Here is a 42052-nt window from a genome sequence, read left to right as displayed (position 1 = left end):
TACTATATTCATTGCTTGCTTATCGAAATTATCTTGTATAAATATGGGTCAAGTTAAGCCGGTAGTAGGGGTGGCATAGCTCCATTTAGTGCAGTTGGCATCCATGTAGCTGATCTCTGCCGGTATTTTGGCAAAGACCCCCTCCGCAGTGATACCGATTACCTTCCGTACCCCCGCAGCCTTCACCTTTGGGTGGGCAGCGATGCGTTCCGCCTGCTCGGGGGAAACATCCTTAAAGGTGCCATGCGCATAGCCGCCTACCTGCCGAAACTGGTAGGTTTCATAGCTGGCGTTCAACGACAAGGCAATGGTGAACATGGACGTAAATAGCAGCGTTGTCAGCGCAATGGCAAAAATAGCGATCAGATTGCGGCGACGGTTCGCATAAAGAGATTTTAAGCTGAGCTTTCGAATACATTTTCTGTTTTTGACATTCATCGTAGCCACCTCCCGTTAGTTCTGGGAGACGATCCGACCATCTTCGATACGGATAATGCGGTCTGCCATCTGCGCAATTTCTTCGTTGTGAGTGATCATTACGATTGTCTGGGCGAACTTTTGACTGGTGACTTTCAAAAGGCTCAATACATCCTGGCTGGTTTTGGAATCCAGATTGCCGGTCGGTACTGCTTTGTTAGTACAATCAATATATCGTGGTTATCCACACAGTTATCCTCTATATGTGGACAAAATAAAAGCAAGGCGGCGCATTGTCCGTCTTGCTTCTCTTTTACTCCAAAATTATCGACATTATTCTTCGATATATTCAACCAGCTTCGGATCGCCGCTGATGAAATATCCGTCAAGTGTCTTGTACATCGGCTGTCCGTCAACTTCCATCACATGTGTGACTTCCTTTTCTGTAAATGCTGCTGCACCTCTGATCGCTTCATTGTCCCATGAAGGCGCATTCCTGATTCTGATGCTACCATTGAACACCCTTCTGATCTTTCCTTTGATTCTTACCGCTGGCACGCCGTCAATGTTTTCTGTGACAGCTTCTTCAGCCGCCTTGATTTCTTCAGGCGTTGCAGTTCCGACCTGATTTCCGTCTTCATCGAATGTCGGCACGTTTCCATCTGCGTCAGTGTCCAGCGCGCCTTCAGGGACTTTGTCTGTCATTGTCGCCTGCTGCTCCTGTCCTTCCTGATCGGTGTTGTCTGCTGGCTGCTGCTCCTGACTGCCGTCTGTGGCTGTCTGTGGCGGCTCTGCTGGCGTTTCAACCTTTTCCCTGAAGTCTTTTACTGCTTCGCCATTTTCATCAAATACAGCGGCTTTCACTTTCTCTGCTGCCTTCTCTGCTGCATCCAGTTTCTTGTATGGCTTGTTTTTTTCTTTGTTGAATGTTTTGCCCATGAAGTATTCCATCGCGCTTCCTCCTTCTTATTTCGCTGTGATGTATCTTGCGTTTACATATCCATACTTCTTGCCCTTTGCTCCGTTAATGTAAATATAATACCACAGTGCGCCGTTCGGTGCTTTTGCACTTCCGCACACTCCGACTTCTGTGTTCTGCTTAATGCAAGGATATGACACAAGTTTGTCTGCATCTGGATCGGGCTGCTTTCTTACGTTCAATGCGCCTGTGTTCACATATCCAGTGAATGTCGCTGTCTTTGCTGTTCCGTATGGTACAGCTGGATTATTGCCTGATCCGTTTCCTGATCCGTTGCCGCCTGACACGTTGCATCCGTTTTCCAGTGCCATGATTGTGTGCTTGCCTGCTGCCACTGAAATATCGCCAGTCATAAGATTGTCGCCTGTTCCTGTGTACTTGCTTCCTGTGAGTTTTTCAAACTCTCCTGTCGCCATAATAGCATCGACCATGTTGCCTGTATAAATATCCTTTGACACGCTGATTCCTGCGCATTTAAGCACTGGCGACATCATCGCACTGCAATCAGTTTCGCAAGGTGTTTTCAATGCTGTCGGATTCCAGCCGACCTTTTCAAGTTCTGTGTACAGTGAAGTTCTGTGTCCCTGACAATATCCGACTGAATCGTTGCCGCACAGCTGCTTCATCGCTGTCGCCGCCTTCGCTGCCTTGTTTCTGTCCTTGAAACGAAGCACGACTGTCTGACCGAAGTCATACCAGTTTCCAGTCTTTACTTCACGACCTGTCTGATCGCCCTTCTGTCCTCCTGTTGCTTTTCCTCTTTCGTCAATACTAGCCCATCCGCATAATGTTCCCATGTTCTTTTCCTCCTGTTTTAATAATGATCATCTGTAAGTGCTGAAAGTACGATGCAGCCGAATACGAAGATATAAAATACCAACACAATCGGGGCTGCAAACGATACCACGAAGGCGATCAGGAATGCTTTGCATATATACCCGATCCAGTCCTTCGCTGTTGGCGGCGGTTCGACCTCCGCGCCGTAGTGTCTTGCTTCTTCAATGTCAATCTTTGTTCCGACAAGCAAAAGCAGAATGATGATGACCACTGTTGCCATGAAGCAGATTCCGTATAGTGTTATATAAGCATGTAGCATCCTTTCGCCCTCCTGTTCGTTTATTCTTTCTGTACCTTCTGCGCCTGAATTGCAGCCGCGACCGCCGCTGCTTCCCTTTCTTCAGGCGGCTTGACTGCTTCAGCAGCCTTCTGATTCTTTTTCAAAATAGCGTTCAGTTCTTCAACTGCCGCTTCAATCAGATCATCGACCATGTCTTTGTCGATCAGTCCTTCTGATATGTATTCCGTCAACTTCTGCTGTTGTGCCTGAAGTTGTTCCCATACCCATGACTTCTTGATTGTTCCTGTGCCGCTTCCCCATTCCTTTTCTGCCTTTGATACGATAGACAGAAGGCTTTCTTTTACCAGTTCCACGACTTTGTCTGCCTGTTCCTGAAGCTGCTTCTTTTGGTCTTCCTTTGACTGCTTCAGGAAGTTTCTGACCTTGATTCCGATGCCTGCCACAATCGCAATGATTGTCAGGATCATCGGCAAATTATCATAAATTGTTTTTAATATTAAAGCTGCATTTTTCATCCGTTCGCACCGCCTTCCTCGTTTTCACTTTCCTGCTTTCCTTTTTTGATTTTCTGCCAGTTCTCAATTCCTGCCTTTATCATGTACCCGAACACACCCATGCGAAGCACTTCAGATGTTTCGCTGATCAGTGTGGTCAGCACCGATGTGTCTGCGAAGTGCCAGATCGCTATTACTGAAAACAGTTCAATGATGATGTAAAGCAGCACGCAGACAACCACAACTTTTTTTGAAAACTCCATGATCCAGCTTGTCAGTGACTTCTTGCGTCTTTTCTTCCTTCTTGCTGGTATTGTATAGCTGTACTTCTCCACGCGCTTTCCTCCTGTTACTCTTCGATGTACTGATGTGGATGTGATTCATCAATGATCTTGTCAATTCTATCCACACGCTTGTGAAGCTGCTTCAGGCTTTCTGATGCCCTGATGTAATACTCCCTGATCTCCTTCATTTCGTTTCTGTATGATCCCATTTCAGACTTCACTTCAATCATAGTATTCTGAATGTTTTCCAGTTTGGTCAGGATCGTTGCATCCTCTCTGGCTTCGTCCTGTGTGTCCTTCTTCACATTTCTGTTGCGTGTGCTGATTCCGAAGAAGATTGCAAACGCAATCGACACGCCTGAAAGTAACAATGATACTTCAATAGTCATTTTCTTTTCCTCCGTCAAATATATTTGCGAAGTGCTGCTTCGATTGCATCGTTTTCGTCTTCTGCCCTTTTACGCTTCCCGAATAGATCGTCAAGCCTGTCTGTGGCTTCGTCTTGCGTCTGTATCGCTTCGATTCCATGTTGCGCCATTATTTCTGCCTGTTCCCTGACAATGTCTGTCAGAAGCGTATTCACGGCGCACAGCCTGTCGATCAATTCAATCTGCGTCATTATTCTTCACTGGCTTCATACTCTTCGCCAGTAATTTCCTTGTATTCCTCTGCTGTGATGCCCTTTCCTGCTCTCTTCTCATTCAGCGCAACCCAGCCTTTCAGTGTGTCTTTTGTGATATAGTCCATTTCCCACTTTTTCTTCAGTGAATCGAACTTTTTACTGTGTACCTTTTCGGTTGTTTCTGTGTTTGTTCCTGTGCTTGTTTCTGCCATGCTTATACCTCCATCATTTCTTGCATCATTGCCACGTTCATTTCAATTGATGACATTGACTGCATAATCATCTTTGTCGCTGGACTTTCAAGCTCTGCCTGAAGTCTTGCATATTCTTCCTGTGTCATAGTCCTTTCGCTGTACACATAGACAGTGCGGTCTTTTTCTCCGTCAATGTCCTTCCTGATCTGTTCTGCGATGCTCTTTCGCTGATAGACCACTGTCGGGCTTGATGTCGTGTCCCACTCTGTCGGCTTGTCCATACTTTCTGACTGATACCATTCTGACATCATTGTTCTTCACTCCTTTCTTTGAATGCTTGCTGACTTTCTTTTTCAGTTGCTTTATATTGACATATGGCTTGATATGATCTTCATGAAAGCCATAAGTGTCCGTATGTGTAAACCAGCCCATTGATGCCAGCATTGCTGAAGCATCATACCAGTTGACTTTCTCTTTCTTTGCGATTCTGTGCGCCTTCTTTGTCGCACGCTTCAGGATTGATTTGCGAAGCGTTGTGCGGTTGTAATGAAATACAAATCCCATGAAGTCAAGTGCGCGTCCTCTGGTCTTCGGTTTCTCTTTTCCTGTCCTTTTGTCAATGACTGGCGGTGCTTTCCTGTCGGGATATTCAAAACGGAACACTTGCCAGTTGTATTTGATTTTCTGATGCATTTCATTTTTCATATATTCCGACATAATATCTTTCAGTCTGTGAAGTTTCTTTTTGTTTCTTCCGAACGCGACAATGTCGTCCGCGTATCGAATTGAATGGTCAACGCCGCCCAGTTCCTTCCACTCTTCAACAATCTTGTGATCGAGTTCTTTATAATTCAGCTGCGTGAACCATTGTGAAGTCACGAACCCAAGCGGAAGCCCTGACAAAAATTCAGTATCTTTCCATTGTTCATCCTCGATCCATTCCCGATCAAATTCAGGTGGCTTCATTGTCGCTTCATGCTCCATGACTGTGCTGCACAATCTGACAAATCTTTCGTCTTTGATCACGCGTTTCAGCTTTGTTTCAATTACGCGAATGTCTTCTGTATCGAAGCAGTGTCGGACATCTGCCTTCAGGATATAGAACTTCTTTCCCTTATAGCCTTTTATCCACTTTTCGACTTGCTTCTTTCCGCTGTGACAACCTCTGTTCGGTATGCTTCCCAGCGCGTGTTCATATAGTCCATGAAGTACGATCGGTTGAAGCTGTTTTATGATGCAATGATGCACGACCTGTTCATATTGAAATTCAGGTTTTATGATTTCCCTGACCTTTCCGCAGCTATATTCGTTTATCAGCATCTTTTTATGCTCTGGCGGTTGATATGTTTCTTCTTCCAACATTTTTTGAAGTGCTTTCACATGTTCCTGAAGACATTGCGGTTCAGGTCTGTCGTTTCCGACTTCTCTTTCTTCCTTCAGCACTCTGGCGACTTCGGGACGTGTCGTCTTGCGCTTTGCTGCATCGTGAAAACATTGTGTGATGTTTTCTTCTTTCAGCAATTCTTCAAATATATGTTTATATGTCTTCATTCAAAAGGTTTCCTTCTTAACACCTGTTGCACGTTCACGGCTTTCGCCCTACTAGCACAACCCTTTCTTCGGTTTAACTTTCGCCAAGTGGCGCGGAATATCGTGTGCATTAGGTTATTGTCCCATGATTGTTAAGAGTGAGAGCCGCCGATGTTCCAATTCGCATTCGAAGCAGTGTTGTTCAAGTTGACGTAAGCACCGCAGTTCGCGCCGTTGTTGGTGTTACCGCCGACAAGCGCGACCGCAACGCAGAAGCATCGGAAGGCGCACACAATATCCCTATTATTTAATTTTTCTTTTTACTTACACTTCAAGGGGGATTGCTCCCCCTGTCCCCCTGTGCGGCTATGCCGCCAAAGGTTCTTCACAAGAAGGAGAGCCGCCGACGTTCCAACCCGCACTCGAAGCAGCGACGCCCAAGTTGACGAAAGCACCGCAGTAAGCGCCGTGGTTGGCGTTACCGCCGACAAGCGCGACCGCAACGATCGTCACGTTGATCCAGTAATAGCAACAACGATATGTCGAAGCACTGCCGCCGACAGTTTTGACAAATCGCCCATAGCGCGTCATCAATGTGTCTTTCTGCCATCCTTCTGTCTTACACGCTGTTCCAACTTTTATGTAGTCCTTCCCTGTCAGGTTATAAGGCGGCGACATCTTCACTTTTATTGTTCCGTTGTCGCACAAATAGCCCACAAGTCTGTCCCAGCGGTTTCCCCATTGCTTTTCGCAATAGAACACCTTCACTTCGTGCGTTCCGTCATTGTAGCCGAAGAACTGTCCTTTTGCGTCCAGTGTTCCTGTCGTAACTTTTCCGTAGTCTTTTGTTGAATCGTTGACATATGTGTTGCATACGCCCTGACCGAACTTCGCCTGAAAGTTTTCAGATTTGCTGATCAATGTCAGAAGACTTTCGATCAGGTTTCTTCTGCTCCATGAAATGATTGTCCAGCCTGTTCCGTTCGCTGCTGCCCTGTTGATCTCTGTCTGTGCGTTCGTGTTGCAGTCCAGCTTCTTTCCTGACAAGCTGCGAAGTTTCGCGCCGTCATAGCTGCCGCCGTACATAGGCATATACATATGATCTGCGATTGTTCCATCTTCACGCATGAATGCGTCTGCGTTGTAGTTGCTGTCAACTCTTGTGTCAGATACAATGATATACTCATAGTTTCCGACTTCGTACTGGCACAGCCACATCAACGGAAATTCAGACATTGCATTCATTGTTGTTGATGCATCCCCGACATCGGATGCAGTGCCGTCCAGCTTCTTTGAATGGTCTGTGTGGTTTAACTCATACGCAACTGTTCTGTCTGCCTTCAGCATAACTGGTCTGTTCTGCTTAACGAAGAACACTTCGCCCCATGAACCGAAGTCGAATGATCCGTCTGTGAAGTTCATCTTTGCTGGTGTGAAGCCTGCTGCATCATACAGATATGTGATGCGTGTGTTAGGATTGCTGTCTGCTTTGTTGATCTTGATTCCATAACGCTTGATATTGCTGAATTTTCCATCTGCGTCCTGAAGCTGTTTCAAGATGCCAGTCGTGTCAGCCTTTACCGCGTCAAGCGTTTCTTTGTCTGCTACATAGAGCCTTGCCATTTTCTTTTCCTCCTGTTATGTTGTTTCTTCTAAGAACACAAGCCCAGCTTCAACGCCGATCGTGTACTTCTTGCCTGTTGCTTTGTCCGACATTGAATTGATTCCCTTTTCAATGTCCTGACAAGCTGCTGCGGCTGCTTTCGCGGCTGCTGCCTGCTGCTGTGCCGACTGTGCTGCTGCGTTCGCGGCTGATGTCGCCTGCTGCATGTTGTTGTTGAAGTTTTGAATCGTGTTGTACATCTTTTCAAGTGTCGGCGTATCAACAACCGCTGGAAGATCAAGAAACTTGTCTTTTCCGTTTCCTATCCTCAATATGTACTTGCCTGATGTGGTTTCTTCAACGCCCCATTCGTTCACTTCAAGGATGCGTCCTGAAGCCTTCCAGTTCGCTGTCGTGTCCTTTTTCGGTCTGACTGTCCATGTTGCCATCGTGTTTCCTCCTTCCTACACTGTGCCTGCATCCGCTTCGCATTCTTCTGTTGTGAACGCTGTGCCGCCGTCACAGGTCATCGGATCAATGCTGAACGCTGTGCCGCCGTCGATCGTGCTTCCGACTGCCCCCTTGATGTCCAGCATCTTTTCATACATCTTCTGCAATTCTTCCTGTGACTTGTATGTTGCTTCAGCGCGTGCCGCCGCTGTATTCGCTGCGCCTGCTGCCGTATTTGCTGAAGAAGCTGCATTGTTTGCTGCTCCTGTCGCTTCCTGCATGATCTGAAGCTGCTGTTGCCTTGCTGTTTCAGCAATTTCCCTGTCCTGTTCGCTTTTCTTCCTTCGTGCTTCAGCGTTGATCCTGTCAACCTCTGCCGATGCTCTGGCAGCTTCAGCAACCTTCATCGCTGCTTCAACTGACAAGATGTCATTCTTTGTTGAAACGATGTTGTCGATGTACTGCTGCACTTTCTTTTCCAGTGCTGTGATCTCATTGCAGCTTTCAATCGCAGCGTCATTCCTGTTCGTTTCTTCAATCTCAATCGTGAACGCCTGTGAAGATAACACATACACGTTTTGTGCGTCCCTGATCTCAATGTCGCAGTGTGCTGTTCCTGCTGCCGCAAGTGCCTGATTTGTCAGTTCGACCATGACTTTGTTGTCGGTCACTGTGCATTCGTTATAACAAAAGTGTTTGTCTGGCTTTTTGATGTTCGCAATTACGATGTACCCTGTCGGGATCGTGAATACCTTGCCATTATTTGTTAGCGCGATTCTGATGAATCGTGTGCGCTTGTCGCCCTGCTTTGCTGATGCCATATACAAGCGTTCATCGCCTGTCAGTTCCAGTGTTATGTCAGTTATTAGCTGCATCGCCATTGTCGTCCCCTCCTTCCTGATCAGTGTCAGGTTCGGTCTTCAATGTCTTCTTTGCTGCTGCCTTCGCTTTTTCAAGTTCTTCCTTCAGCTGCTTGATTTCCTGTTGTGCATCGTTCACTTCTTTGTTGTATGCGTTCAGCAGTTCCATCTTTGATTGTGACTTCACTTCAGACAGTATGTCAGCCAGCACGCCTTCCATGACTGTCGCTGACAGATCGTGTTCTGTGCTGATTGTTGCCATTGCGTTCAGGATTTCTCCTTTCGCGCAAGCAATTCTTTGTTCGATTGGTTTCATGTGCCATCCTCCTGTTATTCCAGCGCAGCTTCCTGATATGCAAGTATCAAGTCCAGCTTTGAATCCATCTGCGCAAGCATCGTGTTTTTGATCTGCTGTTCCTTTGTTTCTGTTTCTTCTTCTGTGATCCCTCTTTCGCCTTCAGGCAGATCAAGGGTCATTTCTTTTGTTTCCGTCTTTGTATCTTCTTCAATTATGATTTCTTTGCTCATTATATATTCGCGCTCCCTTGTGGTACTGCTGTAATCATTCCACCTCTGACACTGATTGATGATGTCGTCCAGCCGACTGTTCCGTTTCCGTTGTCGTGAATTTCTGTCACTATCGGTATGCTTTTACCATCTGCCACGCCGTATCCGTTTATATTGACATCGTGAAGATCGACATTGTACATGTCGAACCAATGACCGTAGAAGTCGCATCCCAAGTGTATGCCATACTGATCGTATATGCTTCCTGCGCGGCTGAAGCACAGCATCGTTGTATATGATCCTGCGCCTTGTGACTTCATCTGCGCAAATGCCATGTATTTTCCCTGATAGTCCAGATCGAACACAAGCCCTTTGTGTGCGTTGTTCCCCGACCACTGGTTTGTTCCAATCTTTCCGACATAATATCCGTCACGATAGAAATGATTTCCTCGTTCGTCAAATACTGCTCTTTTTTCTGCTGCCGTCACATCGCCGTTGTAGATTGCAAGCTGACCATATTCCAGCTGTATATATTTGCTGTTGCCGTTCCAAGCGACACGCACGTTGTAGGCGTTCTGTGTGATCTTTGTTCCGAACTCCGAATTGTTGACCTTCTTGTTGACTTCAGTTGTGATGCTGTCAGCTTTTAATTTGATAGCCGCGTTCATTTCCTTTGTCGTTGAATACTCTTTCAGCTTTTTATCGGTTTCATCGTTCGCATTTTCTTCAGCCGTGTCCGCTGCTGACTGTGCCAGTTCGTTTGCACTCTTAATCTTCTCTGTGACTGTCGTCTTCGTTTCATAGGTCTTTGACACTGAAAGATCAATCGCTTCAGCCTGCACCTTGATAGCCGCGTTCATTTCCTCTGTTGTTGAATACAATGTCAGTTTTTCGTCCGTCAGGTCATTCACGCTTTTAATTTTTTCAGTGACGCTGGTCTTTGTTTCATACACCTTCGACACTTCCAGATCAATTTCTTCTGCCTTCAGGTTGATTGCAGCCTGCATCTGTTCTGTCGTGCTGTATTCCGTCAGTTTTTCATCGGTCAGATCGTTCACACTCTTGATCTTCTGGTCAACAATGGTCTTCGTTTCATAGGTCTTTGACACGCCCAGTTCGATTTCTTCCTTCGATGCTGTTATGTGTGTTTCGACTTCTGTTTTCGTGTAATATCCATCTTCAAGAACTTTCTTCGCGCTGCTGTTGGCGATCTTGATTGCTTCTGACTTCGCCTGATCCGTTGCTTCCTGCTGTACTTCAGCAAAAGTCTTCGTTGCATTTGAAAGTTCGACAGTGTTGCTTTGTGGGCTTTCTGGATATTCCGTCAGCTTCACAATTCGCTGCTTCTCTTTTGTCTTCGTTGACTTGCTGATCATCCAGACAGTGTCGCCGATGTCAAAATCAAATACGCTGCTGTATTTCTTTGATTGCCTTGCAAGGTCAATCACATCTGCTTTGTATGCGACATAAGGCTTCGACATTTCTTCCAGCTTTGCGATTCCATCTTCGATCAGGCTTGTTGTGTTTGTGTATCTTTCATCGCTCCACACATATGTCTTGATCTTGCTGCTGTATTGATAATTTTCAAGATACGGCTTGCCAAGCCATTCGATTCCGATTCCATCTTTACCAAGTGGGATCAGCCGTGTATAAAAATCATATGTGTCTGAAGTCACTGTCAGCTTCTTCAGGTTCAGTCCTTCGATGAAATATCGTCCGCGGTCTGCTCCGATCTGTTCGTATATATCAATCGTCTTTTCAAGGCTTCTGATCTTGCATTCAACGCGGTATGTTGACAAGCAGTCTTGAAGGACGTCCCATGCGTTTGTTTCTTCATCCTTGTTGATCGTCCTTTTCTTCGTGATCTGGCACACGCCAACCTTCCAGCCTGTTCCTTCAAAGGCAAATTCAAGACACGCCCTGATCGTCTGTTCCTTGCTTTCAAACCCATAAGGGAACACCGCCCCTTCAAGTTCTTCGACATTCAGCTGCGCTGTGTACTCATTAAACTGCACACCTGTCTTCTTTTTCCTGATTACATATTCATCATCTTTTGTCCTGATGTAATATTCTTCTTTCAGTTGGTCAACCTTTTCGCCATCTGAAGGATATTTGAAAGACAGTTCCCTGTCGCCAGAATTAAGCGTCTTCACGATCTTGCGATCTTTGAAACCCTTCAGGATTCCGACACGCTGCTTTTTGTCATTAAAAATCTGCATCTGTCTTCCTCCTTATATCCACATAGGCTTGTACCTGATCCGAACGACTGCATCTGCGTTTGAAAACTTCAGGGCTGTTTGCTGCCGCGCGATTGCTGGGAACTTCCACAAGTCAACACTTCCGAATGCGTCCGCGCCATTGTTCGTGATGCGTCCTTCTTCTCCGTCAATGATGATCGTCTGCCCTGCTGCCAGCTGTTCCACGATGATGTCGTCTTCAAATCCGCTGATTTTATAATTCTTCAACGCCTTCTTCGCATAGACTTCAATGATCGCTGGTGCTTTTCGTGTCCCTTGTCGATCAATCGTTGTCTGTGTGATTCCGTCATATTCCAGATTTAATTCATCATCAAAAAAATAGCCTTCAAGAACGATGTTCAGCTTGTATCTGGTTTTCACTTTCATTTTTGAATAGTCGCTGCTTGCTGTGTATGCCTTGAACTTTCCTTTGTAGCCATCCACTTCCAGCACGCTTGACTTTGTGAAGTTTTCCAGAAATGCTGACATCTTCCTGATCAGGCTGTTTCTATCCTTGCCCCTGAAGTACATGCACAGCTTCAGTTTTCCCAGTTCCATGTCTGTTTCAAATTCTGTCGGAAGGATCGCGCCTGTCACGATCTCATAATCGACAGCAAGCGAAGGTGGCAGCACTTCGGCTGTCAGCTGCTTCGCGTTGTATTTTCTTGCGTCAATGCCATTCACTTTCATGCTGCCTTACCTTCCTTTCCTTTTGTCTTCCACAAGCTGTTCATCCACTTTCGTGTATGTCTTGCTTGCCACTTCTTCGCCGTCAATGTATGTGTGATTTTCAACCTTCACATTCGTTCCTGACTCTATATTCTTCAGCTTTTCATCAAGCATTGTGTTCAATTCCTGATAGAATGGTTTCAGCGGAAGAATAGCTTCGCCGCCTGTTTCTGGTTCGCCACCAGCAAGCAGCTTGTTTCCGTTCATTCCGAATATCATTGAATCATTCATGATCGCACCATTTTTGTACCAATCTATTGAAAAATGTGGCACTGAAGGTGGATTCAGACTGAAGCTGCCTGTGATCCTCGGATGTGGTAATTTTAGTCTAGGTAGCGACCATGTGAAGTGGAATTTCGACTTGATCGCTTCAATCGCATTGTGTACAGCGTTTTTCGCAGCGTTGATCGGTGTTGTTATTGCGTTCTTGATTGCATTCCAAACCGATGTTGCTGTTGATTTTATGCTGTTGAACACGTTGCTGACTGTTGATTTTAATGTGTTGAACACGTTGCTGACTGTGTTCTTGATGCTGTTCACAACATTGCTGATCGTGCTGCTGATGCTGTTCCAGATTGATGTCGCTGTTGACTTCACATTGTTGAATATGTTGCTGACTGTCGTCTTGACCGCATTGAATACATTCGTGATCGTGTTCTTGATGCTGTTCACAACATTTGACACTGTCGTGCTGATTGCCGTCCACACTGTCGTGAATACGCTGCTGACCGCGTTCCATACTGTCGTGATAATATTCTGGATCGTCTGCAATGTCGTCTGTATCTTCGTGCTGATCGTGTTCCATACATTCGACACTGTCGTGCTGATTGCCGTCCACACTGTCGTGAATACGCTGCTGACCGCGTTCCATACTGTCGTGATAATATTCTGTACAAACGTGATTGCTGTCTGTATCTTTGTGCTGATTGCATCCCAGATTGAAATAATTGTTTCTTTGCAGTTCTCCCAAATGAATCGGAACGGGACTGTCAGGATTTCAAAGGCTGCGCTGAAAAATTCCGCAATCGCCATGATCACAACTGTGATCACATTCTTGATTGTTTCAAAGACTGTTGATACAAAGTCCCTGATTGTCGTGAATATGTTGCTGAATGTGTTCCAGATTCCTGTCAGCACATCTGAAATTGTTGTGCTGATCGCTGTCCACACTGTCGTGACTGTGTTCACTATTCCGTCAAGTATGCCAGAAAAGAACGATACAATGCCATTCCAGATGTTTTCGAATGTTGTCTTGATGCTATTCCATACTTCATCCCATGAAGTACCAAATAAGCCCAGAAAAGCGTCAGCAACGCCCTTGATCGTGTTCAGGATATTGCTGATATATTCCTTCAGTCCATTCCATACGCTTTCAAATATTCCTTTTACTGCATCCCAAGCCCCTGACCAGTCGCCTGTGAATAACGACACGAACAAATCAAACACGCCTGTGATCACATTCAGTGTTGTTTCAATAAATATCGCGATGTTATTGAACACGCCTTCGATGATCGGTGCTAACACATTGCAGAAGCCTTCCCATATCGCCTTGACTACTTCCCCGAAGTTTTCAAAATCGAAGCCCAGCGAATTGAGTTTGTCAGTTATGTGCTGCCCGAACTCTGTGAACACCGACTTGATCCTGTTCCAGATTTCCGTGATCTTGTTTCTGAAGTCTTCATTCGTCTTCCACAGTGTCACAACGACTGCTGTGATCCCTGCGATTGCTGCTATTGCAATTCCGACTGGCGATGTGATCGCTGTAAGTGCGCCTTTTAATACAGACATGCCGCCTGTTGCGCCGCCTGCTGTTGTTCCCATTTCAGCCAGCTTTCCGACAACTTTTCCGATGCCTTTTGACACTGTTCCTGATGCTTCAATCAGTTTTCCGACTGTTATCAGCAAAGGTCCGATTGCAGCCACAACGCCTGCAATCTTCAGGATCGTTTCTTGCTGCTGCGGAGTTAATGCTGCAAACTTGTCTGCAAGTTCTCCAATCTTTGCTGCTGCCTTTTCCATGAATGGAAGCAATGTATTTCCCACAGTTATTCCAATATCTTCCAGCTTTGACTTCAGCTGTGTCAGTCTTCCTATAAAATTGTCCTGCATTGTTGCCGCCATGTCGGATGCAGTGCCGTCACACTTCTGTAATGCTTCAGCGTAATCACTGAAGGACATTCCGCTTGCGATTGCTTCATCTGACAAGCCAGACATAATCGTCTGCAATGCAGAAAACTGGTTCGTTCCTGCGATTGTCTTTGCAAGGTTTGCTTGCTGTTCGTCTGTCAGGTTATTCCATACGCCGCGCACTCCTGTCAGTATGCTTGACAGGCTGTTCATGTTGCCCTGTGCATCGTACACTTCAACGCCATACTTCGCCAGTTCGGTTGCGCAACCTTTTGTATCGGTTGCAAGTCTTGTCATAATAGCGTTCAGGGCTGTTCCTGCTTCGCCGCCTTTTACACCAGCGTTCGCCATTGTCATCAAGACTGCTGTTGTTTCTTCCACCGAATATCCCATTGAAGCAGCTGTCGCAGCGCAGTTTTTATATGCTTCTCCAAGTGCTTCGGTTGTTGTGTTTGAATGGCTCATTGCATATGCCATTTCATCTGCGAATTTTCCTGCGTCCTTTGCCGATAGTCCGAATGCTGTCAGATAGTCTGTGACAATGTCTGACGCTGTTCCCAAGTCCATCGCGGATGCTGCTGCCAGATTCAGGATGCCGCCAATACCTTCCAGCATGTCATCCGTTTTCCAGCCTGCAAGTGCCATGTACTCAAACGCTTCGCCTGCTTCGGTTGCTGAATACTTTGTATCACGCCCCCACTGACGCGCTGATTCTGTCAGCCTGTCTGTGTCCTCTGCTGTTGCTCCGCTGATTGCCTGCACTTTTGACATTTGCTGTTCAAAGTTTGCTGCAACTGTTACTGATGCCGCTGCCACGCCGCCGATCGCGGTTGTGACCTTCATCATGTGCTGTCCTGCTGTCTGCACTGCCTGTCCGACTTTTCCAGCCTTTTCCGCGTATTCATCGAACTTCTGGCGTGCAAGTTCCGCATTGACATCACGAAGCTGCACTTCCATGTTCGCAAGGTCAGCTTCAGCCTGTGTGACTGCTGCGCCCTGTTTCTTCACTGCCGCTTCGTATTTCGTTGTTTGCGCTTCTGTTGTTGCCAGCTGTTTTTCCGCTTTGTCCAGCTCTGTTTTTAATTTCTTTGTTTCCTCTGAATTTTCGCCAGTCGCTTCCTTGCTTTCCTCATAGGCTCTTGACAGTTCTGCGACTTTTGTCTTCAGTTCTTCGCTTTTTTTCTTGTTGTTGTCCAGTCGTGTTGTCAGCGTTTCATAATGTGTTTTACAATCCGCGACTTTTGTCTTCTGGACATCCATTTTCTGTGTAAGTTCGCTGATCTTCGCCTTTAACGCGTCAGATTTCGTGCCGTACAGTTTGGCATTCGCAGCAGCAAGACTGTACTGTGACGACAGTTCTTTCATGCTTGCGACCGCCGCTTTCATAGCCGACTGATATTCTGACATTGAAGCACCGATCTTGATTGATGCCTGCGCCATATATGCACGTTCCTTTCATCACTTTTCGTTGATGGTCTTGATCTCGAACGCCACATGATCCAAAAGGCTCATAATATCCGACTTCATTACATTTGAAAGTGAATCGTTCAGCCCTTTTATACACAGCTTGACAACCCTGTCCACATTGTCGCGGCACACTTTCCAAATGTTTTCATCGTCCAGCTGCTTTTCCGCTTCGTTGTAGCCGTTTTCTTCGTCATAATCATCGAATGCTGACTTCTCCTGTTCGACTTCATCTGGTCTGTTTGGGTTTAGTTCAAGGAACTTCGGTGTGATGATGTCCTGCATCACAAAATGAATCATTTTTGCTGTTGCTAGCTGTTCTGCGACATCTGCCTTCAGCACTTCTCTTTCAGATATACCGAAGATCATTTTCATAATTGCTGCATTGAATTGAAATGCAGATGAAACATCATCGCCGTTGTTCTTTTCCATAAGTTCTGTATATGCTCTGTACTTTTCAACCGACACTGACGCGCATATATATTCTTTTTCATCGCACGTCAGCGTCAGTTCGGGTATTATTTGCCACTTGTAAAATTTTTTTGTAGCTTCTCAACCTTTCCGTTGACTTCATCGCCAAGCGATTCTTCGATCAGTGCAAATTCCATGATGATTGCTGCAACTCCCAGCCCTGTTTCCTTGTCCTTCAACTCGTCAACAGTGAACTGATTACCGTAAACCATGCAAATGCAGTCCAGCATCTTTCGGAACTGTTCTGCGGTATAAAGTCCGCTTTTCTTTTCAGTTCCCATGATGTCGTCCCTGACTTCCAAATATTCCATATAGGTGTCAACGTCCATCTTTGGCATTTCATATTCTTTGCCGTTTATAATTAGTTTTCTTTTCATTGTGTTTGCCCTCCTATTGTTCTTTTACGCTGCTTCTGTTGGCTCTTGTACTTTTCCGAACCAGTTTTTGATCGCTGCTGCTGCGTCCGTGTGTTCTGCCAGAAGGTTGCTTTCGTCAACCTGTGTTTCAAAGTTTCCGTCACATGCGCGTTCATAGAAGCTTCCCTTTAGTGTTGCTGTCTGTGTTGTGACTTTATCTTCCTGTGTCTGGTAGTTGTCGTCATATCCCTGTCCGAATGTTCCGACATAAAGCCATACAAATTCATATTTGCCATTCAGCTTCTTTGCTCTATATCCGACAGCGACTTCAGGTGCTTTGTCGTCCTTGTTTTTTACAAGCCAGCCTTTTTCGTATAAGTGACCGAATAACATTGCTTTGTCCTGCGGTGCAAGGGAATTGACTTCAAACTCCACATCTGTTCCTTCGTAGGTTTCAACTGTGTCCTCCACTCCGTCATCGCTGTAAATCTTTTCAACGCTGAACTTGTCAGACACTTTTCCCGAAATAGCACGCGCAAGTTTGACTGGTGTGCCTGCTGCATATGCTGTCGCATCGTTCTGTGTTACTGGTGCGACATAGATGTCGCGAAATGACTTTGTTCTCGATCTGATGATCTGCTTTCCTGCTTCACTCATTCTTCTTCGTCCTCCTGTTCTGCTTCTTCTGCCGCCATGAACCTTGCGGCATTCATAAATATTTTTGTATCTGTTTCAAGATTGTCATTTGCGCCCATGAATGCGAATCCTGCCTTTTTCATAAGTCGCTTGATTCTCTTTTTTAGCCTGATTTGATCTGTGCTTGACCAGATGCACACTTGCACTGCTGCAATCTCGACTTCTTCGTCATCGTCCGAATGTTCGCCGCCGTAGTCCCCCAGATTCCACACAGTCACATGCAGTCCCTTGATGTCTGCGTCATACCAGCCCTGCTGCACTGTGATTCCTTCTGCTTCCAGCACTGCAAGCGCATCCAGTGTCTTCTTCACAATGTCCATGTGTCATCCTCCCAGCTTTTCATTCAATAACTTCTGATATTCCTGATCCGCTATCGTGTCCCACTGTCCGCGGCATTCTTCCATTGTGTTGTAAAGGAAGTCTTGTGGTGGCTGTTTCGTTGTCCCCCACTCTACAAATTTCATGTAAAACCAATTTTCAGCATCGCCCAGAAGCGTCCAGCCGACTTCGCCGCCTTTTGTTGTCGCTTTCGTGGGGATATTATCCGCAGCGTGTCCAGAAGGTCTGTATCCCTTCTTTCCTGACTTTGAATTGTCTGCCGACCTTGCCATAACCGCCTTCATTCGTGGTTCGGTATAATCAACAGAACGCTGGAATATCTGCTTGTTTGTCTTTCTGATTTCTGAATCGCTCGCAAGCGTTTCCAATCTGTTTTGAAGTTCTTTCAGTCCTTCAAATTCAAAAGTCACTTTCATGCTGCTTCCTTTCCGTGTCAGAATCTGACACATCTATGTGACGCGGTTCGCCTTCAGCTGTACATATTGCTTGTCATTCTGTCTGAAGTCCCTTGCGAAAATATTGTATTTTTCGTCTTCGTACTCCACGAAGTAGTCCTTCAGGTGTGCTGCTATCTCTTTGACCTTTTTGCAATACCTGATCTTGTCAAACACGATTGTGTCTTCCAGTCTGATTTCTATTGCCTTGTACAGTTCTTTTCCGTAAAGGCTGCCGATCTCGCACCAGCATTCGTGATACAAGATTGGTTCTGCTTCCACTCGCCTTCCATCAACTTTCCCATACTGATATTTGTATATTTTGATCCTTGCGCTTGACATATCACTTCAACCTTTCTTTCAGCATCATCGACTGCACCGCGAATCTGACTTTGTCGTCTGTTGGTGCTGTTCTGTCCCTGTTGTCGTAGGCTTCTTTGACATACATGCAGATCAATAACTTCTGGCGGTTCGTGAGTGCTTCAGGATTGAAGTCTTTGATCAGGTCTGTCATTTCTTCCAGCACTGCTGCATAAATCAGTTTGATCACTTCATCGTCATCGTCATAGTCGATACGACAATATGCTTTCAGTTCTTCCAGTTCCATGTCTTTTCCTCCTCTCCTGAAGCCTGCTACCATTAACCAGCAACAGGAACTGTGATTTCTCCCTTGATGACTGCTTCTTCATCAAATGCCTGCACATCGAATCTGTCACGCACCTTGATTCCTGTCTGGTCTTTCGCCCATAAATCGCCAGCTTCGGTTGAAAGTTCGATGCTGATCTTCTCGCGGTCAAATAATGTGATTGCTTCCTTCAAGTCGCCCATATAAAGTGGGTACTTGTACGCTGACACATTGCTTCCATCAGTCTTCACTTCTGCATTCTTCAAAACTTTGTTGCTGACCTTCTTGATCGGATATACACCAAAAAGAAGCATCTTTGTTTTGTCTGTGACATCTGGCTGCAAAATGTAGTCGCCGCGTTCATCCTTTAATGTGTCAAGATAGTTGAATCCTGACTGGTTTGTTAGAACGATTGAAGACGCTGCAATCGCTGGATCAAGTGTCACATTGAAGACTGTCTTCAGATCGTCCACAGTGCTGATTGCAACTTCTTTCGTGTTTGTAATCTCTGCAAGTTTCTTCAGGATCGCAGCGTTTCTTGTGGCTCTTGACTTCTTCGCGATCCACTTATTCAGGAAGCCCAGAATGTTTTCTGCTGTGTCCTGAAGAAGTTCGCGTGTTACTTTCAGGATGCCGCCCTTCTTGCCGATCTTGTACTTGATCTGTCGCAATTTCGGTGTTTCTTCCTCTCCGAACTCTGCTGCTTCATCTACATCGTCCCATGGTGTTGAATCTGCATCTTTTTCAAGCACTCTGCTTCCTGATAATGTGCTGACAGGCTCAACATTGACATACTGTTCAAGGTCATCATCTGTCCTTCTTAATTCGTGGATGTCTGTCTGAATGTCCTGTGGGACTGTGAAGCCGCCGTCCTCGTCTGTCTTCTCCGACATTGCATCCATGATCTTCTTGTCTTTCTCATCCATTTTTGTCTTGCGCATTCCGCAGACAATACGATTGACAAATGCACGCGCAATGTCTTTCTTTGAAGGTGCTTTGTCTTTTCCTTCAACCCTTGTTGCTTCGTCCTTGTCAAGCTGGTCTTTGATGCTCTCGTCCTCGTCATCCTCTAAATCCATAAGGATGTTGAAACGATCCTGCATGTCCACAAGTTCTGCTTTTGCTTCCTTTGCTTCCTTTGTCTTTCCCTCATTCACAAGGGCTTTGATTGCGTTCTTTTTGTCGTTGATCTTTTTTAATAACGCTCTTGCTTCTTTGCTCATTGCTTTTCCTCCGTTTTCTTAAATTCCATACATGTACAGATCGCCCAGAATTTCTTCTGTTTCGTCTGCCTGCTGTTGTCTTGCTTCGATGTCTTCAGCTGTTTCAGTCTTCATTCCTGCTGGCGCATGTTTGAATCTGTCTATCATGTAGCCGACACATGCTGCGACTGCTTCCGCTGATTCATCCACTTTGATGTTGAAATAGTCTGAAGCGCGACACTCTGATGCTTCGCTTTCCGACATCCATGTTTCTGCATTGATCAGCTCTTCAAGCTGGTCTGCTGTCACGCCTTCCTTTGCTTTTGTCATGTAGATGTCTGTGATCATCTGCTGACAGCTGTCAAGCTGGCTTATAACCGCCGCGAAGTCGTCTGCATTGCCCCACGCCATTGTCAGCGGCTTGTGAATCATAATCTGTGCGCCTGTTGACACAACAATGTCATCGCACGCCATAAGGATCACGGATGCGATTGACGCTGCAACTCCGTCCACAATGCCTGTGATATGTCCTTTGTGACGTTTCAAAATGTTGTATATGCCAATTCCTGCGAATACATCGCCGCCACAGCTGTTGAAGTACACTGTCAGTTCTGCATTGTTGTCAATGCCGTTCAGAAAGTCCGTGATGTCCTGTGGACAGGTGTCTTCTGATGTCCACTTGTCCCACGCCGAAGATACAATGTCGCCGTATATGTACAGTTCAACGCCGCCTGCTGCCGCGTCTTTGATCTGCATGAAGCCGACATTTTCAATCGTTCTTTTCGTTCGATTTCTTCTTGTGAAGTTCATTTTCTTCTCCATCGTCTTCCCCTCCTTCCTGATCGGTGTCAGGTTCATTCGTTTCGGCTGTTTCCTGCTCCTGTTCATCCTGATCCGTATTTTCGCCGCCTTCTGTGTTTGGCTCATTTATAGGATTGTCAGAATCGCTGTTTTCTTCAGTGTCCTGTTCTTCAGCTTTGTCATATGCTGCCCCGACTTTCGTCAATGGCACATAAGTTCCATTAACAATCAATGTGTCGCCGCCTTCCATGTCCATCAAATCAAGTTTTCTTCTGGCTTCGTTTACTGTTTCGATGCCGTTGTTGATTCCTTCTTTTAGGATTTCCATTTGTGTTTTGCTGTCGGTACGAAGCAATACTTTTTCATTCATTTTGAAGTACAGTCCGTCTTCCGTTTCGTCATCCGATAATAGCTTGTAGTTCACTTCTTCTTCGTACTGCTTCAGTACGAAAAGCATTGTGTCCACATAGAATGACAGCTGCTGCATTTCCGAATTGCTGTATGATGATTTTTCATAGTCGTTGATCTGGTTCGGCTTGATTCCGAACGCTGCTGCAATCTGAAGTGCAGAATATTTCTTCAATTCGATGAACTGTGAATCTGTCAGTTTAATATCCAGTGGTGTCAGCTTCATTCCTAGCGGCACAGGAAGAATCTTGCCTGTGTTCTGGCTTCCTGCTCCGAAGCGTTCAAAAGTCTGTCGCAGCTTTGTGACTGCATCTTCATTCAGTTCGCCTGTGTATTCCAGCACCGCTTTCGCTGTCAATCCGTTTTTGTACAGACTATTCAGGAAGCGTTGTGATTCAATCACGCCTTCAACAGTCTGCTTCAGGATGTATTGCACTGGTAGTCCGACTATTCCGTTCAGGCAGTGTGAAGTCTTGAAGTGCAAGACATCTTCCGTCCTGAATATGTACTGTTCGCCTGAATATTCATCACTGTACAAGTACCAGATTTTCCCTTTGCCTGCGAAAATGCCTTTGTCGTCAACTATGATCTGCACCCTGTCCGATGGCATGATCCACATGTCCAGCGCTTTATATTCTCCACCATATTTCTTGCGCTTGAATTTCCTGCGTACATAGACATATGCGTTCCCATAATGGTTTCTGTTCATTTCTACAGCGTTCCAGAAGGTTGTCGGTGTCATAAAAGGGTTCGGACGCTGCTTCATAAGCCTTGCAATGTCGTTGTCTATCGGCTCACTGATGCCCTTGTTTGTTTTCTGGTACAACTTCCATGGCATTTTCGCGACTGTTTCTGACATCATTTTCAAACAAGTGAAGTATGTCACGTCAGATGTTGGCTTCTTGCTTTCACTGTCGCGCTTAATCCCAACCCATTCCAGAAACGATTCATCATTCAGTGTTGCTGTATCTGTTTCAATATTCATTCCGAATGCTTTCATAATTCCTTTGTTCAGTGTTTTCCACATGTTCAACCTTGCGCACCTCCCTTCTGTCGCAATTTCTCTGTTCCTGCAAACCAAATATCAAGGTATCTGTTGACATCTGGCTTGATTTCGCCCTTCATTGCCATCATCCATGCATCAATGATTGCATCCACGATGTCGATTCGCTCTGTTGCGTATTCTTTATCAATTTTTATTTCCCCGAAGCTGTTTGAAGTCGTCTTTGCGTTCGCAATAGACCACTTTGTTGCTTCGTTTCCGTCATGTTCGACATGCCCTGCTTCCAGTTCCAGCCTGAAGTCAACTGTCGGATCGTTCAATTCTCTTGCCGACTGTTTCACTGCGATGCTGTCAAATCCCAGTGCTTCCAAGTCTGTCAGGAACGCTGAAGCATTGTGCGGATCATAACAAATCCACTGCACATCCAATTCATACAGCTTCACGATCTTCTGCAAGTACGCAATTATGTACTTATAGTCTGTTTTTACGCCGCCCATTGTTTCAGTGACTTCGACAAGTCCCTGTCTGATCCATAGGTCATAAGGCACGCGATCCGTCTTGATGTGTTCTTCAACTCTCCTTTTCGGAATGAAGCTGTGTGCGTGTATGAAGTAACATTTGTCTTCGCCGCGCATAAATGGGATCACGATTGCGATTGATGTCAAGTCGCCGCCTGATGACAGGTCGAGTCCGACATAAGCCTTCTGACCTCTGAAGTCAGCCAGTGTCTTCTTGACTGCTGCCCTTGTCCAGACATCCATGTTCTTGATATAAACATCATTCGTCCACTGAATCCACATGTTGAGCTGCTTGACAATGAAGTCGCGCAGTGTCGATCCTCCCATTTCCTTCGCTGTGGCAGCAATCGGGATCATGTTCTGCAATGCGTCCCTGTCATATTCCAGAATCGGGTTCGCCTTGATCCAGTTTTCAGGTGTCCACATATCGTCAGATTCATTCATTTGCGCGATATAAATGAATTGTGAATCATTACTTGCTACACCCTTCAGGACTTTCACACAGTATTCATACAGTGCAAAACACGGCGATTTCAGATCGAATCCTGCCGTTGTGATCACGCTGATCAGTGCCGACTTCATTTTCTTGATGCCGCCTTCAAGCAGCTTGTACATCTGATCATCTTTATGGGCGTGATATTCGTCCACGATTCCCAGATATGGTCTGAAGCCGTCAATCGACTTCGTGTCGCCTGACAGTGCCTTGATCTTGCTGTGTGTGATCTTGCAGTCGATTGTTGAATTGTGTTCGTGAATCTTGAAGCACTCTGACAGATCGCTGTCAGAATTTATGAACTTCACAATTTCGTTGAAGACAATCATCGCCTGATCCTTCTTTGTGGCTGTACAGTAAACCTGACCATATTTGTACTTGTCAAAATTGCCGTAATAAGCCGCCAGAATACCATTCAGGAATGACTTGCCGTTCTGTCGTCCCAGCTGTATATAACTGGTTCTGAATCGTCTGTGATGTCCGTCTTTAGTTCTCCATCCGTTCAGGCTTCCCAAAATGAAGCACTGAAACGGATATGCTGTCACTGGCTGTTCTTCTTCGCCTTCCGCAATGGTCAGCGTTTCTGCGAAGTCAATGATCCTTTCCGCTTCTTCAACATCAAAGTAATAGCGATATGGCGCAGCTTCAGCCGCTTTCATGTCGTCTATATGTCTTTGACATGCTGCTTTGACCAGATCGCCAGCAACAATCTTGTCCGCAAGGACATCCAGCGCGTATTGTGTAGTTCTATCTGTTGTCATGCGTTCGCCTTATGCGAATTTCGCGAACTTATTTTCTTTCGGTGTTTCCTTGTCTGCTTTTGGCACTACAAGGCGACAGCGGCTTGACACTGTCAGTCCGAAGTCCGCAGCCCCCTGACGACATTGTTTGAAATATCTGTCTTGAAGTAGCGCAAGTCTTTCCACTTCTCCGTTCACGACTTCTTTTTTGATCTTCACTGGCTGTCCGTATTCGTCCAGCTGCTTTGTTGCGATCTCAATTTCCACCATGATCGGTTGTCTGTTCAGTTCTTGCGTGACTGCGATGTATTTTTCTTGTGCGATGACCAGTCTTGCAAGCGCATCAACATCAAGGTTTGATATAAGGTCAATCGCACGAAGTTCCTTCACGATTTTTTTGAAGGTTCTTTTCTGTGTCGGCGATAAGTATTGCGGTGCTGTCACTTTATCCGCAGCCGCTTTCACTTCTGTTCGCTGACGTTCTTCAATTTCAGCTTTTGTCAGGTGTTTTTTTCCTTTTGCTTGTACCAGCGCGATCGGCTGTCGTTGTCCTGCCATTCTTCTGCGACCTCCCTTCTTTGCTGGTTTCCTTGCGGTGTGTCAGAATCTGACACGCACCCTTTTCGGATGCCCTGATCTGGATTTTCCGTGGGGAGTTTTCTCCACGGAAAAGGGGAAGCGCGACTAAATAAACTTAACCCGATACTTTTTCATACTCCCCCTGTCGCCTTCCAGTGGCGTTCTATCAGGTCATACAACATCTTTTGTGTCGCTTTTTTCGTCTGTTCATCCTTGCTGTACAAGGCTTCAATAATTCCATGACTGTGATTGCTCAATGGGATCAGATTGGTTGCATCAAGTCGTCTGTTCCAGTCGTCTTCAATAGGTGTGATATGATGCACCATGTCAGCTGTCTGTATTACATGCAGCACATAGAAGGCATATATATCAACGCCATCAAACCGCCTGATTATTTCGGCTCTTGTCTTCCTCCACTCACTTGATACATAGAAGGCTGCTGTCTTCTTGTTTCTTCGGTGTTTGTTGTATTCCATGTGTCTTGACTGCTGCCCTGCTGCCTTCGCTGCACAGGCTTCACATTCAGCTATATTCTGTGGTATTAAAGCCCCACATCTGCACTTGTGAAATAACAAACCCTTGCACCGCCTTCCTACTGCTGCATATGCTTCATATATCCGTCTGTATAGGCTCTATACGCAGCCGCTTATATATGCCCCTTATATATGCCCTATATATACACCCCTGTCAGGTATGCCCCTATATAAAGCCTTGTTTTTATGCTTCCTGTGGATGCCCTTATATAAGCACCCACATTCCGCAAATAAGAGGGCAGAAATGCAATAAAAAAGACCGATTCAACACTTCTGTGCTGTTTCGGTCTTTCTGTACAACATTTCACGATACTATTTTACTTTAGGATGTCCCCTATAAAAACCCCCACTTTTCCCACGCTTTTCCCATGCTTTCACTGTCGTTTCCCTCGAAAAAAGCCTTTTTTCAGATCGCGTTTTTCAAATTCCGTGAATTCCGAATAATTTGACGGACATTTTTTTCAAAATCGCTTTAGACCAGTTTGAAGGGCTGTTTTTTCCACAATTCAGCCGATCCGCAATCTCTTCAAAGGTCAATCCGTCAATATAGTGCATTCTGAACGCTTCAAACTTGTACAATGTGCCTTCTTTCCTGCTTTCGGCTTCCAGTTCGGTCAATGCCCTGTCAATGTTAATTATCATCATCGCCGTGACCATTTTTGCTTCCTTGACAGATTTCAGCTTTGCATTTTCGCCCTTCAGGACGCTGTATGCTGCTTCTGCGACCTCTTCTTCTTCCGTGATTGCATTATTTATATATTTTTTCAGGTCGATGTACGATTCCATCAATCTTCGTGTGTTATACAGTGTTTTCTTCTTCTCTGCCCTCTTTTCTTCGATTCTGACTTCAGCAAATGCCCTTCGCACCGCGATCCTGATTGCTTCCGTCATGTCCTGCTGTGTTTCATCGCTATTTTGCACATTGCACACCTTCTTCCCTACTTCTTAGGCTTTCGCCTTTTATTCTTTCTGGCTTTTTCAAGTGCCTTCGCCCTGATCATCGGCATTCCTTTCATTTTGCGCCTGTTGTTGCTGATTAGTTGCTTCCTGAACTGAAAAGATGTCATTCCTGCCTTTTTAAATGCTCTTTTTATTGCTTCGCCTGCCTGCACTGCCGTTTCTCTGATCTTCCTGAATGTTGTCGCCAGTGCTTCGCTGGTTCTGTGCGCCCATACGTCCAGCGATCCAAGAAGTTCCACAACTTCATCTTCTGTCAGCTTTCCTTTCTCTGACAATGCCTTGATCAGTTCGTCTTTCGACCATTCAGGATCAATCTTCATGTCATTCGTGATCGCCAGCAATCGCAGCACATCTGTATTGACGTTTCTTTCTTCTTTCTTCGGTTCTGGTTCTTCTGGCTTTGTTATTTCTTCAGGTTCTTCAACAACTGCTGCCCTGACAGCTTCCTGTCTGTCCTCTTTGATCATTTCCTGTGTTCTTTCAAGAATCTGTTCTGACAGATCATCTTTTTCTTCCTTCTGTGGCTTCGTATTCCTGCCAGTAAGCCTGTTTTTAATCTTTGTTGCATATTCCTTCAGCTTCATGTCTTTCACTCCTTCCTGCGCCTTTATGTAAAAGGCAAATCGTCAACGCCGTCTGGTATGTTCATAAAACCATCGCCGCTGTCTGGTGCTGGCTGTGGTCTTGATTGGTTGTCGCCTGCCGCCGCTTTACTTTCCGCAAACTCGACCGATTCAACAACAACTTCCGTTGTGTAAATCTTGCGACCTTCTTTGTTTGTATAGCTGCCAGTCTGAATGCGTCCTTCAATCACAAACTTTGTTCCCTGCTGTCCGTACTTCTCCATGAACTGTCCTGTCTTTCCGAATGCCACACAGGAAATGAAGTCAGCTGACTGTCCTTCCTGATCTCTCTGGACTCTCCTGTCAACCGCAAGTGTGAAGCGCGATATTGCCATAGGCTCTGCGCCTTCTGTATATCGTGTCTGTGCATCCCTTGTCAGCCTTCCCATCAATATGACCTTATTCATTCTTCTTTGCTCCTTTTTGTTCTTTGTTTCCTTTGACTGCTGCCTTGATTATCTCTGTAATAATCAAGATGATCAGTGCTGTCAGGACTGCTATGAATCCCAACTGCAATATAATCACGATAATTCCACCCAGATTGCTGATTGCTTCTTCAATCCATATACTTCGCATGTTTCTTTCCTCCTGTTATCTTCGACATATCATGTCTTCATAAAGTTTCTTGTAGGTGTCGCGCTCTGCTTCAAGCCTGATCATCTGCTCACGCGATGCCCCCCCCGATTGATTTTCGACATATTCCTTCGTGTCTGCTCCTGCATCCAGTTTCAATGCAATTTGAAGCGCAATGTCGATCTGCTGCATTTCTCTGTCTGTCACGCTTCCGATCCTGTTATTCAGTCTTTCAACGCTGATTGTTGTCGGCTGTTCGCACAGTGCTTCAGATACCCTTCCAGTTGTTCTGATTGTCACATGTGTTGACATGTCTTTCTTCGGCTGTGATGTCAGGAACACAACGACCACATCGCCGCTGTGTTTGTTCAGGAAGTCAGCCGACACAATGACGGCTGGTCTGTCCTTCCTGATCTCGTTTCCTCTCTGTCCTCTGTTGTTGTTGATATAATACACATCGCCGCGTCTGACATCGAACTGCTGCTGTGTCTTTGTGAAATGTTCATACATGTTTTTATTCCTCCGTATATTCTGCGTACTGTTCTTTTAGCATCTTTGCACGCGCCTGAATGTCGTCTGCAAGTTCTTTTTCTTTGTTCTTGTATGTCTGCGCCCTTGCTGGTCTTCTTGCCCTGATCGCGTTCTTGACTGCCGTCTGAAGCTGTCTGCGCTTCTGAATCGCTATTCGCTGCACCCTGTCAGTGATTGTGATTGTATAATGTGTGCCACAGATCGGGCATTCATAATACTGTTCGATGATGTCGTTGTGTTCCTCGTCCTGTGTGATCACTCTGTTTTGAATCTCTATCATGTCAGGTGTGAATGTTGCCGCACATTTATCGCAGATTATTTCATTCATGCTGTTTCCCCTTTCTGCTGTTTATGCCTGCTGAATCTTAATCATTTTCAGCAAGAATCTTGCTGACAGTTCTTCTTCTTTCTCTTTTCTTTCCTCTCTTGTCATGCCTTCCTTGTCGTCAAGTTCTGCAATCTCGTCCAGAATGTCTGCTGCTTCTCTGAATGTCTGCGCCATTTCCTTAATTTCTTCTTTTGCCTGCATGTCTTTTCCTCCTATGCTCCATATTGTAGTGTTCTGTTGTCTGCGTCCTGTCCTGCGCCTGTTGCTGCTTCCTGAAGCGTTTCTTCGACTTCTCCCAGTCCTAAAATACAATAGCCGTCTTCAAGTGCTGATGATGTGATGCTTGTGTCAACGCAGATAATTGTCTTCTTGCACTGCTGTCCTGTCGCCTTGCCTTCCTTGAATGCAATCAGCGTCACTTCCTGTCCCTTTCTGAAGCTGTCGTCTTTCGTGATGATGTATGGCTTGCCTGCTTCAATTTCTTCAAATGCGCTTTGTGACATTCTGATACACTTGTCCTTGTTGCCGTCCGAAGGAAGCTGCTGCATCTTTTCTTCGTCTGCCTTCTCGCGAAGTTTCTTCGCTGTTTCTCTGTCAATCGCGTCCTGTTCTTCGCTGTATCTTTCTTCTTCAGTCTTTTCGGCTTCTGCCTTGTTGATGTACTGATCGCAGCTTTGACATGTTCCTGTCTTCACATTGCAGTCTGAATATCTCTTGCAGCTATAACACAGCGATGTGATGCTTTCAGGGTGTGCATCTTCCCATTCGTTCCAGCATTCTGTTCTGCTTGTCAATCTGTCTTTTTCTGCATTTGTGAGTTTTCCCCATGCGTTCTTGACATCTTCCAGCACATCCCCGATTCTTCTTGCTTGTCCGCTTTTGTCTGCAATCAATATCCCTAATTCTGCCAACATCTCCACACATTCAACTGCTTCAATGTTGTCTGTTATATTTTCAATGACCTTGTCAAGTCTTTCGTCTTCAAGTTCTTCGATCTCTTCTTCTGTTTCTGTGAACTGGTCAATGTTCATTTGACCTTCAGTCTCTTCTGCTGCCGCCTTTTCCTCCTGTTCTTGCTTGATCTCTTTTACTTCCTTGTAGGTCAAGCCGTTTTCCTGATAGCGTTCCAGCATTTCTGCCTGTGCTTCTTCATTCATTCCGCTGATCTCATAGGCAGCAGAAAACGTCAGGCGACCTTCTTTCAATTCTTCAGCAAATTCAGGGATCAGATGCTTGTTGATGCTCTCGATCTGTGCGATCTTTGTTGCTGGCATTTGAAGCATCTTTGCAATGACATCGCGAAGGCGACCGCTGTCAAGTTTGTAACCCTTGATTGTTCTTCCTTCCTGTCTCATTCGCTGCAAGATGTCCTTCAGTTGCTTTTCTTCTTCCAGAATGTCTGCGACTGTCTTATTTCGATAATCATTCGCAATGATCAGGCGCAGCATTTCTTCATCTGCTGACGCTGGTGTCTGAATCTGACACGTTACCATTTCAAAATCTGTATAGCCTTGTTCCACAAGCAGCTTCAGTGCGCGCCATCTTCTTTCGCCTGCTGTGATCCTATATTCGCCGCGATCGCAAGGATCGTGAACAACTTCAAGATTTTCAATCAGCCCGACAAGTAAAATCTTCTGCGCAAGCGGTTCAATGTCTGTGACCGAATAGAAGTTCTTGTCGTTGCTGTACAGCTTTTTGATGTTGATGTCTTTCGTCCTGAATCTTGCCTTCGGTGTTTCATCGCCGACTGCTGCCTTCTGTGCGTTTTTGTTAAGCTGCTCCATTACATTCCACGCCATCTTCAATCCTCCTTTTCTCTGAAGCATATTTCTATTGCATCCAGTTCATTGTCTGTCGTGTTCTTCAGATCAATGTGTGAATCATCGTCTTTGTATGCCTTTTTGTTTATTGATGCCCTGATCTGCTTCTTCAGCTTGTCTGTATCAATCACGATCTTCAGTGTCTTTCTGGCTTCGCTTATTGCTTTGCTGATCTGCCTGTCCGACATGTTCGGTGTGCTGTCAATCTCTTTTATACGCTTCCAGAAGTCTGTGTCGTCCAGTTCATAGAATTGTGTCATCCTGTCCCTGAACGCTTCCAGCTGGTTTTCTGCATATTCCTTCGCGTCTGCTGCCGCCTTCAGCTTTTCAAAGTCTTCAATGCTGATTGTGACTTGTCCTTTTAGTTCCATCTCATTCCGTCCTCCCTTCTTCTCATTTTGTCCAGTTTCAATGTCACTTTCGGAACTCCGATGCCAGCTTTGCGAAGGCGTTCTGACAGCCTTGCAAGGTCTGTGACATAAGTTTTTTCATATATGCTGCCATGTATTTCATCAACATAGTATTGCGCTTCGTTGCCGTAGATCGTTATGTCATTGTGCGCAATCAAAAGCGTCTTGATTTGATATGCAAGCGTCTTTCCTGTCCTTCTTCCTTCGTGCGGATATGCGATGCCTTGCGACAGGATATATTCTGACTGCCATGTTTCAAGTTTTATTCCCAGCGCATGTTCAATTCTGTCAAGTGTATCTTCGTTGCAGCCGTACATGTCCGAATGTAACTTTGCAACCGCATTTCGTGTCATTGCGTCTGCGCCATATTCATCGCCGTCCGCTAATGTAAAGGAATACGCCCTGTTTGTTCTTGTGTTTTTAATGTACACAAGATTTCTTTCCAGCGTTCCTTCCGTCTGCCTGATTTCGACTTTCAGATTTTCTTCGTTTTCTGTGATTCCTGTGATTATCTCATACACTCCCATGTTCACACCTCTTTCATCAATTCATACGTTGCTGCACGATAGTCCTGCGTCACGATGCAGTTTTTTGAAAACTTTGGAAGCGGCACTTGTGCGACTGTTGACTTCTCTGCGATTATTGATCGCCTGATCGCTGTCGCAAAGCAATCGTGTCCTGACTGCGTTTTCAGCCATTCTTCAACCTGAAGTGTCGTCTGGTTCTTCTGGCGCATTGTCATCAACACCTTCATGCGAATGTCGGGATTGACGCTTCTGAACGATGCCAGCTGACTGTCCATGTTCGATGCCGCTTCAATCTCAAACCCTCCGATCTTGACAGGCACGATCACAAGGTCTGCTGCAATCATCACATTTGTGACTGTCATGTCCATAAGCAATCCACAGTCAACAATGCAATAGTCATATACTGTTCTGACTTCATTCATTGCTGCTGCAAATCGAAGAATCTGATCTTCTCCTTCTTCCTGAAGCAGTGTCATGTTTGTTCGCATCAAATATCCGTTCGCTGGTATGATGTCGATGTTTCCATATGGTGTTGTTTGGATCAGGTCTGTTGTCGAATATGCGCCGCCTGCTGCCTGATGATTTTCAAGCAATTCTGACATCCCCTGTCCTTCAGGATCAAATCTGTCGTAAAGAAGTGATATGTTGCCCTGCTGATCCGCGTCACAGATCAGCACCTTCTTTCCTTTTTCTTCGCCCATTATGTAGGCAATAGCTGCTGCGGTCATTGTCTTTCCGATGCCGCCTTTTTGATTCATTACTGCTATTATTTTCATTGATGTGCTTTCCTCCTGTTTATTATTTTCATGTGTCTTCTTAACCTTCTTGCATGTTCGTCCGTCACAATGTATTTGTCACAATCTTGAAGTCGCCTGTCTGTTCCTTTTCCGTCATAATGCTTGCAATAGTCACATGTGAAGCAAGGTTCTTTCATTTCTCCTGTGCATGTGTCTGGCGTTTCCACATTGTTTGCGCAGTGGCTACACACGCAACCGCCGCAAGGAAAAGCATATTGTTTTCTGACTTCTTTTTGCTCTGGCTCTTTTGGTATGATCCCAAGTTCCTGCAATGTGATTTGATGTGCTTTCCTATCGTCTTGCATTTCTTTCCTTCTTGCTGTTCTCCCAGCTGATCACCGCTTCCCTTGCCCTGTCGTATAGGTCTGTGTCGTTCGCTTCTTCAATCTTGATGATCTGTTGTCTGTCTGCTCCTTCGCCCTTGTATATTTTTATCCAGCCGTCATCGTATATTGAAGTGTGGCTTGACATCCGCAGCCCATACCTTCTTGCAATCGGTCTGTATATGTCATAAAACTGTCTGACTGCTGCCGCATATCCGTTCATGTCCTACACTACACCTTCAGCGGTTTCACTTCGCCGTCTTTCCATACGCTGTTGTTTGGCTCTTTCATGCGTTCTGCTGTTTCCGTGATTGCGGTGTCTGAATCTGACACATGAATGTGTGTCTGTAAGCGCTTCAAATTCAAGTATTTTTCAAGAACTTCAACCGCGTCCCTTGCCGTGTAACATGTCGCGACATAGTGTCCTGCTGTCGCCATATCGGTCAAGAACTCTTTCTGTGACGGCTGGTGTCTGCCCTTGTCATACTTCATTTCGATGTACAGTCCGCAATATATTCCTTTTGGGTACGGAAGGCATAAGTCCGACACGCCTGACTTCACGCCCATCTGCTTCAGCTTTACTGCTTCGGCTCTGTTCCTGCTGCCGCCGTTCGGGATATGATGCAGCCATTTCAGTTCAGGATATTTCTGCATCTGCCAAGAAGCCCAGCTGATGACATTGATCTGTTCGGTATCTTCCGAACGCATCGCATACTTCATATTCATCGTGCTTCCTCCATTTTCTTCATGTCCTGCATGATATCGCCAGTGAATCCCAACTGCTTCATTTTCTTGAATGCGATCAGGTCTTTTATGCCTGACATCTTTATGATCCAGTCCTGAAGAAGTGATCCTGACTTTTTATACATATCCCTAACTTCTTCCCTGTGTGCCGCCAGTACATCCGCTGTACGTGTGATGATGATTTTTCTTTCAATGCTGTTCGGTGCGATTCCTTTTCGGTTCAGTTCTTCTTCAATCACTTTCACTGCGTAGATTTCTGCGTTCGTGACTGCATCTTCCAAGCACAATCTTTTTTTGTTGTCCACTTTTATTCCTCCTTCGTTTCCTGTCTTTCTTTCTCTGCCTTCAGCTGTGCTGCTCTTTCCATGATCGCTGTGTTATAGCTGTATTTATACACACCATGATTCCACAAGTTTTCCTTTGCGCCTGCTGCTCCGTAGTTGTAGACTGCCAGAACGTAATATGGACGCACATCTTCTGGAACTTCCTGCAAGCTGTCCTGAATCTCCTTCAGGCAATCAATGCCGACTGTCACATTCTGATATGGATTTGTCAGATCGGTGCAGTTCAGGCGTTGCATTCTTTCTTTGTGCCATTTCTGCGCTATCTGCATATACCCCCATGATGTTCCGCCATCGCCTGAAGCGTTCCAGTTGCATTCGCTTTCCTGTTCGATCAGCGCGAACACCATTTCATAGTCAACACCATAGTTCTGACACACGATGTATGTGTATATCTGCGCCATTACTGGAAACTTGCCGCCTGCTGCCTTGCATTCGTCTGATATTTCGTGATAGCAGAATCCTTCCATGTCTTCGCCACTCCAATCCTGTGACATTGTGTTGAATGGATATTCTTCATCTGCATCCAAGTCACTTTCTGTTTGTTCTTCTGCTTCGCTTTCCTGTTCTGTTGCCGTCTTTCCTTTTGCACTGATCATGTCGCCGATCGCAAATCCCAGCATTACCGACACATATATTGTGATGAATGTGATCAGGATTGCTGCTGCCGTCTTCGGTTTGCGCTGAAGAAAGTTCTTTGCTGCCCTGATGATGTTATGTGTTGCATCGTGCAGCTGTCTTCTTCTTCGTCTTCTTCTTCGCTGTTTTCTGCTTAACCTTACTTGTTGCTTTGTCAATCTTTTCTCCTTTCTCTGGCTGTCTGTACATTCTTGCGTATATGTAGAATCTGCCATTCATGTTGTTATATCTGACTTCATACGATGTCAGCTTGTAGCCGTCTGCTGCATACCATTTCTTCAGCTTGTCTTCAAGTTCGCATCGTCCTGTCACGACTTCGTCAATGTCCTTCTGCTTGAACTTATAGTGGTTTTTATGTACTTCAGGCTTTTTCAGTCCCTTGCTGGCTTTCCATGCTTTCTGATACTTCCCGACTGGCTTTGGCTCTTTTCCCTTCTTGTCAGGGTGCTTCTGCTTTGTGATGTAGTTCGCCATTCCTGACAGTCCGTTTTCGTCCTTTTGAAGCCTGCGCACCTGATTTCTGCGCCCCTTCTTCCACTTTTCTTCAACTGCTTCCAGCCCCATGTCGCCATCGCACACAAAATGATGATGCCAGCGTCCTTTGTCTGAACACTCTGTCACATACACATAACGCAGCTTTGCAAGTCCCTTCTTCCTTCGCTCATAGTTTAATCGTCCTATGTACAGCGTCATATCGTGCTTCGCTTCTTTCATGCTGTTCGGCATGTTGTCGTCTGTATATGTCAGTGTTCCCCAGATGTCATTGTCCGTGAAATTCGCATTGATCGTCCGTTCACATTCCTTCCTGCTGTTCTTCTCATTCAGGTTTCTTTGCGCCTGTCTTTGCTTCTTCAGCTTTGCTTCGTCTGGTATTTGCTCTTTCTGTCCTCTTCTGAACTCTGGATATATTTCAACATCCATCTGCTCTGCTGCCTTTATCTCCTTAGTGGCATATATTGATCTGACCTTGCCTTCATTCAGCATCCTGCACATGTTGTCTTCTTCCAAGTCAGTCAACATCTTCTGGTATGCTGCTTCATAGTCATAATCTATATACACAGCTTTCTTCCTTCTCTTCATGTCCTTCTTTGCTCCTGTTATAGATATTTATATATTTCTTTGATTTGTTACTATCTATTACAAGGACGCGAAGCCTTTTGAAAGTCCCTGATTTATTGACTTTTTGGGAAGTCTGCTGTATAATTTTTTATAGATGTGCAGACCTTAAAAAGTCACAATCTGGATCGCCTTCGGAAGCCGCCAAGCTAGTCCGAAGGCTTTCTTTTTTGTCCTTCAAGATGCTTTCGCTGCCTTTGTCTTAATCTCTGACAGCTGCACCCTGACACCATCGTTCCTGTTCGACAGGATCATTGCTATTGCTTCAAATATTCTTCTTGCGTCTGGTGTATTCATGCGCGTTTCTCCTTTCTACATTCCAGCACCCCTGAATATAACTACCATTGAAGGGAATGGGGCTGCCTGTTTACTGTTTCCGAACTTCAAACGCCCCTTCACGAATCTGATTTCTGATCGGTACTGAATGAAGTCGTGAAAATATCTTGTGTCTGTTCTCGCTGGTATCAGCATAACAACAATCGTGTTGTCTTTCGTTCCTTCTCTGTATGCCTTTTCAACCCAGTCTGTAATTGCTCTACCATACGGAGGATTGCAAAACACGCGATACCCCCCCCAGTCCTTTGAAAGACCATTGTCTTCCTTCGTGAAATACTTTTCACACTTGTGATTCTGTTCGTCAGCGCAAGGATCAAGGTTGAAATGAAATTCCTGATCAAGTTCTTTGAAGAAGTCGTCAGGTGTCGCCCACTGATCCGTCTTGCTGCTGTACATGACATCTATGTTCGCCATTGTGTTTCCTCCTATGCTGTTTCGTTCAATATAATTTTTCTGAAGATGCTTTCAAATATTGGAACTGCGATGCTGTTTCCTGCCTGCTTGTATAATGCTGTGTAGTATCGCCCAGCCCTTTTATGTACTGCTTTCGCTCTCTCGAAGTCTTCGTCTGTGTACCCTTGCAGCCGCCAGCATTCCAGTTCGGTCAAATATCTGAATCGACCGCCGCCGCAGTCAATAACCTGTGTCGGTGTCCTGTCCTGCCTTGTTGTGATTGTAAAAGCACAGTCCTCAATAACAGTCGCCCTTCTGATTCCCTTCTTGCCGATTGCGCTTCTGACCGAAGGTTGCGTCACATCGTACACTTCAGGCACGCTGTCGTTGTCTTCCAGAAAGTTCCTGATGTCCTGCATCGGTGTCCTGATCAAGTCATCAAAATTGAACTTTTCGCCATTCAAGCAGCTGACTGTGAACACTCTTTCCCTTGCCTGCGGAAGTCCAAATTCTCTCGCATCCAGCACTTCATAATTGTTTGTATATCCCATTCGTTCAAGTTCTTTCTGATACCTGACGAAGTTTGCAATCATGTGTTTGCTTTTTACGTTCTTTACATTTTCCCAGATCACATACTGCGGCTTCCATTCTCCCATCTGGTCGATGATGTGAACTGTTTCCCACATCAATGACGACCTTGTTTCGCTGCCTTCGTCTGCGCCTTTTCCTCTGTTGATCCTTCCGTCTTCTGCTTTCGCCTTCCCCTGATGCCCTGCAATGCTCATGTCCTGACATGGACTTCCGTGGATCAGGATGTCTGGCTTCAAGTTCCAACCGACAACCGACTGTGTCTTGTACGGCATTTCTTCAGAAAACATATTGTTGTATGATCTGACTGCTTTTTCATCTATTTCAACATAATCAATCGCCTTTGTCGGTATTCCCAGATTGCGCAAGGCACATCGTGGGCTTCCTATTCCTCCAAACAGTTCCAGTATTTGCACTGGTTTTTCTTCTGTTACTATCATCTTTTACCCCTCAATTCTCTGCGTCATGCTCTTGTCTTTCATTGCTGACATAGCCATCTGCATCCGCATCGCATCTTCGTCAGACATTTCAACATCGTCTTGTGGTCTTATTATCATTTCTTCTTTGGTTGGGAAAATCTTGTGTTTCTGTACGAAGCACTTGAAGAAGAAGTCGTGTTCTTCTTTCCATGTTTCACAGTAAAATTCATATTCAATCCCGATCTGAATTGCCTGCACTTTTGTACACTGTACACCCTGAATGGTTTTCTTTCCTTTTCCTGATCTGTAGTGATACATCTGGTTCAATCCGTCTTTTCCCATTACTTTGTATATTGTCTGTTTCAGCAAGCGCAGTTCAAAGTCGTTATGATATTTCCATTCATGGTCTTCCAGCTTGTCATCTGACAGATCACTCTCTTCAATGTCGTATTTTTTCATAAGCTGCTGCAATTTCTTCTGTGCGCCTTCTTTTTCGCCGCCCACTCCACGTTCCGCAAGTCTTTGCAGCTTCTTCATCAATTCGATTTTCTTTTCGTCAATCATCGTTCATTCTCCTTCACATACTGCTTTCGCAAAGTCCAAAATAATTTTTTCAACATTCCCCCTTCTGGTCATGTATTATGCTGTGTTGTTTGTTTTCACATTAAAAACATTCCTAAAACCTGTTGACCATCCATGTGTAATTCTGGCAGTACACACACGCCGCTATGTTTTCACAGTATTCATCCGACTGGCTTTCAGCTTGCCATCGTCAGGATGAAGGTTGCCGTCCTTCATCGACAGGGCTTTCGCCCTGTTTCGGCTTTATTTTTTCAGTCTTATTGTGCATTCTGTGAAATAATTTGCCTTTGGTATTTCTTTCGCTACCATGTGAACTTCATCAATTTCAGCCGCCCATCTTTCTGTTGTTCTGTATTTCTTCCAGAACTCATTCGCTGTCATCGGTGTTTTTTCATCCGAAAAACATATTCTTCTGCTTCCTGTTATTACTGCCATAAATTCATAAACTTTCATTCTTTGTCGTCCTCCTGCTCTGTTGAATATCTTGACATTTTCACAATCTTTGCTGTCGGTATGTCATCCATGTACATATATGCTTTGCAACCGAAGAAGGCTTCGTTGTGATCGTGTGCTTCCACAATCTTCCTTTCTTCCAGTTCGACTTCAAAGATCGTTCCTGTTTCATGTCCGCGGATCGCAACAAATCGTGCTGCTTCAAGTGGCTGTTTGCAGATATACACGCCGCCGTCCATTCCTTTTCGGATCACTCCGTCCTGCATGATCTTTTTTGCATTTTCATGTGTTGTTGCGTGGAAGTATCTGCTGCGCTTCCCTTTTTCCCACAAGTCATATTTGCTCATAATCTCCATGTACTTCATATCAATCTTTGACTTATCCTGCGCGCACTCGATCAGATGCTTTCTTTCTGCTTCATCCGTAACCTTTGCCAGTTCTTCTTCTGTGAATAAATTCTGCTTTTCCATACTGCTGCACCGCCCTTCTTAATATCTGCTTGATGCATACCAGAACACACTTCGCATCGTACTTTTCAGGTCAAGTGTGTCTTCCAGTTCATATGTGATGTCGTTGTCCCATTCGTCATATACGCTGAATACTTCTTCAGCTTCGTCATATTCAATCCTGAAGCCTTCCTGTTTTTCGTCTTCCAGATATTCCCACCACAGCAACAAGCTATGCTGTTTTATCTCTCTTGCTTCCCACTGCCAGTTCTTGTCTTCCTTGCTGATCTCGCTGGCTACTTCTTCAATAAACTGAATGTTGTCTGTCTTTGTAAAATCAATCTTTCCTTTTGTGTTCATGTTGTACCTCTCTTTCATTTACTCCCCGACTGCTGCCAGTCGGGGACATCCTATGCCCTTTTAGGCTGTTTTCACTGGTCTGTTTTCTCCTGCCGCCCACATCATCATCCCTTTGATGACCATTCTGTCGCTGTCAGACATCTGCTTCAGCAGCTTAATAAATTCGCTGACATCTTCGGTCTGGCTGTTCAGGTTCTTTTTTTCGTTTGTAACTGCTGCCATGTTGTTTCCTCCCTTCTATACTGTTATGAGTTCATAATCTTCAAGCAGTGCTTTCAGATTTCTTGCTTTCCATCTATGAAGACATCTGTCGCCCAGAAGGTTCTTCACTCCTGTGTTCTTCCAGAACATGTACTGTCTGACTGTATTGTGATAGTGTCCGTCATTTCTCACTTCGATGAACTTATTTCCATTTCTCTTATTTCTGTAAATCTTTGTTGTTGTCATCTTATCTGCTCCCTTCTGCGGTCTGTTCTGTTGCTTACAGTTACAGTATAGATGCTTACAGTCACTTTGTCAACAGTTTTTTGTTGCTTACGGTAACTTTTTTATTGACCTTTGCTTGCTGCCGTGTTATTCTACAACTAGAAAAGCAAATTTCAGAAAGGTGGAATAAATATGACAAATGGCGAACGCGTCAACGAAGTGCGAAAATCACTTGGTTTAACTCTTGAAAAGTTCGGGGAAAAGTTAGGTGTAACAAAAACCACTATTTCCAGAATTGAAAAAGGTGTGAACAACTTAACTGATCAGATGGCAATTTCTATCTGTCGTGAATACAATGTGAATTATGATTATTTGATGTATGGCGAAGGGGAAATGTTTGACGATCTGCCGCAGACGATCGTTGATGAATTGTGTGCGCAGTATGACTTGAACGATTTTGACAAGGCACTTGTTGAAATGTATGTGTCTTTACCAGCTGGAAGCCGTGAAAGAATCAAAGAATATATGAAGCAGCTAGTCAAGAAAGTTGGTTGGGATAAAACTGAATAAAGGAAGTGATCTATTGAACATTATTTGTCTTGATACAGAAACAACAGGACTGAATCACTATGACGATGAAATCCTTCAACTTTCTATCATTGACGGCTCTGGCTCAATCCTTTTTAGTGAATATGTAAAGCCTGTTCGTCACGAATGCTGGACTGATGCTGAAAAAGTAAACCACATAAGCCCTTCAATGGTAAAAGACTGTAAACCGCTTTTATATTATGCACATACTATTCAACGTATTTTAGAAAATGCAGACATGATTGTCGGTTATAACATTCACGGCTTCGATTTGCCTTTTATATTTAATTCTGGCATTGAGTATCATGCGAAGCAAAATTCTATTGTCGTTGATGTAATGCTTGCATTTGCTGAAATTTATGGACAAAAGCGTTACAACGAATATAAATGGCAAAAGTTGAAGACGTGTGCAGAATATTATTCATATAGTGAATGTAACTGGCACAATGCGCTTGACGATGCAAAAGCAACACTATTCTGCTTTTATAAAATCTTCGGCGATGTTCCTGAAGTTCCTGTGTATGCAACTGGCGTTTATCGTTCGGTTGACAATATTATTAAGCATGAAGAACAAAAGCTTGTTGAAGTTGTTTCAGTTCCTAAAAGTGGAAATGTTCTGATTGGCTTCGGCATTTTCATGTTGTTAGGTTTCTTCGTTGCTTTCAATCCTGTGTGCGTTGTGATCGCTGCGCCGCTTTTATATTTTGGTTTCAAGCGTCATAAAGCATATAAAGAATTTAAGCAAAACAAAAGGAAGCAGTGACCTGACCAGTCCTACTTCCTTTTACTTTATCTGTGTATGTATACATACTTTATGTATTTATATATGCGCTTCAGCTGTGCATCCGACAACTTATTCAGAAGCGTGTTGATTCTCTTTCGGATCATCGGCTTCCCTCCCTTCTCTTGTCGGGATTGTATCATGGAAATTATTGGAATGAAAGACCGCTTCCAGTTATTTCCATATATCAGGAAATAAGCGTCAGAAGCATTGTCGGCGCACAGTTTATCATTTATATTCAGAATCAAACAGATCAGTGATCTTGACATCAAGTGCAGCTGCTATCGCTTCAAGCTGGCGCAGTGTCGGCGATGTGATGCCGTTTTCAATCGTGTTCAGTGTTGACTTGCTGATTCCTGTCAAGGCTTCCAGCTGCTTCAAAGTCAAGTGTCTGTCTGTTCGTGCCTGCCACGTCAGGATTTCCATTGCGTCATCCTCCTAGTTTTGATTATGTACACGCTTCAGGCACTCTATACAAATAAAAAAGGAAGCCGTGACCAGCGACTTCCCTTGCAAAATGTTAAACAAAATATATCGCGGAAGACCGCCCACGATGATATTATGTCCTTTTACATTCTATCATATCAAGCCTTCTTTCGCTACTAGAAAGAAGGTTTTTATATGTCTTTTTTTACTCCAAACCCACAACTTTTCGGGCTTCGTGTTGCAAAATATATCCGTTGTTCACACGATGATCAGGTGCTTCATGGCGACACGCTGGATGCGCAGAACGAACTTCTTGACGATTTTGTCAAGGTCAACAAAATGGTGCTTGTAGACACATTCATTGACGAAGCCCTGACAGCAAGAAAGAAATTCACAAAAAGAAAAGAGTTTGTCAGGCTGCTGGATGGTGTGAAGGCTCACGACTTCGATCTGATCATCTTCACAAAACTTGACCGCTGGTTTCGTAACATCGGCGACTATCACAAAATACAAGAAATTCTGGAAGCCAATGGCGTACAGTGGAAGGCGGTCACAGAAAACTATGATACAACGACCACGAACGGAAGATTGCACATCAACATCCGTCTGTCAGTTGCACAGGACGAATGTGACCGCGATTCCGACAGAATCAAAGATGTGTTCGCTTATAAGCTGAAGAACAAAACATATTTGTCAGGTAGCCTTCCGCGCGGTCTGAAGCTGGATGCAGAAAAGCATGTCATCATTGATCCTGAATGGAACTGCTTTGCGCTTGATATGTTTGACCGCTTTGAAGCTACATGCAGCAAGCGTGACACGCAGCTTTTTCTTCAGGACAAATACAACATTCGTGTCTGCTATGATACAGTTGCACGATACCTGAAGAATCCGCTTTTCAAAGGTCAGTATCGTGATGATCCTGACTTCTGTCCTGCGACAATCAGTCCTGAACGCTTTGAGCGCATCCAGAAACTTGCGATCAGGAATGTTCGGATCAGACACACACAGCAATTCTATATTTTTTCAGGTCTTCTGATCTGTTCATCCTGCAATCACATTATGACTGGCACTGTTACATATAGGCGCATGGCAGACGGCACAGAAAAAGCATACAAAAGTTATCGGTGTAACTTCAAGGCACAGTCAAAACTTTGTGATCGCGGCAAAACGTATCGTGAAGAATACGTTGAAGAATACATGCTGAATCATATCAGACCAGCTTTGTCAGACTATGTTGCGAAGTATGAAGTGACTGCTGCCAGTGCGGTGCAGAAGAATCCTGTCGAAGAAATGTCAAAGATCGAACGCAAGATCAAGAAGCTGTATGATTTGTTTATGGATGACTTAATTGATAAAGACGCATACAGAAGTGAATATGATAAATTCAAAAAACAGATCGAAGAACTTCAGAAGTGTCCTGCTGCCCCTGTTCGTAATCTCGACAGCGTCCGCAAGCTGCTGAACGATGACTGGGAAGCTGTGTACAACACTTTCAGCAATCAGGAAAAGAACGTCTTCTGGAAGTCTTTTGTCGAATCTGTGCTGGTGCATGAAGACGGAAGCATGGACATTCATTTTTTATAATTTTTGTCGTACTAACTATGCACCGCCTGTGGGTTCATCTGCCAGAATGATAGCGGGTGCTGCCGCCAGCGCACGGGCGATTGCCACACGCTGCTGCTGACCGCCGGAGAGCTGATTGGGCAGCGCATCCAGACGATCATCCAGCCCAAGTGTCTGTACAATCTG

The 42052-nt window shown here is 45.0% G+C and carries 60 protein-coding genes and 2 pseudogenes; 3 read left to right on the top strand and 59 right to left on the bottom strand.

What is annotated here, in order from left to right; all coding sequences use genetic code 11:
• Nucleotides 1-48: 48 nt before the first annotated feature.
• The 57 genes and pseudogenes from DXC01_RS16345 to DXC01_RS16075 form a co-directional block, all read right to left on the bottom strand.
• Complete coding sequence (locus DXC01_RS16345; protein WP_243111644.1) at nucleotides 49-438, bottom strand: hypothetical protein; 390 nt, start codon at nucleotides 436-438, stop codon at nucleotides 49-51.
• Between the two features lie 15 nt (nucleotides 439-453).
• A pseudogene (locus DXC01_RS16340) lies at nucleotides 454-624 on the bottom strand (ABC transporter ATP-binding protein); the annotation flags it as partial.
• A 126-nt stretch (nucleotides 625-750) separates the two neighbouring features.
• Nucleotides 751-1368 (bottom strand): hypothetical protein, encoded by a 618-nt coding sequence (locus tag DXC01_RS16335; RefSeq protein ID WP_118699355.1) that lies wholly within the window; start codon nucleotides 1366-1368, stop codon nucleotides 751-753.
• A 15-nt stretch (nucleotides 1369-1383) separates the two neighbouring features.
• Nucleotides 1384-2193 (bottom strand): hypothetical protein, encoded by an 810-nt coding sequence (locus tag DXC01_RS16330; RefSeq protein WP_118699354.1) that lies wholly within the window; start codon nucleotides 2191-2193, stop codon nucleotides 1384-1386.
• Between the two features lie 17 nt (nucleotides 2194-2210).
• Complete coding sequence (locus DXC01_RS16325) at nucleotides 2211-2492, bottom strand: hypothetical protein (RefSeq protein ID WP_118699353.1); 282 nt, start codon at nucleotides 2490-2492, stop codon at nucleotides 2211-2213.
• Nucleotides 2493-2512: 20 nt separating this feature from the next.
• The gene (locus DXC01_RS16320; RefSeq protein ID WP_118699352.1) at nucleotides 2513-2989 is read right to left on the bottom strand and encodes a hypothetical protein; all 477 of its coding nucleotides are present in this window, start codon (nucleotides 2987-2989) and stop codon (nucleotides 2513-2515) included.
• On the bottom strand, nucleotides 2986-3303 hold the full coding sequence (locus tag DXC01_RS16315; protein WP_118699351.1) for a hypothetical protein: 318 nt from the start codon (nucleotides 3301-3303) through the stop codon (nucleotides 2986-2988). The genes DXC01_RS16320 and DXC01_RS16315 overlap by 4 nt, the downstream gene beginning before the upstream one ends.
• A gap of 14 nt (nucleotides 3304-3317) precedes the next feature.
• Nucleotides 3318-3641: a hypothetical protein gene (locus tag DXC01_RS16310; protein WP_118699350.1), complete on the bottom strand. Its 324-nt coding sequence runs from the start codon at nucleotides 3639-3641 to the stop codon at nucleotides 3318-3320.
• Nucleotides 3642-3655: 14 nt separating this feature from the next.
• Entirely contained in the window at nucleotides 3656-3871 is a 216-nt protein-coding gene (locus DXC01_RS16305) for a hypothetical protein (protein ID WP_118699349.1), read from the bottom strand.
• Nucleotides 3871-4086 carry an XkdX family protein gene (locus DXC01_RS16300; protein ID WP_118699348.1) on the bottom strand — a complete coding sequence of 72 codons (216 nt, stop codon included), beginning with the start codon at nucleotides 4084-4086 and terminating at the stop codon, nucleotides 3871-3873. Before DXC01_RS16300 ends, DXC01_RS16305 begins: the two co-directional genes overlap by 1 nt.
• Nucleotides 4087-4088: 2 nt before the next feature.
• Nucleotides 4089-4307, bottom strand: coding sequence for a hypothetical protein (locus tag DXC01_RS20050; RefSeq protein WP_147399640.1), 219 nt, complete (start codon nucleotides 4305-4307; stop codon nucleotides 4089-4091).
• Nucleotides 4258-5619, bottom strand: coding sequence for a reverse transcriptase domain-containing protein (locus DXC01_RS16295; RefSeq protein ID WP_118699347.1), 1362 nt, complete (start codon nucleotides 5617-5619; stop codon nucleotides 4258-4260). Before DXC01_RS16295 ends, DXC01_RS20050 begins: the two co-directional genes overlap by 50 nt.
• 345 nt (nucleotides 5620-5964) lie before the next feature.
• Nucleotides 5965-7221: a hypothetical protein gene (locus DXC01_RS16290; protein ID WP_118699346.1), complete on the bottom strand. Its 1257-nt coding sequence runs from the start codon at nucleotides 7219-7221 to the stop codon at nucleotides 5965-5967.
• Nucleotides 7222-7236: 15 nt separating this feature from the next.
• Complete coding sequence (locus DXC01_RS16285; protein ID WP_118699345.1) at nucleotides 7237-7650, bottom strand: hypothetical protein; 414 nt, start codon at nucleotides 7648-7650, stop codon at nucleotides 7237-7239.
• 15 nt (nucleotides 7651-7665) lie between these two features.
• Nucleotides 7666-8532, bottom strand: coding sequence for a BppU family phage baseplate upper protein (locus DXC01_RS16280; protein ID WP_118699344.1), 867 nt, complete (start codon nucleotides 8530-8532; stop codon nucleotides 7666-7668).
• Nucleotides 8510-8827 carry a hypothetical protein gene (locus tag DXC01_RS16275; RefSeq protein WP_118699343.1) on the bottom strand — a complete coding sequence of 106 codons (318 nt, stop codon included), beginning with the start codon at nucleotides 8825-8827 and terminating at the stop codon, nucleotides 8510-8512. The genes DXC01_RS16280 and DXC01_RS16275 overlap by 23 nt, the downstream gene beginning before the upstream one ends.
• Before the next feature lie 14 nt (nucleotides 8828-8841).
• Nucleotides 8842-9039, bottom strand: a complete 198-nt coding sequence (locus tag DXC01_RS16270) for a hypothetical protein (protein WP_118699342.1) — start codon at nucleotides 9037-9039, stop codon at nucleotides 8842-8844.
• A complete protein-coding gene (locus DXC01_RS16265) occupies nucleotides 9039-11237 on the bottom strand; it encodes a phage tail protein (RefSeq protein WP_118699341.1) in 2199 nt (732 codons plus the stop codon). The genes DXC01_RS16270 and DXC01_RS16265 overlap by 1 nt, the downstream gene beginning before the upstream one ends.
• Nucleotides 11238-11249: 12 nt before the next feature.
• Nucleotides 11250-11945 carry a phage distal tail protein gene (locus DXC01_RS16260; protein ID WP_118699340.1) on the bottom strand — a complete coding sequence of 232 codons (696 nt, stop codon included), beginning with the start codon at nucleotides 11943-11945 and terminating at the stop codon, nucleotides 11250-11252.
• A 6-nt stretch (nucleotides 11946-11951) separates the two neighbouring features.
• The gene (locus DXC01_RS16255) at nucleotides 11952-15551 is read right to left on the bottom strand and encodes a phage tail tape measure protein (protein ID WP_118699339.1); all 3600 of its coding nucleotides are present in this window, start codon (nucleotides 15549-15551) and stop codon (nucleotides 11952-11954) included.
• A gap of 18 nt (nucleotides 15552-15569) precedes the next feature.
• Complete coding sequence (locus DXC01_RS16250) at nucleotides 15570-16007, bottom strand: hypothetical protein (RefSeq protein ID WP_147399639.1); 438 nt, start codon at nucleotides 16005-16007, stop codon at nucleotides 15570-15572.
• 86 nt (nucleotides 16008-16093) lie between these two features.
• Nucleotides 16094-16423 (bottom strand): phage tail assembly chaperone G, encoded by a 330-nt coding sequence (gene gpG / locus DXC01_RS16245; protein ID WP_118699337.1) that lies wholly within the window; start codon nucleotides 16421-16423, stop codon nucleotides 16094-16096.
• Nucleotides 16424-16447: 24 nt separating this feature from the next.
• Nucleotides 16448-17059: a major tail protein gene (locus tag DXC01_RS16240; RefSeq protein WP_118699336.1), complete on the bottom strand. Its 612-nt coding sequence runs from the start codon at nucleotides 17057-17059 to the stop codon at nucleotides 16448-16450.
• Nucleotides 17056-17418, bottom strand: a complete 363-nt coding sequence (locus DXC01_RS16235; RefSeq protein WP_118699335.1) for a hypothetical protein — start codon at nucleotides 17416-17418, stop codon at nucleotides 17056-17058. The genes DXC01_RS16240 and DXC01_RS16235 overlap by 4 nt, the downstream gene beginning before the upstream one ends.
• 3 nt (nucleotides 17419-17421) lie before the next feature.
• The gene (locus DXC01_RS16230) at nucleotides 17422-17853 is read right to left on the bottom strand and encodes an HK97-gp10 family putative phage morphogenesis protein (RefSeq protein ID WP_158582268.1); all 432 of its coding nucleotides are present in this window, start codon (nucleotides 17851-17853) and stop codon (nucleotides 17422-17424) included.
• A gap of 33 nt (nucleotides 17854-17886) precedes the next feature.
• The gene (locus DXC01_RS16225) at nucleotides 17887-18213 is read right to left on the bottom strand and encodes a phage head closure protein (RefSeq protein WP_118699333.1); all 327 of its coding nucleotides are present in this window, start codon (nucleotides 18211-18213) and stop codon (nucleotides 17887-17889) included.
• A gap of 1 nt (nucleotide 18214) precedes the next feature.
• Complete coding sequence (locus DXC01_RS16220; RefSeq protein WP_158582267.1) at nucleotides 18215-18478, bottom strand: head-tail connector protein; 264 nt, start codon at nucleotides 18476-18478, stop codon at nucleotides 18215-18217.
• 32 nt (nucleotides 18479-18510) lie between these two features.
• A complete protein-coding gene (locus DXC01_RS16215) occupies nucleotides 18511-19719 on the bottom strand; it encodes a phage major capsid protein (RefSeq protein WP_118699331.1) in 1209 nt (402 codons plus the stop codon).
• An 18-nt stretch (nucleotides 19720-19737) separates the two neighbouring features.
• On the bottom strand, nucleotides 19738-20520 hold the full coding sequence (locus tag DXC01_RS16210) for a head maturation protease, ClpP-related (RefSeq protein WP_118699330.1): 783 nt from the start codon (nucleotides 20518-20520) through the stop codon (nucleotides 19738-19740).
• Nucleotides 20468-21934 (bottom strand): phage portal protein, encoded by a 1467-nt coding sequence (locus DXC01_RS16205; RefSeq protein WP_330427690.1) that lies wholly within the window; start codon nucleotides 21932-21934, stop codon nucleotides 20468-20470. Before DXC01_RS16205 ends, DXC01_RS16210 begins: the two co-directional genes overlap by 53 nt.
• Nucleotides 21935-21936: 2 nt before the next feature.
• A complete protein-coding gene (locus DXC01_RS16200; RefSeq protein ID WP_118699329.1) occupies nucleotides 21937-23682 on the bottom strand; it encodes a terminase large subunit in 1746 nt (581 codons plus the stop codon).
• A gap of 9 nt (nucleotides 23683-23691) precedes the next feature.
• The gene (locus DXC01_RS16195) at nucleotides 23692-24219 is read right to left on the bottom strand and encodes a phage terminase small subunit P27 family (RefSeq protein WP_118699328.1); all 528 of its coding nucleotides are present in this window, start codon (nucleotides 24217-24219) and stop codon (nucleotides 23692-23694) included.
• A gap of 152 nt (nucleotides 24220-24371) precedes the next feature.
• The gene (locus DXC01_RS16190; protein WP_147399638.1) at nucleotides 24372-24815 is read right to left on the bottom strand and encodes an HNH endonuclease; all 444 of its coding nucleotides are present in this window, start codon (nucleotides 24813-24815) and stop codon (nucleotides 24372-24374) included.
• Between the two features lie 378 nt (nucleotides 24816-25193).
• The gene (locus tag DXC01_RS16185) at nucleotides 25194-25694 is read right to left on the bottom strand and encodes a hypothetical protein (protein WP_118699326.1); all 501 of its coding nucleotides are present in this window, start codon (nucleotides 25692-25694) and stop codon (nucleotides 25194-25196) included.
• A 17-nt stretch (nucleotides 25695-25711) separates the two neighbouring features.
• Nucleotides 25712-26317, bottom strand: a complete 606-nt coding sequence (locus tag DXC01_RS16180; protein ID WP_118699325.1) for a hypothetical protein — start codon at nucleotides 26315-26317, stop codon at nucleotides 25712-25714.
• A 23-nt stretch (nucleotides 26318-26340) separates the two neighbouring features.
• Nucleotides 26341-26763, bottom strand: coding sequence for a single-stranded DNA-binding protein (locus DXC01_RS16175; RefSeq protein ID WP_118699324.1), 423 nt, complete (start codon nucleotides 26761-26763; stop codon nucleotides 26341-26343).
• On the bottom strand, nucleotides 26756-26932 hold the full coding sequence (locus DXC01_RS20190) for a hypothetical protein (RefSeq protein ID WP_158582266.1): 177 nt from the start codon (nucleotides 26930-26932) through the stop codon (nucleotides 26756-26758). Before DXC01_RS20190 ends, DXC01_RS16175 begins: the two co-directional genes overlap by 8 nt.
• Nucleotides 26933-26947: 15 nt before the next feature.
• Nucleotides 26948-27439 carry a type II toxin-antitoxin system PemK/MazF family toxin gene (locus tag DXC01_RS16170; RefSeq protein WP_118699323.1) on the bottom strand — a complete coding sequence of 164 codons (492 nt, stop codon included), beginning with the start codon at nucleotides 27437-27439 and terminating at the stop codon, nucleotides 26948-26950.
• A gap of 4 nt (nucleotides 27440-27443) precedes the next feature.
• Nucleotides 27444-27788 carry a hypothetical protein gene (locus DXC01_RS16165; RefSeq protein ID WP_118699322.1) on the bottom strand — a complete coding sequence of 115 codons (345 nt, stop codon included), beginning with the start codon at nucleotides 27786-27788 and terminating at the stop codon, nucleotides 27444-27446.
• Between the two features lie 21 nt (nucleotides 27789-27809).
• Nucleotides 27810-27989, bottom strand: coding sequence for a hypothetical protein (locus tag DXC01_RS16160; protein WP_118699321.1), 180 nt, complete (start codon nucleotides 27987-27989; stop codon nucleotides 27810-27812).
• An 11-nt stretch (nucleotides 27990-28000) separates the two neighbouring features.
• The gene (locus DXC01_RS20735) at nucleotides 28001-29587 is read right to left on the bottom strand and encodes a ParB N-terminal domain-containing protein (protein WP_243111643.1); all 1587 of its coding nucleotides are present in this window, start codon (nucleotides 29585-29587) and stop codon (nucleotides 28001-28003) included.
• A gap of 2 nt (nucleotides 29588-29589) precedes the next feature.
• Nucleotides 29590-29979: a hypothetical protein gene (locus DXC01_RS16150; protein WP_118699320.1), complete on the bottom strand. Its 390-nt coding sequence runs from the start codon at nucleotides 29977-29979 to the stop codon at nucleotides 29590-29592.
• On the bottom strand, nucleotides 29970-30545 hold the full coding sequence (locus DXC01_RS16145) for a hypothetical protein (protein ID WP_118699319.1): 576 nt from the start codon (nucleotides 30543-30545) through the stop codon (nucleotides 29970-29972). The genes DXC01_RS16150 and DXC01_RS16145 overlap by 10 nt, the downstream gene beginning before the upstream one ends.
• 2 nt (nucleotides 30546-30547) lie before the next feature.
• Nucleotides 30548-31321 (bottom strand): ParA family protein, encoded by a 774-nt coding sequence (locus DXC01_RS16140; RefSeq protein WP_118699318.1) that lies wholly within the window; start codon nucleotides 31319-31321, stop codon nucleotides 30548-30550.
• A gap of 312 nt (nucleotides 31322-31633) precedes the next feature.
• On the bottom strand, nucleotides 31634-31888 hold the full coding sequence (locus tag DXC01_RS16130) for a hypothetical protein (protein WP_118699317.1): 255 nt from the start codon (nucleotides 31886-31888) through the stop codon (nucleotides 31634-31636).
• Between the two features lie 8 nt (nucleotides 31889-31896).
• Complete coding sequence (locus DXC01_RS16125) at nucleotides 31897-32391, bottom strand: VRR-NUC domain-containing protein (protein WP_118699316.1); 495 nt, start codon at nucleotides 32389-32391, stop codon at nucleotides 31897-31899.
• Complete coding sequence (locus DXC01_RS16120) at nucleotides 32388-32714, bottom strand: hypothetical protein (RefSeq protein WP_118699315.1); 327 nt, start codon at nucleotides 32712-32714, stop codon at nucleotides 32388-32390. Before DXC01_RS16120 ends, DXC01_RS16125 begins: the two co-directional genes overlap by 4 nt.
• A 2-nt stretch (nucleotides 32715-32716) precedes the next feature.
• On the bottom strand, nucleotides 32717-33547 hold the full coding sequence (locus tag DXC01_RS16115) for a transglycosylase SLT domain-containing protein (RefSeq protein WP_243111642.1): 831 nt from the start codon (nucleotides 33545-33547) through the stop codon (nucleotides 32717-32719).
• A complete protein-coding gene (locus DXC01_RS20730) occupies nucleotides 33465-34469 on the bottom strand; it encodes a rolling circle replication-associated protein (protein ID WP_243111641.1) in 1005 nt (334 codons plus the stop codon). Before DXC01_RS20730 ends, DXC01_RS16115 begins: the two co-directional genes overlap by 83 nt.
• Nucleotides 34470-34817: 348 nt before the next feature.
• Nucleotides 34818-35255, bottom strand: coding sequence for a DNA N-6-adenine-methyltransferase (locus DXC01_RS16105; protein ID WP_118699313.1), 438 nt, complete (start codon nucleotides 35253-35255; stop codon nucleotides 34818-34820).
• Between the two features lie 11 nt (nucleotides 35256-35266).
• Nucleotides 35267-36262: a DNA cytosine methyltransferase gene (locus tag DXC01_RS16100; protein ID WP_118699312.1), complete on the bottom strand. Its 996-nt coding sequence runs from the start codon at nucleotides 36260-36262 to the stop codon at nucleotides 35267-35269.
• Nucleotides 36263-36265: 3 nt separating this feature from the next.
• Nucleotides 36266-36805, bottom strand: coding sequence for a DUF2786 domain-containing protein (locus DXC01_RS16095; protein ID WP_118699311.1), 540 nt, complete (start codon nucleotides 36803-36805; stop codon nucleotides 36266-36268).
• A 261-nt stretch (nucleotides 36806-37066) separates the two neighbouring features.
• A complete protein-coding gene (locus tag DXC01_RS16090; protein WP_118699310.1) occupies nucleotides 37067-37276 on the bottom strand; it encodes a hypothetical protein in 210 nt (69 codons plus the stop codon).
• Complete coding sequence (locus DXC01_RS16085; RefSeq protein WP_118699309.1) at nucleotides 37273-37746, bottom strand: hypothetical protein; 474 nt, start codon at nucleotides 37744-37746, stop codon at nucleotides 37273-37275. Before DXC01_RS16085 ends, DXC01_RS16090 begins: the two co-directional genes overlap by 4 nt.
• A gap of 18 nt (nucleotides 37747-37764) precedes the next feature.
• Nucleotides 37765-38082 (bottom strand): hypothetical protein, encoded by a 318-nt coding sequence (locus DXC01_RS16080; protein ID WP_118699308.1) that lies wholly within the window; start codon nucleotides 38080-38082, stop codon nucleotides 37765-37767.
• 60 nt (nucleotides 38083-38142) lie between these two features.
• Nucleotides 38143-38304, bottom strand: coding sequence for a hypothetical protein (locus DXC01_RS20180; RefSeq protein WP_158583644.1), 162 nt, complete (start codon nucleotides 38302-38304; stop codon nucleotides 38143-38145).
• Between the two features lie 15 nt (nucleotides 38305-38319).
• A complete protein-coding gene (locus DXC01_RS16075; RefSeq protein WP_118699307.1) occupies nucleotides 38320-38529 on the bottom strand; it encodes a hypothetical protein in 210 nt (69 codons plus the stop codon).
• A 171-nt stretch (nucleotides 38530-38700) separates the two neighbouring features.
• Between DXC01_RS16075 and DXC01_RS16070 the strand changes: the two genes are divergently transcribed.
• Nucleotides 38701-39078 carry a helix-turn-helix domain-containing protein gene (locus tag DXC01_RS16070; protein WP_118699306.1) on the top strand — a complete coding sequence of 126 codons (378 nt, stop codon included), beginning with the start codon at nucleotides 38701-38703 and terminating at the stop codon, nucleotides 39076-39078.
• Between the two features lie 13 nt (nucleotides 39079-39091).
• Complete coding sequence (locus DXC01_RS16065; RefSeq protein WP_158583643.1) at nucleotides 39092-39859, top strand: 3'-5' exonuclease; 768 nt, start codon at nucleotides 39092-39094, stop codon at nucleotides 39857-39859.
• Nucleotides 39860-40105: 246 nt separating this feature from the next.
• On the opposite strand, the gene DXC01_RS16060 is transcribed toward DXC01_RS16065, so the two are convergent.
• A complete protein-coding gene (locus DXC01_RS16060; protein WP_118699304.1) occupies nucleotides 40106-40303 on the bottom strand; it encodes a helix-turn-helix domain-containing protein in 198 nt (65 codons plus the stop codon).
• A 195-nt stretch (nucleotides 40304-40498) separates the two neighbouring features.
• Here DXC01_RS16060 and DXC01_RS16055 point away from each other — a divergent pair, with 195 nt between their 5' ends.
• Entirely contained in the window at nucleotides 40499-41887 is a 1389-nt protein-coding gene (locus tag DXC01_RS16055) for a recombinase family protein (RefSeq protein ID WP_118699303.1), read from the top strand.
• Between the two features lie 27 nt (nucleotides 41888-41914).
• Here the strand turns inward: DXC01_RS16055 and DXC01_RS16050 are convergent.
• Nucleotides 41915-42052 (bottom strand): annotated as a pseudogene (locus DXC01_RS16050) (ATP-binding cassette domain-containing protein); the annotation flags it as partial.

Origin of the sequence: Blautia sp. OM07-19 (assembly GCF_003481595.1) — a bacterium.
Taxonomy (GTDB): Bacteria; Bacillota; Clostridia; order Lachnospirales; family Lachnospiraceae; genus Blautia_A; species Blautia_A intestinihominis.
The sequence above is the reverse complement of the archived record's forward strand: the minus strand, read 5'-3'. Positions and strand labels throughout refer to the sequence as shown.

Excerpts from the sequence above, each read along its gene's own strand:
- DXC01_RS16345 (WP_243111644.1), bottom strand. The coding sequence starts at position 438 with ATGAATGTCAAAAACAGAAAATGTATTCGAAAGCTCAGCTTAAAATCT.
- DXC01_RS16335 (WP_118699355.1), bottom strand. The coding sequence starts at position 1,368 with ATGGAATACTTCATGGGCAAAACATTCAACAAAGAAAAAAACAAGCCA.
- DXC01_RS16330 (WP_118699354.1), bottom strand. The coding sequence starts at position 2,193 with ATGGGAACATTATGCGGATGGGCTAGTATTGACGAAAGAGGAAAAGCA.
- DXC01_RS16325 (WP_118699353.1), bottom strand. The coding sequence starts at position 2,492 with ATGCTACATGCTTATATAACACTATACGGAATCTGCTTCATGGCAACA.
- DXC01_RS16320 (WP_118699352.1), bottom strand. The coding sequence starts at position 2,989 with ATGAAAAATGCAGCTTTAATATTAAAAACAATTTATGATAATTTGCCG.
- DXC01_RS16310 (WP_118699350.1), bottom strand. The coding sequence starts at position 3,641 with ATGACTATTGAAGTATCATTGTTACTTTCAGGCGTGTCGATTGCGTTT.
- DXC01_RS16305 (WP_118699349.1), bottom strand. The coding sequence starts at position 3,871 with ATGACGCAGATTGAATTGATCGACAGGCTGTGCGCCGTGAATACGCTT.
- DXC01_RS16300 (WP_118699348.1), bottom strand. The coding sequence starts at position 4,086 with ATGGCAGAAACAAGCACAGGAACAAACACAGAAACAACCGAAAAGGTA.
- DXC01_RS16295 (WP_118699347.1), bottom strand. The coding sequence starts at position 5,619 with ATGAAGACATATAAACATATATTTGAAGAATTGCTGAAAGAAGAAAAC.
- DXC01_RS16290 (WP_118699346.1), bottom strand. The coding sequence starts at position 7,221 with ATGGCAAGGCTCTATGTAGCAGACAAAGAAACGCTTGACGCGGTAAAG.
- DXC01_RS16285 (WP_118699345.1), bottom strand. The coding sequence starts at position 7,650 with ATGGCAACATGGACAGTCAGACCGAAAAAGGACACGACAGCGAACTGG.
- DXC01_RS16280 (WP_118699344.1), bottom strand. The coding sequence starts at position 8,532 with ATGGCGATGCAGCTAATAACTGACATAACACTGGAACTGACAGGCGAT.
- DXC01_RS16275 (WP_118699343.1), bottom strand. The coding sequence starts at position 8,827 with ATGAAACCAATCGAACAAAGAATTGCTTGCGCGAAAGGAGAAATCCTG.
- DXC01_RS16270 (WP_118699342.1), bottom strand. The coding sequence starts at position 9,039 with ATGAGCAAAGAAATCATAATTGAAGAAGATACAAAGACGGAAACAAAA.
- DXC01_RS16265 (WP_118699341.1), bottom strand. The coding sequence starts at position 11,237 with ATGCAGATTTTTAATGACAAAAAGCAGCGTGTCGGAATCCTGAAGGGT.
- DXC01_RS16260 (WP_118699340.1), bottom strand. The coding sequence starts at position 11,945 with ATGAAAGTGAATGGCATTGACGCAAGAAAATACAACGCGAAGCAGCTG.
- DXC01_RS16255 (WP_118699339.1), bottom strand. The coding sequence starts at position 15,551 with ATGGCGCAGGCATCAATCAAGATCGGTGCTTCAATGTCAGAATATCAG.
- DXC01_RS16250 (WP_147399639.1), bottom strand. The coding sequence starts at position 16,007 with ATGGAAAAGAACAACGGCGATGATGTTTCATCTGCATTTCAATTCAAT.
- gpG (WP_118699337.1), bottom strand. The coding sequence starts at position 16,423 with ATGAAAAGAAAACTAATTATAAACGGCAAAGAATATGAAATGCCAAAG.
- DXC01_RS16240 (WP_118699336.1), bottom strand. The coding sequence starts at position 17,059 with ATGAGTGAAGCAGGAAAGCAGATCATCAGATCGAGAACAAAGTCATTT.
- DXC01_RS16235 (WP_118699335.1), bottom strand. The coding sequence starts at position 17,418 with ATGGACATTGTGAAGAAGACACTGGATGCGCTTGCAGTGCTGGAAGCA.
- DXC01_RS16230 (WP_158582268.1), bottom strand. The coding sequence starts at position 17,853 with ATGAAAGTGACTTTTGAATTTGAAGGACTGAAAGAACTTCAAAACAGA.
- DXC01_RS16225 (WP_118699333.1), bottom strand. The coding sequence starts at position 18,213 with ATGTCAAGCGCAAGGATCAAAATATACAAATATCAGTATGGGAAAGTT.
- DXC01_RS16220 (WP_158582267.1), bottom strand. The coding sequence starts at position 18,478 with ATGGAACTGGAAGAACTGAAAGCATATTGTCGTATCGACTATGACGAT.
- DXC01_RS16215 (WP_118699331.1), bottom strand. The coding sequence starts at position 19,719 with ATGAGCAAAGAAGCAAGAGCGTTATTAAAAAAGATCAACGACAAAAAG.
- DXC01_RS16210 (WP_118699330.1), bottom strand. The coding sequence starts at position 20,520 with ATGGAGAAGAAAATGAACTTCACAAGAAGAAATCGAACGAAAAGAACG.
- DXC01_RS16205 (WP_330427690.1), bottom strand. The coding sequence starts at position 21,934 with ATGTGGAAAACACTGAACAAAGGAATTATGAAAGCATTCGGAATGAAT.
- DXC01_RS16200 (WP_118699329.1), bottom strand. The coding sequence starts at position 23,682 with ATGACAACAGATAGAACTACACAATACGCGCTGGATGTCCTTGCGGAC.
- DXC01_RS16195 (WP_118699328.1), bottom strand. The coding sequence starts at position 24,219 with ATGGCAGGACAACGACAGCCGATCGCGCTGGTACAAGCAAAAGGAAAA.
- DXC01_RS16180 (WP_118699325.1), bottom strand. The coding sequence starts at position 26,317 with ATGAAGCTGAAGGAATATGCAACAAAGATTAAAAACAGGCTTACTGGC.
- DXC01_RS16175 (WP_118699324.1), bottom strand. The coding sequence starts at position 26,763 with ATGAATAAGGTCATATTGATGGGAAGGCTGACAAGGGATGCACAGACA.
- DXC01_RS20190 (WP_158582266.1), bottom strand. The coding sequence starts at position 26,932 with ATGCGAAGTATATGGATTGAAGAAGCAATCAGCAATCTGGGTGGAATT.
- DXC01_RS16170 (WP_118699323.1), bottom strand. The coding sequence starts at position 27,439 with ATGTATGAACATTTCACAAAGACACAGCAGCAGTTCGATGTCAGACGC.
- DXC01_RS16165 (WP_118699322.1), bottom strand. The coding sequence starts at position 27,788 with ATGAATGAAATAATCTGCGATAAATGTGCGGCAACATTCACACCTGAC.
- DXC01_RS16160 (WP_118699321.1), bottom strand. The coding sequence starts at position 27,989 with ATGCAGGCAAAAGAAGAAATTAAGGAAATGGCGCAGACATTCAGAGAA.
- DXC01_RS20735 (WP_243111643.1), bottom strand. The coding sequence starts at position 29,587 with ATGGCGTGGAATGTAATGGAGCAGCTTAACAAAAACGCACAGAAGGCA.
- DXC01_RS16150 (WP_118699320.1), bottom strand. The coding sequence starts at position 29,979 with ATGGAACTAAAAGGACAAGTCACAATCAGCATTGAAGACTTTGAAAAG.
- DXC01_RS16145 (WP_118699319.1), bottom strand. The coding sequence starts at position 30,545 with ATGGGAGTGTATGAGATAATCACAGGAATCACAGAAAACGAAGAAAAT.
- DXC01_RS16140 (WP_118699318.1), bottom strand. The coding sequence starts at position 31,321 with ATGAAAATAATAGCAGTAATGAATCAAAAAGGCGGCATCGGAAAGACA.
- DXC01_RS16130 (WP_118699317.1), bottom strand. The coding sequence starts at position 31,888 with ATGAACGGATATGCGGCAGCAGTCAGACAGTTTTATGACATATACAGA.
- DXC01_RS16125 (WP_118699316.1), bottom strand. The coding sequence starts at position 32,391 with ATGAATATGAAGTATGCGATGCGTTCGGAAGATACCGAACAGATCAAT.
- DXC01_RS20730 (WP_243111641.1), bottom strand. The coding sequence starts at position 34,469 with ATGAAGAGAAGGAAGAAAGCTGTGTATATAGATTATGACTATGAAGCA.
- DXC01_RS16105 (WP_118699313.1), bottom strand. The coding sequence starts at position 35,255 with ATGGCGAACATAGATGTCATGTACAGCAGCAAGACGGATCAGTGGGCG.
- DXC01_RS16100 (WP_118699312.1), bottom strand. The coding sequence starts at position 36,262 with ATGATAGTAACAGAAGAAAAACCAGTGCAAATACTGGAACTGTTTGGA.
- DXC01_RS16095 (WP_118699311.1), bottom strand. The coding sequence starts at position 36,805 with ATGATTGACGAAAAGAAAATCGAATTGATGAAGAAGCTGCAAAGACTT.
- DXC01_RS16090 (WP_118699310.1), bottom strand. The coding sequence starts at position 37,276 with ATGAAAGTTTATGAATTTATGGCAGTAATAACAGGAAGCAGAAGAATA.
- DXC01_RS16085 (WP_118699309.1), bottom strand. The coding sequence starts at position 37,746 with ATGGAAAAGCAGAATTTATTCACAGAAGAAGAACTGGCAAAGGTTACG.
- DXC01_RS16080 (WP_118699308.1), bottom strand. The coding sequence starts at position 38,082 with ATGAACACAAAAGGAAAGATTGATTTTACAAAGACAGACAACATTCAG.
- DXC01_RS20180 (WP_158583644.1), bottom strand. The coding sequence starts at position 38,304 with ATGGCAGCAGTTACAAACGAAAAAAAGAACCTGAACAGCCAGACCGAA.
- DXC01_RS16075 (WP_118699307.1), bottom strand. The coding sequence starts at position 38,529 with ATGACAACAACAAAGATTTACAGAAATAAGAGAAATGGAAATAAGTTC.
- DXC01_RS16070 (WP_118699306.1), top strand. The coding sequence starts at position 38,701 with ATGACAAATGGCGAACGCGTCAACGAAGTGCGAAAATCACTTGGTTTA.
- DXC01_RS16060 (WP_118699304.1), bottom strand. The coding sequence starts at position 40,303 with ATGGAAATCCTGACGTGGCAGGCACGAACAGACAGACACTTGACTTTG.
- DXC01_RS16055 (WP_118699303.1), top strand. The coding sequence starts at position 40,499 with ATGTCTTTTTTTACTCCAAACCCACAACTTTTCGGGCTTCGTGTTGCA.